The organism is Microcoleus sp. Z1_B2, from assembly GCF_036700325.1.
Classification (GTDB): domain Bacteria; phylum Cyanobacteriota; class Cyanobacteriia; order Cyanobacteriales; family Microcoleaceae; genus Microcoleus.
In genome coordinates this window covers 798-58,468 of the sequence record NZ_JAUBOQ010000009.1, presented here as the reverse complement: position 1 = coordinate 58,468, position 57,671 = coordinate 798, and the positions used below count along the sequence as shown (strand labels likewise).

Below are 57,671 nucleotides of genomic sequence, written 5' to 3'. Positions count from 1 at the left end.
CAAAGTCAGCATTCAAATAGGCTGCTTCAGCAGCAGCAACATAGAGTTTCAGGGTTAATTCATACTGGCTTTGCCAACAGTCGGCTGTTAGTAGATCAATCCCTGTTTGCAGATAAACTCTAGCTGTTGTGTAGGCGGTAGAATTTCTGGCTTTACAACCGGCTTCTAAGTTCAGTTTAGCTAATGCTTCTCGTTCGCTCGGTTGGGGAATTAACTCAATTCCTCGATTCAAATGTCCGACAATATCAAACAGTTTTTCTTCTTGCTCTATTTTTGAACAATTTTGCTGAAGTAATTGTCCGATTTTGAGATGAGTTTCTTTTTTATCTGAATCGGGAATCAGGGAATATGCGGCTTGCTGGACGCGATCGTGTAAAAATCGATAAGTGGGATTAGCTGAAGCCTGGAAAATTTCATCACTATCCGATTCGGTAAAGAACTTATAGATTTTGGTTGTGGGAATAACTAAACCTTCCTGCAATGCTTTCCATAAAGCCGTAGCCGTCATTGCAGCAGATTGCTCACTGACAATTACTAAGGTATTCAAATCAAACTGCGATCCAATACAAGCAGCCAATTTGAGAACCTCCTGAGTTGCTGGCGGCAACTTCTGCAATTGCAAAGCCATGAATTCAACGACATCATCAGTGATTGCTAAGGCTTTGACTTGGGCAATATCACACTGCCAATGCCGAATATCCCAGTTAAAGCTAATGAGCTGCTCGTCATGTAATGCCTTGAGAAACTGAGTGGCGAAAAAAGGATTTCCCTGAGTTTTTTGATATACTAATTTGGTCAAAGGTTGGGCAAGAGATGATTCGCTATTGAGCGTATCCGCCACCAACAAATTCATATCAGTTTGGCTTAACGGTTGCAAAGTAATCGTATTCACAGTTGCCCCAGTTTTTACTATCTCATCCACTGTCAAAATAAATGGATGCACTGGCGAAACTTCATGGTCTCGATAGGCTCCTAATACTAATAAATACCCTGTATCCATCATCAATAATTGTAGCAAATTCAGGGAAGCTGAATCCGCCCATTGCAAGTCATCCAAAAACATCACTAAAGGATGTTCTTTGCTAGTGAAAACTTGCACGAATTTCTGCATGAGCAGATTAAAGCGATTTTGGGAGGCACTTCCTGACAATTCTGTTGCAGCAAGTTGAGCGCCAATTATGCGTTCTAACTCAGGAATCACGTCAATCAAAACTTGTCCGTTATCTCCCACTGCTGCTAAAATCTGGGTTTTCCATGTTTGCAGTTGGGTATCTGATTCGGATAGCAATTGACTCATTAAGTTGCGGAAGGCTTGCACAAAGGCACTGAAGGGAATGTTGCGTTGAAATTGATCGTACTTGCCTTTGATAAAATAACCACGCTGACGGACTATGGGTTTATGAACTTCATTAACAACGGCGGTTTTCCCAATTCCCGAAAAACCAGCTACTAGCATCATTTCCGTTGCTCCCAGGCTGACTCGCTCAAATGCAGCTAATAGTTTATCGACTTCTTTTTCTCTACCGTAGAGCTTTTCAGGGATAGTAAAGCGATCGCTAATATCTCGCTTTCCTAGTTCAAAATATTCAATATAGGCTGTTTGTTGTAACTGAAATAAGCAATTATCTAAATCGTGCTTGATGCCCAATGCACTTTGATAGCGGTCTTCGGCATTTTTCGCCATCAGCTTACTGACAATTTTAGATAAAATTAGGGGAACTTCTGGATTTATTTGATGGCTCGGTATCGAGTGTTTAGCGAGGTGACAATGCACCAATTTCATCGGATCATCTGAGACAAATGGCAACTGTCCTGTTAACAATTCATAAAAGGTCACACCCAGGGAATAAAAATCACTACGATAGTCAATGCCTCGATTCATCCGTCCTGTTTGTTCGGGGGAGAGATAGGCTAATGTTCCTTCTAAAATATTGGGATTCTGAATTTCTGGGGTTTCTCGTGGTAGGAGGGATGCAATACTAAAGTCAATTAGTTGAATTTCTTTGGTGTCTGGCTTAATGAGAATATTAGCGGGTTTAATATCTTTGTGAATGACTCGGTTTTGGTATAGATAGTGAATAATGTCTGTTAGTGGTATGGCGATTTGGAGAAATTCGGTTAAACGTAAAGCTGGAGATGGTTGGGTGTTATTTGTTGCTGTTTTTAGATAAGTAGATAGGGAGACTCCGCCAAAGTCCTCCATTACGAGGGCATAGCTATTTTGGTATACTTCCAGCGTCAAGGGTTTGACGATGTGAGGGAAGTCGAGATTTTTGGCAATGGTATATTGGTTGCGAAACTGGACGATTTCGTTGAAGGTGGGGTATTCATTTCGCAGCAGTTTGATGACGACTGGGTATTGATCGCGGGTACGGATGCCTCGATAAACTAGGGTACGTGTACCTGCATAAAGTTGCTCTGTAATCTGATAACCTGACAAATTTGCGATCGCATCCATAACTCGTTTATACAACAGTTAAATTAAAACCTTCTATTCCATTGTATTTTATTATTTGACAAAGATAGCGATCGCCAACTCTGCAGCCTCGGTAGGGACAGAATTAACTGTAATTTTTTCCCAATGTTTATCAACTATTCTTTTACCCAAAGCAATTTGGTCACAAGCATCCGGATTCATCCGTTTACCTGTAAAAAAAGCTCGCCATCCCGATCGCCACCCCCGGACTCATCCGTGCGAGCAATCTCAAATCTTAAATCTCAAATTTCCAATTTCAAATCGCATGACGTGCGATCGCTAATCCTAAATTAGTTCCTTTGCCTACTCCGCACTATTTGCGCTATGTTATGTATAGTATGGTTGTGTAAGGAATGAGAATTAAATAACTTCCACTCTTGAAAGTGGGATGGGCTCTTATAGCCCGTCCTTTTTGGACGGGCTATAAGAGCCCATCCCACAATAACAATTAAAATTGTAAGTTATTTAATTCGCGCTCCTAAGTTCTGATGGTATCAGAAAACAATAATTTGTATTTTTTAACCACAAATATACGCAGATAAACCCGGATATAAACTTGATACTATCTGCGTATATTTGCCTACATTTGCGGTTGTATTATGCTTTATTCCCCGTAGTGACCGCCGACAACCTTACCCCGAAAAACAACATAATTGTAGATGTTGTAAAAAATCATAATCGGGATCAGAAAGCCGATGAACACAATCATAAATACCAGGGCGCTGGGCGAAGCAGCGGCTTGGTAAATCGTGATTTTCGAGGGAATAATGTAGGGAAAAACAATCAATCCTAAGCCGATGAAAGTGAGCAAAAAAATTAGAATGGTCCAGATAAACGGCGTGCGTTCTTCTTTGCTGGCGAGACTTTTCAGCAACAGTCCTACCAACAGCACTCCCAGCAAAGGAATTGTGGCAAAAACATAAACTAGCGGTTTCTCAAACAACCTGGATCTAGCACTTTCGTAAAAAATCGGAGTGGCGATCGTAATTAAAATCGCTCCGATTAAAGTTGTCACCGCCGCAATTTTAGCCGTGCGATAGTGATTTGTTTGCAGTTCGCCCTCCGTTTTCATAATTAGATAGGTTGAACCGATCAAAACATAGCCTTGAATCAGCGTCAAAGCAACCAAGATCGATCGCCAATCCAGCCAATCCCAAGTAGAACCCACAAAATGACCGGCTTCATCAACCGCAATGCCTTCGAGCACAGCACCCAAGGCAAATCCTTGAGCTAAAGCTGCTAAAAAACTGCCCGCACCAAAGGCATAATTCCAGAATAATTTGCGATTAGAATGCTCGCGAAATTCAAAGGCCACAGCCCGAAATATCAAACCAAAAAGCATCATGCAAATCGGTATGTACAGCGCTGTTAAAATCGTGCCGTAAGCGAGGGGAAATGCGCCAAACAGAGCGCCTCCCATCAACACCAGCCAAGTTTCGTTCGCATCCCAAACGTTGCCCAAACTCGTCATTAAAATGCCCCGGCGTTCCTCGTCGGAAGCAGTCAGAGACAGGATTCCTACTCCTAAGTCAAAACCGTCTAGCATGACATATAGCAGGAGAAACAAAGCCAAAACTACAAACCAAACTTGCGGGAGAAAATGCTCCAAAGCTTGCATAAAATCTCCTATTGTTGTGCTTCTACGGGACGTTGATCGGGAATGTGTTCTGCGGGTTGAGTTTCGATTGCAGGTTCATTGTCTAATCCCGGTACCGGCAGAGTTAAATTAGGCCCTTGGCGGATAATTCGGCTGCCAAAATACAAGGCACAAACAAACAAAAAGCTGTAAATAACTGCAAAGAAACTGAGAGAAGTTAAAACATTGCTGGCGGGGATGTTTGACACCGCATCAGCAGTGCGAATTTGCCCGTATAAAGCCCAAGGTTGTCGGCCGACACAGCGCACAATCCAACCCGATTCTACAGCAATATATCCCAGGGGAGCAGCTAATACCCAAGCGCGCATCAGCCAAGGTTGACTGGCGATATTTTCAGCAGAAAGTTTGCCTCGCATCCACTGAATTATACTGAACAGCATCAGTCCTAAAAAGAAGAATCCAATCCCGGACATGATGCGGAAACAATAGTAGATTAAACCCACCATCCGGGGTCTATCTTCTGGCTTCCATTCCTTCAATCCGAGTACGGGTTCGGAGAGTTTTTGTTTGAATTCCAGAACGTATCCTAAGCCGTTGGGTACGCTAATTTCCCAGTCATTTTTTTGGGCTTTTTCATTAGGTAAAGCTAGCAAAGTCCAATCGGCTGACTCTCCCGCTGGTGAAGTTTCCCACTTAGCTTCGATTGCTGCTAATTTAGTTGGTTGGTAGTGATAAACTTGTTCGGCGCTCAAATGTCCGATGTATATCTGCAAAGGTGCAACGGCGATGGCGGTGGCTATGGCAATTTTTAAAGATTTGGAAAAAAAGGCTTGGTTGCGCTGATTGAGAATGTACCAAGCGCTAATTCCCCCAATGACAAACAGCGAAGTTTCTAACGTCGCAAAAAACATATGGAGAATGCTGTTTAATGCGAACGGGTTCAGAATTGCTTGAAAATAATCGCTGACAATAAACTTGCCATTGACCATTTCTCCGCCTGCTGGAGTTTGCAGCCAAGAGTTAGCGACTAAAATCCATACTGTGGATAGGTTAGCGCCGAAGGCTACCATGATTGTAGCGAAATAATGGACGATCGGGTGAACGCGCTCCCAACCAAACAGCATAATGCCTAAAAAGCCGGCTTCTAACATAAATGCCATTGAAGCTTCAAAGCCTAAAATGCTGCCAAAAAAGTCACCAACTGCTTCGGAAAATGGTGCCCAATTCGTGCCAAACTGAAATTCCATCGGAATGCCTGAAGCTACTCCAATACCGAAGTTGAGGACGTAGAGTTTAGACCAAAAACGAGCGTGATGGTAGTAGTCAGGATTGCGAGTTTTCAGCCACATTCCTTCAACAATTACCAGATAAATTCCCATTCCCGTAGTCAGAACTGGCCACAGCATATGGAATATGGCGGTTAGCGCAAATTGCATCCGTGATAGCGCCACGGTGTTAGATAAGATATCCATCGTTATATCCTTTGCTCAGTTCAAAAGAGGTTAGCTTGCACAAATTACATAATGGACACTGGTTATAATGTAGTGTAAAAATTTATGACATTTTGTAGAGTTGGCAACTTTTAAGGTTTTATACAGATTTCGGTTGTATTTTTTTTGTATGTTAAGATAGGTAGATTCTGCTTTGTCGTTGGGTGGGGGCGGGTTTATGAGATTGTGGGTTTTAGGCATTTATTTTCGGTGAACCCGCCCCTACAAGATTTATGTTCGGTGATGGAAATATTATCTTAGTTGGGTGGGGGCGGGTTTATGAGATTGTGGGTTTTAGGCATTTATTTTCGGTGAACCCGCCCCTACAAAATTTATGTTCGGTGAGGGAAAGATTATCTTAGTTGGGTGGGGGCGGGTTTATGAGATTGTGGGTTTTAGGCATTTATTGGCAGGTTTACCCGCCCCTACAAGATTGATGTTCGGTGAGGGAAAGATTATCTTAGCGAACCGTGACCGTATAACTCAGTTTAAAGGGTTTAAAATTAGCTTTGTTTTTGGCTGTTCCGCTCAATTCAAGTTCGTAAATCCCCGCCTTGGGAAACACGATATCTGCTCCCGGTATTCCTTGATATTTTTCCGCAGAGATGGCTTTTAAAGGCGGCTGCATCAGGGGTTTATCTCCTTCTTTGCGCTCTTTCGGATAAACTGCTAATTTGCAATTACACTGCTCTAGTGGGATAATTTGACCGCCCCTGCGAGTTAGGGCAAACCACACTTTCGCAGGCTGTCCGGCGCGGGGATTGTGGTTGGGTTCTAGGTGAAAGGTAGCTGCTACATCTCCCGATACTTCGACTTCGTGCGCTAAAACTGAAATTGAGTTTAACTGCTGAGCACTGGGAATTTCTGCTTCAATTAGCAATCCCAAAAATACTAACAATCCTAAAGTTTTACTTTTGTTTGACAGGTGAAACATAGAAATTTTCTAGTGATAAAACTGACCAAAACAAGCGCGATCGCACAAACGTAACTAACACCGCAACCACCGCTAACACGGCTGTCAGCAGTTGATTGTGCAACTTCCATTCAAAACCGCCGAGATAGTGGGAACCGATGAGTGCCGCGTGTACAGCGCACAACAAGAAAGCTGGAACGCTTAACAGGTGAAGGATTCGCCACAGTTGGCCTAAATAGTTTTGAATACGATCGACACTTGTAACCGCGGCCGGCAACATCAACAGTAGCGCCGTCATCCCCGCCGCCATTCCCAACTGATGCTGCGGCAACATGAAGGACACAGCATCAAAATTCCATTTCAGCGTATGATCCAGCATATGAAACGTGTGGGCGACTGCGAGGACAAACGCGCCCACACCCAAGGCGCGGCGGTAGCGCAACAGTTGCGGCAAAAACTTGCTAACCGGACGCGCCAACAGTGCTAGCATCAAGCACAGCAGCGCTGCGTGGCCCGTAAAATCAACCATTTCATCGGTTCGCAGCAAGGTAAGAATCCCGATCGCCACCGTCACCCACCCACCCGCACGAAACAGTTGACTGCGCTTGTCCGCGCTCAATCTGCCAGCAAAAAAACTCACTCCCAGCATAGTTGGCAAGGTGCCGAGTCCAAAAGCCAGCATCGTCGCCGCACCCAAAACCGAATTTCCCGTTTCCGCCGCCTTAATCTGCGCCGCGTATAGGAAACCGCAGGGAATCAAACCCCAAAGCAAACCCAAAGCAATTGGCACCCACCATTTTTTTTGTGCCGAAAGCTTGCTCATTGCTTGTCCGACTCGATCGTGCGACATTGGGTGCAGCAGCGGCAATCTCGGCAGCAAGTTCGGTTTAATTTGCACTACTCCGAACCAAATCAGCATCGTGCCCGTGAGAAGTGCGATCGCCCGCCGAAATTCGCTGCCCGTACCTGCCAAAAGTCCGCCAGCAATTAACACCGAACCCACTCCGCCAATTGCTGCACCCACCAAAGCGTAAGCAGCAATTCTCCCCAAATTTAGCAGCAAATGAAAGCGGAAAGCAGCTAATTTATCGTTGCGGGAATTAGAAAGAGAAAACGCCATTGTCAGCGGGCCGCACATCCCCGCGCAGTGACCGAAACTGCCGAGAAATCCCAAAATTGCAATTAGCAGCAGGTCTAGCATTTTGAGTTAGTAGTCAATCGATTTTAGATTTTAGATTTTAGATTAAAGAATTGACTTGCGCGAGATAAATGCTCTTTCTTGAGGATTTTCGATTTTCGATTTTGGATTGATTCCACGGATAAATGCGGGGGTTTGTACAACCTTTGAAATTCGTGGTCAAATTTATCTCCATCAGAGGGGCGGGTTTATTTATCCCCTGAGTAAGTTAGAAATATTTCTCGTGAAACCCGCCCCAACAGACTAATGACTAATGACTAATGACTGTTGACTAATGACTGTTGACTAATGACTAATGACTGTTGACTAATAACTACTTTTTTTCTGGATGCGCCGCAGCCGGCGAAGCTGCACCCATTTGATTGATGGTAGCAATTAGCTGATAAAGCCGCCCTAAATCCCGCTGGTTGAAATGCAAAACTAGGCGCGGCAGATCGAAAGTTGCATCTCCTATTTCCGGTTCCAAAGCTTGAGTTTTTTCAATTTTTCCGGTGACGACAATATCGCTAAAATCAGTATTTAGCCGATCGACATTCTCCTCAGAAAGCTCTGTTTTCAAACGAATTACCAGTTTTTCGCGCACGTAGCGGCAGGAGTGATAAACCAGATAAAAACTACCGATCGCCTCGCAAGCGACATTTACATCGTCAGTAATCGTATACAGGCTGCGATCGTTGACTGAAATCAAGCCCCGGCCCCGCAATTGTTTTTGCACAAAATAATTCCAATCGTGCCAATAATCTCCTCCGGGTCGATCGATCAATACCAAAGGAGCCGGCCCGAACTTGCCAGTTTGAGTCAAAGTCAGACACTCAAAAGCCTCGTCCAGAGTGCCAAAACCGCCCGGAAACAGAGCCAAAGCATCGCTCTCCCGGAGAAAAAATAACTTACGAGTGAAAAAATATTTAAAATTGAGCAATTTGGGATCGCCGGCAATGAAAGGATTAGAACTCTGCTCAAAAGGTAACTGAATGTTCAGCCCAAAAGAACCTTCAGCAGTCGCCCCCTCGTTCCCCGCCTGCATAATTCCCCCGCCGCCGCCAGTAATCACCATAAAACCCTGCTGGGCCATCGCCCGCGCAAAGTCTCTGGCCATCAAATATTCCACAGATTGCGGTGACACCCTCGCCGAACCAAAAATCACAATTTTGCGAACGTGGCGGTAAGGATAAAACATCTCAAAAGCGTTCTCCATATCTCGGAGCGACGCCGCAATAATTTTCCAGTCTAGCCGATCGAGATCCTCTCCGGCCATTTGCACTATAGTAGAGAGCGATCGTTCGATCCACTCAGAGTGCTTCAACTTTGGCAAGCGATCGAGCAACTCCATCACTTCAGCTTGGAGAGACTCAAAACCTTGACCATACCCAGAAGGAATCATGAATTTTTCCGAAACGGTAACAAATTGTCGCGACTAAAAATTAAGGGGCAAGCCAAAGTTAGAAGCCAATAGCCACCAGCAAATTGCTCTGCTGGGTACTAATAACTTTTCCCGTAGCTTAGCCCCGGTTCTGAAGCGAGTTAGCTTTCGCGGCCCACAAAGAACAGCGCGAAACCCCTCGCAGTTCAGTTAAATGTACTTTTCCAGAGTGTTGGCCAGAGTAGTTTTCGGAACTGCCCCAACTACCATATCCACACGTTGACCGCCCTTAAATATCATCAGCGTCGGAATGCTGCGGATACCGTATTGGCTGGCGACGTTAGGATTCTCGTCGGTATTAACTTTTACTACCTTGACCTGCCCTTCATATTGCTGGGCAATTTCGTCTACGACGGGCGCCACCATCCGACAGGGCCCGCACCAGGGAGCCCAAAAATCCACTAGAACTGGAACTTCGCTATCGAGCACTTCCTGCTTAAAGGTAGAGTCGGTTACTTGCGCGGCTGCTGACATCCCTAGCCATCCTTGTAAATACTATTTCTCGGATAACAAGTCTAGCAAAAAGTGTAACCACTTGCGTCAATCGATTTTAGATTTTAGATTTTAGATTTTAGATTTTAGATTTTAGATTTTAGAATTGACCCCACGGATAAATACGTTCGGCAAGTTTCCTCGGATACAGGTTTTTTATTTCACCAGTCCTGAGTCTGCTTTCGGTCAACGATTTCAAGAGAAGGCTTCTGAACGAAGAAGGAAGAGGGAAGACGGTAGAAGGAAGAAGGCACAAGGTTTCTGAGGATCGCGAATTAAATAACTTACAATTTTAATTGTTATTGTGGGATGGGCTCTTATAGCCCGTCTTTTTTGGACGGGCTATAAGAGCCCATCCCACTTTCAAGACTGGAAGTTATTTAATTCTCATTCCTTAAGGAACAAGGCACTGATGTTTCCCAAGGCAGAATGCACTTATGTAGAAAAAAAATTCTCCCACCCCCAGACTCTCCCCCTCTCCCCCTCTCCGGAGGTAAAAGCCTCAGTTGTGTATCTAGTAAGCAAGAGCCAAGATTTCCGGCAAAAAAGGAACCGCCCGAACAGTAGTCCGGGCGGAGTGTGGTGTGAGGAGTGAACGGAAACATGCGTCTCCGCTTCTTCTATTGTGACATCTCCTTCTCGATAATTCCACAATATTCTGTAAATTTCGAGACTGTGGAACAAATTTTGTCAAGGTATGCTGGTATTCGATCGGTAAATCTACTTACCCATGCCCAACTGCTGAGCTTTTTGATAGACTTTACCCTCAGTCAGCAGAGAAGGAGCAATTACCACTTCCACCTGCTGCATCTCCTTAAGATCCTTAGCGCCCAAGGTGCCCATGCTAGTTTTCAGAGCTCCGAGCAAGTTGTGCGTACCGTCATCTAGTACCGCAGGCCCGCGCAAAATTTGCTCCACAGTACCCGTAGTCCCCACGCGAATGCGAGTGCCCCGCGGCAAAACCGGGCTGGGAGTCGCCATCCCCCAGTGAAAGCCGCGGCCAGGAGCTTCGGCGGCCCTGGCAAAGGGCGAACCAATCATCACTGCATCGGCACCGCAGGCAATGCACTTGCAGATATCGCCGCCGGTAATTAAACCGCCGTCAGCAATCACCGACACGTATTTGCCAGTTTCGCGATAGTAGTCGTCCCGCGCGGCGGCGCAGTCTGCTACCGCTGTGGCTTGGGGAACGCCGACACCCAATACGCCCCTAGATGTGCAAGCAGCCCCCGGCCCAATGCCCACGAGAATGCCCGCAGCGCCAGTTTTCATTAAATTCAGGGCGACTTCGTAGGTGACGCAGTTGCCCAAAATTACTGGGATCGGCATCTCTTGACAGAATTTAGTTAAGTCTAGAGGTGCGATCGCTTCAGGGGAAAGGAAAGCTGTCGAGACTACTGTTGCTTGCACAAAAAATATATCGGCTCCCGATTCAGCAACCGCCCGGCCGTATTTGCTCGCAGCAGCCGGTGTACCGCTGACGGCGGCAATCCCTCCTCCAGCTTTAATTTCTTTAATTCTCAGGTCAATTAATTCTGGCTTGATGGGTTCGGCATAGAGTTGCTGCATCAGGGAAACAAATTCGTGGTTCCCCACACTGGCGATGCGCTCTAATATTGGCTGGGGGTCGGCATAGCGGGTTTGAATTCCTTCTAGGTTGAGCACGCCCATTGCTCCCAATTCCGACAGCAAAATCGCCATGCGGACATCGACTACTCCATCCATGGCGCTGGCGATGATCGGGATTTCTCGATCGATCCCGCCAATCTGCCACTTGGTATCTGCCAAACTCGGATCGAGGGTGCGCTGTCCGGGTACAAGCGCAATTTCATCTATGCCGTAAGCTCGGCGAGCGCTTTTGCCCCGCCCAATTTCAATATTCACGCTGTTTCACTTCCACAATGTATTTAAATTAGACTAACAAAAAGTTAGCCCGCCCGAGTTTAGCTATCGCACGGCTGTCTTTAAAAAAGCTCGGCACTGATTCTGATTGTATTCTGATTATATGAAATCGAAGGGGATACTTTTCCTCAGCAACGGGCACGGGGAAGACGCGATTAACTGTCAAATTCTCAAAGCTTTGAGAGCATCTGGCGCGGATGTTGATGTTTCGGCGATGCCGGTTGTCGGTGACCACGAATTTCTTCATGTGGTACCCGCCACGTGATTTATCCGTGGAATCAATCCAAAATCGAAAATCCTCAAGCCCCCGCATTTATCTCGCGCAAGTCAATCTAAAATCTAAAATCTAAAATCTAAAATCGATTGACGGGGCTGCTTACAGCCGATCGACCGTGCCAATTATTGGGCCCACCAGTCAAATGCCGTCTGGGGGAGTTTTTTACATGAATCCCCTGTTTTTCCTCAAAGATATTGGGGCGGGGCTGATTGCTTTGACTTGGCAGCAATTGCAAGCTGTTTGGACGCATTCGCGCCGCTGCGATTTGGTGGTGGCCACGTGGCCACTGGGGATATTGTCGCCGGGGCGATCGCCCATGCCAGCAACTGCCCCTATATAATTTTTCTGTCGGCTCATTCTAGTTATTACGAGGGGCGAGTCGATTTGGGTTTAATCTTGTGGCAGTTGCTTTGCTCAGAGAAATGTCTGGCCGTTTTTACTAGAGATGCTTTGACTGCTGCTGACTTAAACCGACAGGGTTTAAAGAAAGCTCAGTTTGTCGGCAATCCTGTCATGGACAACCTCAATTCTACGGGCAAAGATTTGCAGTTAATTCCCGCAGTTCGGACGATCGCCCTTCTCCCCGGTTCTCGCCTCCTGGAAGCCACTAACAACCTCGTTTTGCTCCTGGAACTGGTTAAAGAAATTGCTAGTAACTCTACTGTACCGATGCAGTTTCGGGCAGCTTTAGTTCCGACTTTGATGCCTGAATTAGATGATATTGCGGCGCGATCCGCATGGCAAATGCGATTTGTGAGAGTAAGAATGGTTTGCCAACTCATCTCCCCTCGCGACAATCATTTTCACGATTTCTGGATGTTTCTCAATATTGCGGCCGATTTCAAAAAAAGTTGCTTTAACTTGATAGCGGTCTAAGATATCTAAAAGCTGATTTGTATAGGGAGGATATGGCCCGTCCTCGTAGGTGAGGGCAACAACTTTCACTTCGGGATCGGCGCGGTTGATGCCGAAATAATTGTGAAATTTAGTAACTTTGATTAACAGCGATACTGCGAAAAATAACGCCATAGTGAAAAGCCGAAACTTTGGTAAATTTTTACCGATTCGCATAGCTGCACGCACTCGATCGAGAAGGAAAGTGAATGGTTGTCAGATTACCACAATTGGGGAGCTGAATCCTTAAGCTATTTTATCATTAATTATTATCCGTTCCGAAATTTTTCAGTTGGGGCGATCGCACAGTACCTAGACGCTTCAAGTGCCAGTACACTTGTACGCTACATATAATATAGCAATCCTAAATGATTCAGATAAATTTGTAGGGGTAGTGCTACCCCTACCCCCCGTGCCTACCCCCTATCTATCGGGCAACCACGGGGAGTAGGGGTCGGATTGCCCCTACAATAATTATGCAAATGATTTAGGATTGCTATATAGCGTAAGTAAGTCCAGAGCAAAAAAGCAATAATAAAAGATCGGAAGTTATAAGGGGTGTAAGGCAAGGATTTATATTCGCAGCGAGTTTACTGCTGCTCTCACCCGCTCCTAGCCATGTTATATTTATTGGTATACTTATTTTTTTTAGGCAGCAATAATTCCCAACATGATTTCACTGCCAGATATCACAATAGTCAGCCAAATCTACGAAAGTGCGAATTCCCTCGTATACCGAGGCATCCTCAAATCAAATCAGCAACCTTTGATTTTGAAACTCCTCAAAGAGGATTATCCCACACCAGCCGAACTCTACCGCTATCAGCAGGAATACGAAATCACTCGCCTTCTCAACCTAGAGGAAACGATTAAAGCCTACGAACTGCGAAAATACGATAACACACAACTCATGTTGTTGGAAGATTTTGGAGGAGAGTCCTTAAAAATCCTGCTGGATAGCCGTCCCTTGGGATTACCAGAGTTTCTCCACCTAGCCATCCAAATCACAGATGCGTTAGGCAAAGTTCATCAAAAAAAGGTCATTCACAAAGATATCAATCCATCTAACATTGTCTTGAATCCTCAAACAGGACAAATAAAAATCATTGACTTTGGCTTATCTACCATCCTATGCCAAGAGAATCCCAGCCTCACAAGTCCTAATCTTCTAGAAGGGACATTGGCTTATATATCTCCTGAACAAACAGGCAGGATGAACCGCTCACTAGACTACCGCACCGACTTTTATTCTCTCGGCGTTACTTTCTATGAACTGCTAACCAACCAGTTGCCTTTTGAATCCGTCGATGCACTTGAATTAGTCCATTGCCATATTGCCCAACAACCGAATTCACCTCATAAAATAAATCCAAGCATCCCCTTGAGTTTATCAGAAATTGTCATGAAATTAATGGCAAAAAACGCAGAATATAGATATCAGAGTGCTTGGGGAATTAAGGCCGATTTAAAAACTTGTCTGGCTCAATTGATAAATGGTAAATTTCAATCTTTTTTATTGGGATACCAAGATATTTCTCCTAAATTGCAACTCCCTCAAAAACTGTACGGAAGAGAATCACAGATTGAGTCATTATTGAGTGCATTTGATCGTGTAGCGTCGGGACAAGAAAAACAAGTAGGGGCTGGTTTAGCAAATAATCTGAGTAACCCAACGACAACTCAGTCACAAAATCTCTCCGTACAAGGACAAACTGAACTCATGCTAATTTCTGGATACTCTGGTATTGGGAAATCAGCTTTAGTTCAGCAATTGTATAAGCTCATCACTCAAAAAAGCGGCTACTTTATTGCAGGTAAATTTGACCAGTTGCAGCGCGATATTCCCTATCAAGCTTTAGTTGCTGCCTTCCAAGAATTGGTGCGACAACTACTCACAGAAACTCAAGGGCAATTACAACAGTGGCGAGAAAAGATTCGACGGGCATTAGGAAGCAATGGACAAATTATTATTGATGTCATTCCCGAAGTTGAACTGATTATTGGCAAACAGAATCCCGTCCCCGAATTACCCGCAACAGAAGCACGAAATCGGTTTAATTTAGCTTTTCAAAAATTTATTCAAGTTTTTTGCCAAAAAGAACATCCTCTCGTCCTATTTCTAGACGATCTTCAGTGGACAGACAGCGCTACGTTGCAATTGATCCAGTTGATAATGACAGATTTTACTACTCAATATCTGTTTGTAATCGGAGCTTATCGAGATAACGAAGTCACTGCAACTCATCCTGCAATGCTGACTTTATCTGAAATGAAAAAGCAGGGAGTAGTAATTAATCATCTCTCCCTTTCACCCTTAAATTTAAACCAGGTTAATGAATTCATTGCGGATACGCTGAAAACCGAGTGGGTTCCTACGCAAAGATTAGCCGAGTTGGTTTGGCAAAAAACACAAGGTAATCCTTTTTTTATTAAAGAGTTTTTCAAGTCACTTTATACAGAGCAATTGCTGACTTTTGATTTGAATGCTGGGGCTTGGCATTGGGATTTAGAGCAAATTATAACTAGGAATATTACTGATAACGTTGTTGAGTTCATGGCAGAGCAAATTCAAACCTTATCAGAATCTGCACAAAAAATTTTACGATTAGCCGCTTGCATTGGCAACCAATTTGATTTACTAACTCTTTCAATAATTAATGAAACTTCTCCAAAACAAACGGCTGATGAATTATGGAATGCCATTCAAGCAGGATTGATTTTACCCGTTGGGGATGATTACAAATTTCTGAAAACAAACAGAGAGGCGAATGACTTAAAAATTATTTATAAATTTGCTCACGATCGCATTCAGCAAGCCACCTATTCCCTAATTCCCCCTGACGACAAGCAAGCGGTTCACTGGAAAGTCGGGCAACTGTTGTTAGAAAATACCCCACCACAGGTACTCCAACAAAAGATTTTTGATATTGTCAATCAACTCAACTTCGGTATTGAAGCAATTGACATCGAGTTAGAAAAAGATAAACTTGCTCAATTAAATCTGATTGCTGGCAAAAAAGCGAAGGCATCAGCAGCTTGGAAACCCGCCTGGAATTACTTAATAATTGGTATAAATTGCTTGAGTGCAGATAGTTGGCTTTGTCAGTATGACCTAACTCTGGCACTGTATGTGGAAACAGTAGAAGCTGCTATCTTGAGTGGCCACGTTCAGGACATGGAAAAATTGGCTGACCTAGTGCTTCAACAAGCTACTTCATTGCTGGACAAAGTGAAAGTCTATGAAGTCAAGATTCAAGCCTATACAGCACAAAACAAACCGTTAGAAGCGATAGATACGGCACTTTCAGTATTAAAGTTGTTGGGTATCCGTTTTCCCAAAAAACCAACAAAATTAAATATTTTATTTGAACTGATGAAGACAAAGTTAAGTTTAGTAGGGAAGCCAGTTGAAAAATTAATCGACCTACCAGTGATGACTAATCCTGATAAACTGGCAGCAATGCGTATCCTATCAAGTATACTTTCGGCGGCCCATTTAGCCCGACCTGAATTGCTACCGTTAATTGCGTTTAAACAGGTCAATTTATCAATCAAATACGGAAATACTTCTGTGTCTTCTTGTGCCTATGCTACTTACGGACTAATTCTGTCTGGGGAAACCGTAGGAGACATTGAGACTGGTTATCAATTTGGGAAACTTGCTATCTTGCTCCTCGATAAGTTTAATACTAAAGAACTTACAGCCCGCACCATATTTATTGTTAATTACTTTGTCAAACATTGGAAAGAGCATCTTAGGGAAACTTTAAACCCTTTGCAGAATGCTTACTCGATCGCCCTAGAGACTGGAGACTTAGAATATGCAGCTTATTCAGTTTGTGTATACTGCTATCATTCCTATGTATTGGGGAAGGAATTGGCAACAGTCGAGGCAGAGATGGCAATGTACAGTAATACCCTCAGCCAACTGAAGCAAGAAACATCATATTACTATAACCAACTAAATCGACAGGTTTTATTGAATTTGATGGGACAGGCTGAAGATAAATGCCGTTTAATCGGTGAAAGCTATGACGAAACAAAAATGTTACCCCTGCATCGAGAGGCGAATGCTCAAAATCTTTGTCGCTCGGTCTATTTTTACAAGCTATTTCTCTGCTATCTTTTTCAAGACTATCAGCAAGCTATAGAAAATGCTAAATCAGCAGAAAAATATAGCGATAGCGCTGTAGGTACTATTCCTCTCTACCATTTCTACAATTCTTTAGTTTATCTGGCTATCTATTCTGACGCACCAAAATCCGAGCAAAAACTCATCCTCCAGAAGGTGGAAGTCAATCAGAAAAACATCAAGAAATGGGCGGACTTTGCTCCGATGACTCACCTCCATAAATTCTATCTAGTGGAGGCAGAGCGATATCGAGTTTTGGGGGAAAATGCTAGGGCGATCGACTACTACGATCGCGCCATTGCCTTAGCGAAAGAACATGAGTACCTCAACGAAGAGGCTTTGGCTAATGAACTGGCTGCCAAATTCTACCTCGCTTGGGGAAAAGAGCAAGTTGCCCGAGCCTATATGACAAATGCTTACTACTGTTATTTACGTTGGGGTGCAACAGCTAAAATGACTGATTTGAAACAACAGTATCCAGAACTTTTAAAGCGTTTTACGAAAGCCAATTTTTCGGATAAATCTCGCAACATCCTGTCTGATACATCTAACAGCATTTCAGGTGAAACGCTGGATTTGGCAGCATTGATGAAAGCATCTGGGGCAATTGCCAGTGAAATTGAGCTAGATAAACTCCTCACCACTTTGATGAAAATCCTGCTGGAAAGCTGCGGTGCACAAACTGGCTATCTAATTTTAGAGTCTCAAGGACAACTGCGAGTCGAAGCTTCAGGTGAGGCTAACTCAGATCGGGTGATGGTTTTGCAATCGACTCCTATAGAAACCTGTTTGCCTTTGTCGATTATTCACTATGTTGAAAGGACTCAGGAAGGATTGATTGAAACCAATGTTTCCCGTGAAGGCAGATTTACCCAAGATGCTTATATCAAAACACAGCAGCCCAAGTCTATCCTGTGCGCCCCTCTGATCAATCAAGGGCAATTAATTGGAATTGTTTACTTGGAAAATAATTTAGCAGATGGGGTTTTTACACCCGATCGCCTAGAACTAATTAAACTGCTGTCAAGTCAAGCGGCGATCGCCCTTACCAACGCTAGACTCTATACTCAGGTACAATCTACCCAAAATCGCCTGAATAAATTCCTCAATGCTATACCTCTAGGCATCTCCGTTCACGACGCCAAAGGACAACTGGTTTACGCCAATCCAGTTTCACAGCAGTTACTGAATATTCAAGATTTACCAAAAGCCGAAATCGAGCAACTCTCAAAAACCTATCACATTTATCGGGCAGGGACAGGGGAGATATATCCAGTCGAACAGTTGCCCCTGGTGCGATCGCTTGGCGGTGAAAAAGCTCAGGCGGATGACTTGGAACTCCACCACAGCGACGGGAGCATTTTTGTAGAAGCAACGAGTACGCCAATTTTCAATGATACGGGTAATGTAGAGTACGCGATCGCAGCTTTTCAAGATATTAGCGATCGCAAGCAGGCACAAAAAACGCTGATCGAAAATGTCCGCTTAGAACAGGAAATTAGTGAGCGCAAAAAAGTTGAAGCAGAACTCGAACGAGCCAAAGAAGCAGCCGTTGCCGCCAACCTCGCCAAAAGCATTTTCCTTGCCAACATGAGCCACGAATTGCGAACTCCCATGAATGCCATTCTGGGTTTTTCGCAACTGATGAATCAGGATACCAATCTGTTAACTGAACAAAAAGAGAACCTTAACATCATTCAGCGCAGTGGAGAGCATTTATTATCTCTAATTAATCAGGTGCTTGACCTTTCTAAAGTTGAAGCTGGACGCATGACGGTATCTAAAAATAATTTGAACCTTCATCATTTTTTAGCTGAAATTGAGGATATGTTTGCCTTAAAAGCCATCGCTCAAAGCTTAGACTTACGATTTGAATGTGCTGCCGATGTTCCTAAATATATCTACGCTGATGAAATTAAGTTGCGGCAAGTGCTGATTAATTTAATCAGTAATGCCGTTAAGTTTACCGCTTTTGGAAGTGTGTATTTAAAAGTAAAAAACAAACAGGTAAAAACCCCAATAGAAGCCGAAACTAAAACAACCAACAACCCACAATCAACAACCATTACCTTTGAAGTAAAAGATACGGGAATTGGCATTGCAGTAGAGGAAATGGAGAATCTATTCAAACCCTTCGTGCAAACAGCATCCGGTCAAAAAGTGCAGCAAGGAACCGGATTAGGACTGACGATTAGCCGTCAATTTGTCCGCTTGATGGGAGGTGAAATAACAGTCATTAGTCACGGTAAAGCTTTCACCCCTGGAATGCCTCTCAAGGAATTTTTAGAAGACACAACGGGTACAACATTTAAATTTGACATTCCTGTGGGCATCGCTGATGCCAGCACAATTCAAAATCAACCCCAAAGTCGTCGCGTCGTTGCGCTAGCGCCTAACCAACCCCAATATCGCATCCTCGTGGTGGACGATCGAGATTACAATCGGCAACTGTTAGTTAAACTCCTCAAACCTGTTGGTTTTGAAGTGCAAGAAGCGAGTAACGGTATTGAAGCGCTTGCAATTTGGGATTCCTACTCACCTCATCTGATCTGGATGGACATGAGAATGCCCGTTATGGATGGTTATGAAGCCACGAAACGCATTAAAGGCACTATCAAAGGTCAAGCTACTGCTGTTATTGCTATTACTGCTAGCGTGTGGGAAGAAGAAAAGGCAGTTATTTTATCGGCTGGTTGTGATGATTTTGTGCGAAAACCGTTCCACACAGAGGCCATCTTTGACATCATGACTAAACATTTGGGCGTCCTTTATATTTATCAGGAGCAAGAGCTACCATCTCCCCCTTCTAATGTGACTGGAGAATCGTTAAATTTCACGGATTTATTAGCAGCGATGTCAAAAGAATGGATAGTAAAATTATATGAAGCAGCTATGGACGCTGATGCGGAATTAGTTTGTCAACTCCTTGAGGAGATTCCTGAATCTCACGCTTTCGAGCTTCAAACTCTCAGAAATTGGGTGACGAGGTTTCAGTTTGAGAAGATTCTCGATTTAACTGAATCCTTGGTTGGTGAATGATGATATTTTTAGGAATTACACACGGGTGGTCAGAAACCGGGTTTTTTTACGATAATACTTGGTTAAAGTCCCTAGATTCGCTAAAAAACCCGGTTTCTAGGCGTCGGAGTGCGTAAATCCTGACGAAAAGACGCGTTGCAGCCCGTTGATTCGCTAAAAAACCCGGTTTCTGGGTAAGATTGCGTAAGCCCCGTTTATGCTATTTGATAGCACGGGGTTGGTTCTGTTCCATCATTGACTTTAATGCCGACAGTTTTAAGTCTGTAAGGTCGCGGATGGTAATTGAGCAACCGTCTCCCAATTTAACAGCAGTGAAATAATAGCATTTGCCCAGGTAATCACTTTCTAGATGAACCTCTCCTTCAAGCGATTCTCCAGTCTCAACAACTTCTACTAATAAATCAAAGACTCCGGGACTTAATTGATTAAACAGTTTTTTGAGCACGGGTTCCCCCGCGAGTTCTGTTCGTTTTTTCCCTAAGAGTCTGGCAAAGACAGGGTTAACTACCAAGCAGCGAAAATCTTCAATTTCTCCAGCGATATCTCCCCTCACCGCCTGCACTGCGGCTATTCCATCCAGAGATGAATTTAGCAAATTTGCCAGCAGGCTGCGAGATTGGTAGGCAATTTCTGCGGTTTGCTGGTGTCGCTCGATTGCTTCTTTAAGCTGGCGTTTTTGCTGCTGGATAGTGACCTGAGTATCGAGGCGAACTAGCACTTCTTCCGGCTCAAAAGGTTTAGAGATATAGTCAACTCCTCCTACCTTAAAAGCTTTGACTTTATCAAATACTTGGTCAAGTGCGCTTAAGAAAATAATCGGAATTTCTGAGGTTTTTTCATCGGATTTGAGGGCTTCGCAGACTTGATAGCCGTCTATATCTGGCATTTTAATATCCAGCAATATAGCATCGGGGGGATGATTGCGAACTGTTCTCAAGGCCATCGCACCATTGGTTACGCAGCGAACTTTATACCCATTTTTAGTGAGAATTTCTGTTAGAAAACGCAGATTTTCTGGGAGGTCATCAACAATTAAGATGTTACCTTTGGGAGTTTCTAATTGATTGATGTCACTTGTTTCAGCCGCAGCCATCGCCATAAGTTTGCCTTCGCCTTTGGCATCGGCGAACTCACTTGTGGTGTTTTGCTTCTCTAGCAGAGAGCGAAAGTTATTCTTCGTAACTTTTTCTCCCATTACGTCTGAAAGCCGGTGCCACAGGATGGCTGCTAAATCTTTGATATGTCCTATGCTGAGGTACAAGCTGTCAGCAACAGCACTATAAGTTGCGTTTTTCCAAGCAGCTTTTAAGATTTCCTGCTCAAGAAAATTTAACGGTTTACTGGTTTTGGACTCTAAGGCTGATTCTAGAAATTCTAGGGCTTCTTCAAAAGTCATATACAAATCAATCTCATCGGGTAAGGTTTTTCAGTTTTGCACCCTAGCTTTGAGTTATACACCGTAGTAAGTCGGTGGAGAAATTCCTAATAGTGATTATGACAGACTTATTGACACTTACGCTCCTGGACGATCGCCCCCGATCCTCATTTTACCTTGTCGAAGCAAAAGTAGCGATCGCGCCCCCCTAATTCTTTGTGATGGCGATCGGCTTAAACCCTTGTCACTACAAGGCTTTTAAGTTGCTTGCCACCCCCTCGACGCCTACGACATCGACTCTTTGAAATATATAAAGCTGTTAACAAATCTGAAAAACGGGTTCATTTTTCATAAATCTGAGTTCGCTACCTAGCGGAGAACCGTATAACTCACTACCAAGGCTTGTATTTATCCAAAAGACAAGCCTTGATTAGTTTTTATATGGTCAGATAAAAACATCCGCCGATTAGCGCCGACAATTCCATTAATTTTCAGTATTATCACTGATGTATTTTAGCGCGTGATAGTGTAAACCTCACTCAGAAATATGCCCATTAGGCAAAGATCCGACTTTTCCGACTTTATGATCCGACTTTTCCGACTTGCTTTATGCCTATATTCCCAACATACTATTAATAGCATCTACCAAAAGACAGATAACAGTGCCAGTCATGCTGTCGATCTGCTCCATCTAAAGATAGATAGTAAAACCAGGGCGTCCGACTTTTCCGACTTTACGATCCGACTTTTCCGACTGACAGGGGCAGGGGAGGGGAGCGATGATAGAGATATGGAAAGGATACAGCCTCAAGAAAAAGCATTGCATCATTTTGGGATGAATTTTGTAGGGTCGATCGAAGATCCCGCCGGAAAAATAAGGGTTTTCAGCTTTGATAAAATTCAAAACCATCCCGCAAATATGCAACGCTCTTTTTGAAAAATGCTGAAAGATATGGAAGAAAGTGGGTGCACTTAGCTGTTTTCCAAGTCAAAGCGATCGCTCGGTTAACACAACAGCAATAGCATAATTCACCTATTGCTTAACAAAACCATCCAACAATAGCAACGTGCCGAAATAGGCTGCGGTTGGAGCAGAAATAAGAATTGATCGGAACCCCTGTTAATTGAACACACAAATTATCTAATTACCAGGATTATGACCATCCTTAACTACAACGAAACTACCTACCTGCAAGAAAATCCCGACGTGGCACAAGCCGTAGCTTCAGGCATTATTCCCAACGGCTTCGAGCATTGGGTAAAGTTTGGTTTTATTGAAAAAAGAAACCCACAAATTTCCTTCAACGAGCAATTTTATCTAGATGCTAACCCCCAGGTAGCAGCAGCAGTGGCCAACGGTAGTTTCTCAAGCGGATTTGAACATTATGCGCGGTTTGGAGCGGCTGAAGGTCGATCGCCCGTTGCCAGTACCACACCCACAGGATCTCAACTTCAAGAAATCTTAAAGCGCGGGTTTGTGCGGGTTGCAGTTAACGAGGATGCGATCGGATTTAGCAACCGGGAAGCCGACGGTTCTTTTAGTGGGATTGGCATTGATTTTAGTCGCGCCATTGCCACTGCTTTGTTTGGGAACCCGAATGCAGTAGAATTCGCAGTCGTCAAAGCCGGTGAAGACTTTAATAGTGTTGCCAGTGGCGCAGTGGATATCGCCGCCACTTTGCCCACTCAATCTGTGCTCCGCGATGCCAGTTTAGGAGTAGATTATTCGCCTACCGTTTTCTTCGACACTCAAGCGGTATTGGTGCGTGGTAATAGTGGAATTAGTTCTGTTAACCAGTTATCAGGAACAACCATCGGCGTATTAGCAGGAACGCGCTCTGGGCAAAATTTAATAGATGCCGCTCAACGTGCCGGAATCGCCCTCAACATCCAAACTTTCCCCTCACAAGATGCTCTGTTTGGCGCTTACGATGCGGGACAAATCGGTGCAGTTTCGATTAATCGCGGGGTGCTGAGCAATCGCATTCCCACCTTATCCAATCCGGGAAATCAAGTCATCCTGGATGAAGCCATTTCCAAAGAGCCTTTAGCACTCATCGTGCCGGAAAATCAGTCTGAATGGGCTGATGTGGTGCGGTGGGCGGTCAACGCTCCCATCCAAGCCGAATTCTTTGGCATTAACTCCCAGAATGTGAATGAATTTCTTGATGGAAATTCCGCCAGTAAGCGCTTTTTAGGCGTGGAAGGGAATTTAGGAGAATCTTTGGGACTCAAAAATGATTTTGCCTTGAAAGTTATCCAACAAATTGGTAATTACGAAGAGATTTACAATCGCAATTTCAATCCCGAAGTGCTGCCGCGCCAGCTCAATGAACTAATGTTTGTCGAGCCTGGGGGACTGCTCTATTATCCACCCTTTTCGGGGACTGACGAATTAAGTGTACCCTTAGTAAATAACGACAACCGCAACGTTTTAGAGGAAGTTTTAGACCGGGGTTTCGTGCGCGTTGGGGTGAGAAATGATGCACCTGGACTGGGTTTTGCTGACCCCAACGGCAATTTAACCGGATTTGATGTGGATTTGGGTCGGGGACTAGCAGCTTCCCTATTTGGCGACCCCAACGCAGTGGAATTCGTAATTCAGAAAACGGGGGCTCAGCGCTTCAGCGATGTCGCCAATGGCATCGTTGATGTAACTAGCCGCAATGCCACCCACAACCTCAAGCGGGATGCTTTGCTGGGGGTAGATTTTGCCCCCATTAATACTTACGATGCTCAATTTGTAGTAACACCAACCGCCAGCGGAATTACCTCTTTTGAACAGCTTGCAGGTCGCCGAATTGGCGTGAGTGCAAATACCACTTCTGAGGCAACTCTGCGAGAAAAACTGAGTGCTTCGGGTATTAATGCGGAAATCGTAGCCTTAGATAGCTTCCAGACCCTATTTGATAGTTATATCAAGGGCGAATTGGATGCGCTCACCGGCGATGGAGGTCTGATTATCTCTCGTCTTCTCACCTTACCCCCAGAGCAGCGAGACCAGCATCAGCCCTTTCCAGAAGTCTTGGGAGAGGAGCCTTTAGCAATGGTGGTGGACGAGAATCAATCCCAGTGGAAGGATGTGGTTTCTGGCGTTACTTATTCTCTTTATGAAGCGTTAGAACTGGGTTTAACTTCAGAAAATGTGCGCCAGGAAATCAATAGCTCAGATCCAGTTGTTCGCCGCTTTTTGGGAGTGGAAGGAAATGTGGGTGAAAGTCTGGGTTTGTCGAATAATTTTGCTTTGAATGCGATTTCCGCAGTGGGGAACTATAGCGAAATGACCGCTCGCAACTTCCCGGGTATTCCTGTTAGCCCTTTGCAAGCGCCTTATACCGAGGGCGGTGTCTTGTTCTCGGTTCCTTTTGCTTGATTGGCTTGAATCGGGGTGATTCATGAATCACCCTGACAACAATAAACCTTGAATATTGGCTAAGGACACTGAATCCAATCTTTAGCCGGATAAATACTCAGACTAGACTCAGCTAGATGTTTGCGGGATTGGGGTGCAACGAAAAAAGTAACAGAAAAATGTTCCTTCACATCTATCTTTCACCACCTTTAAAATCATGTCAAATTCTCAATCACTTATTGCAACAGACATTCGGTATTGTCCTGAAGATATAGAGAAAGCATTTTGGCAGCTATGGCAGCAGAATCGAGATTATCTTTACCGTTGCTGTGTCAAGTGGATGGGAGGGAATCCTACTGATGCCGAAGAGGTGCTCAGTCGCGCCATGCTCAAAGCTTGGGATAAGTTACCAGACTATGCCGAAAAAATCACCAACCTCCGAGCTTGGCTACTTTGCTTAACCCATAATCTCTGTATAGATATACACCGAGAACGTCGCCGGAAAGCAATGCAAATGGAGGATATTGAAGAAGTAGCTGCTACAGGAAATTCAGCATTTATTTCTGGTTTGAACTCTCCTGAAGAAGCACTTCTACATCATGAGTTGGGACAGTACATTCGCCGCGCTATTGATACTCTTCCTTCTCGATTACGCAATCCGTTTATTCTGCGTTACTGCCACCAGATTGCCTATCAAGATATTGCCCAAAAACTTGCTCTCTCGCTCAATAACGTTTACAAGCGCATTCAACAGGCACGAGAAATTCTGCAAAAGCGTTTGAGCAGGTATTTGTCAGGGTTGGATGATGGTTTGTTAGATTCCTCCGAGTCGTCTCAAAAGGGGGACGTTGCCTCGATCGGGGATGATTTTGCTGTAGGGGTAGTGCCCCCGTGCCTACCGCGTCAAGATGGTGGGGCGATTCCCTACGGGATAGCTTCGCTTGACGCAGGGGAATTGCCCCTACAATCCGATGAAACGATCGCATCCGACTCGATCGCCCCCATCCCTCAGAAAATGGGCGAGACAATTAATTATCAGGTAACAGCAATATGTCTAGAAACACTACATTCCGGGTGGTATCCCTCACTCAGTCCTCTGGGGTGGAGTTGAATGCTTACCTGGTTGGAGACTCCAAGCCAACCCGACAAGAGCAGAAGCTGAAAACATTAAGTGAGTACGTGCAGCAGTATCCTTCTGGGTGGAAGAAACGGTTGGAATTGGCGAATCTGCTGTATGAAATGGGTCATATCGAGCAGGCGGTTGAGGAATATCGCCAAGTGATCGATCGGCAGCAACCACCATCGATCGGCGTGCGGTTGCAATTGGGGAAACTCTTGCAGCTTATGGGACGAGAGGTTGAGGCAGTAGCGGTTTATGAAAGTGCCTCGGCCAATGCACGCAATCAGGCGACTCGGCAGCATATCAGCGGATCGATCGCACTCTGTAGAGGTGACACTCAGGCAGCGATACTGGCTTTTGAGTCGGCGGCTTCCCTAGAACCAGATAATGCGGCTCACTGGCTGGCGTTGGGGCAGGTGCAGATAGGGAGAGGGGATGCGGTTGCAGCTTTGCGAGCGTTCGATCGGGTTTTGTCACTGAACCCGGATGATGTTGTAGCGCTGATTGACAGCTACGACGCGAGTCAGGCGGTGGGGAATGTGCGCCAAGCGCAGCGGCGGTTGAGCAAAGCGCTAGAGGTGGCTCCGGGTGATTTCCGAGCGCTCAAACGACTGGCGGATACTCGTTGCCGGATGAGATTGGTATCGGGTGAGGAGGGGAAGCAGACTAAAAAAATAATTAGTTCTGTACTGCAACTGGCTCCTGATGCGGCGGATGCCCGCGAGTTGCTGGCATATTATCACGTTTTCCGGGGGGAGTCGGCTAACGGAGTTGGGGTGTTGGAACGGTTTACTGAGGAACACCCGAATCATCCGAGGGGTTGGTATTCCTATGGGCGGTGCTTGTTCCATACCGGGGAATATCAGAGGGCGGCTGAGGCGATGCTGAAAGCTTATCGTCTGTATCCCCAGGATTGTGAAATTTATCGGGCGTTGTGCGAGATTTTGCCTTTAACCTCTCCCCCAGCTCCTCTCGATCCCCCTAAATCCCCCTTAAAAAGGGGGGAGCCAGAGGAGGCAAAGTCTTCTCCTTCACGGGGGGAGCTAGAGGAGGCAAAGCCTTCTAACTGCACGGGGGGAACTCCTCTGGAAGTCCCCCTTTTTAAGGGGGATTTAGGGGGATCGAACCCTGAAGTAACCCTTGCATCAATAGTAGAGGAGATGCTCGATCGTTTTCCCGATCGCTGGAGTGTTTGGACGACGGCGGGGCGGGTGTTGGTGGAAAGTTTTCAGGAGATTGAGCGAGGGTGTGGTGTCTCTGTGCGGGGGACGCAACTTGAGCCGCAGTTACCTGATGCTTGGTTTGGTCACGGGCGGGTGTTGGCGCTGGCGGGGAAACACCGGGAGGCGGTGGAGGCTTTGGCGCAAGGATGGCAGTTGCTACCGGAAGAGGGGCGTTATCTGCAATCTGTGTCTGCTGCGGTGTGGCTGGGGGAGAGTTATCGAGTGTTGGGGGATGAGGTGGCGAGTCGGAAATGGTTGGAAAAGACTGGTCAGTCTCAGGAATTGATGGAGTTTGACCCGGCTATGGCTGGTTACTGGCAAGGAAGAGCGTTGTTGGGGTTGGGGGATGTGACGGAGGCTGTGGAGGCTTATCGAAGTGCGCTGAGTCGGCGGTTGCTCTACCCTTTTCGCGGGGAGGTTGAGGAGGCTGTGAAACGGTTGAAAGGTAAGAGGCGAAAGGGATGTCGTGCTAAAGCGTAGAGCCTTGACTTCTTCGGGAAGTCTGGGATCTGAACCTCTCAGAGTGCATTGAGTTGGGAAAAAACAGCCTCTAACTCGAAAAATTCAGAAATTGACCTCTGGATTCGTCTTATAGGTGTAGAGACAAAAATCAAATTTCGTCTCGACTAATCTCGAACAAAATTGAGGATAAAACCTCAATCAGAAACAACAACTAAAACTAGCAAAAAGGAGAAAAATAATGCGACGCTTGAGATTCTAACATCAAAAATCAATTCTGATAGTGGAATATTTATCAGTAATTGAACATCTGTGATTAAAAATTGATGTAGTAGGGTAGGCACTGCCGTCAGCGCCTACCCTAGATATTTTGTTGCTGACCTTAAGTTAAGGACAAAACCTGGTGCAATGGGTGGAAATTAAAATTCTTGTGCTGAGGGTACGTTGATCTAGGAAAAAACAGCCCCTAACTCGAAAAATTCAGAAAGTGACCTCTGGATTCGTCTTATAGATGTAGAGACAAAAATACAACTTCGTCTCGCCTCAAATCAGAAAATCGACAAGTAACACCATCATGAATTCAATGAAAAAAACTATGCGATTGGCCAAGATTTTGGCATTTGCTCTGTCAGTTTTGATCTTCTGTTTTCCTACAGCAGCAATGGCAGATACTTGCTCTTCTCCTGAAAATCCTGTAATTCCGCAGCCATTGAGACAGATTAAAATTGATAACGGAAGTTTCAATGTTGATACAAATATAAGATGCCTGAAAGAATCAAAAAGAATTGACACTGCTGTAGTTTCCTTAAAGCCTTCTACTGCAACTGGAATAATTGACAAGATTGAAATTACTGGTCCTGGGGGAAAACGTGAGTTTGGTTGTATGCCTAGCAAAGTGCAGCAAGGTACTAACCTAATTGAATTATGCGGTGGACCAGCGATTTTAGAAGCTGGAGATGTCAGATATCAGGCACAAGGAAGTGGTTTTGGAACAGAACCCGCGATCTTAAGCATTAACTTCAAATCTAACTAATGGTAATCAAAAAGATAAACTCATTAGTTGGGATAAAAGAGTTAATATAGCTGTCTTTTCAAACACACATAGCTAAATGTTCTTCAATATATCACTATTTGTGTTTGAATTTTATGCGATTTTTGCTCATACCAATTTTTTATGAGGCTGCATAGAATCCGATCCCCCCTAACCCCCCTTAATAAGGGGGGGACAAGAGGGTGGTCAAAGTCAACCCCTACTCTCCTTATTAAGAGGGATGCGAGGGGGATCGAAATATATGCAACAACCTATTAAATTGGTATCAGCTAATAAACTTAACCATAAAAGTCGCAATATAACTACTGAAAATAACTCATTTAATCCATGATAAACATTCAAGAAAGCCCTAGGGGCAAAATATTCAATTCAGACTTAGCTTTGATCGCATTCTGTTTCTTCATAGCTTTATTTGGATTGGGTTACACTCTCACAATATTGCCAGAAATCGCACAATCTCAGTTAAGCAATCCAAATAGGATTTGTATTACTGGCGGTTGGAAATTTGGCTTAATTGTCACGCACATTCTCACTTTTGCGCTGATTCCGCTAGCAATGAGAATTTTTTACGACGGTTTAAAAAATTTGGGATTGGGGTTCAAAGTGATTTTTGCTTCCCAACTAGGTCTAGCTTTTATTATGGTAGCGATCGCCGCTGAAATTGGCTGGCACGTTACCCAATGCTGGTATTATCAAAACGATTTCACCATGCTGAATTTTATGTTCTACTTTTTCTTGATTTCAGCATTTGTATTGTGGTCAGATGGCCTGGTTATCAAGACAACTGCCCTCACGAGATTAGTTAACATTTTGTTCGCCATCAGTTTGTTGGTTATATCAATTTTATACCCTTTAGGTTATAAAGCTGACAACCCTACCTTTAAAGTGCCAATTTATATTGCACTTACTATAGTTTTTGGAGTCTTGACCTACCGAGGTTATCAGCTTCTCAAAGATTGGAAGATTATTCTAGTCCCAATTTTTTCAGTAGGAGTAAACTTAACTTTTGTATTTCTTCTCGACAAATATGGAGGCGATCCCTATACCAACCCCCAAGTCGCTTTAAATGCTTTATTTCATATTCTTCATGACTTAGGTGGAACAGAAGCAGGAGTTGCTATCTTCACTTGGTTAGTTTACAGCAAAGGCATTGCTGAATTCAGTCACGGTAATCAAGAAAAATTAGCAATAGAAAATTAGCAAATATGGTTATATCAATAGCTGATTCCTTGCCGATTAACAACATTTTGTTCATGATTTATCCCCTTGGACATCTCGGTATAGCTCTGATTGAATGGGTATTACTAGGTTGGGGGATTCTGCTGTGGCGGCTATCACCCAGCTTAGCGATGATTGTTTTACCTTTATTGCTAGCCAGCCTTAGCTATGACAATTTCATTCTGTCCGTAGGAAATTTAATTGGTGAAGGAGAGCTTTTAGAAATTCTCAGTAGGGTTCGCTTTCTCTTGCACGACTTAATTGTGCCGCTGTTCATTGTAATTGGTGTTGAACTTGCTCACCGTGCTGGAGCAGCTTGGGCGACTACAATAGTGCGAGTTTTATCTTGGGTAGTTGCATTCGGACTCGCGGGGATAGATATTACCACCAACTACATAGGATTGGAGTTGGAGCCAAGGTTTTTTGCGGAAATTTTGCGTTATAGCCCTGCTAACTTAACTGGCCCACCAATTATTACCATTGTAGTTAATTTGTTCATGCTACTGATTGGTATCGGTATCTGGGTCAGGCTGAAATGGTCGTGGTTATTTGTAGGAACATTTATTGCCCTACTTGGTAATGCTATGCCTTCATCTACAGTAGGTACACTCCCTGGTAGCGCATCTGAATTAGTAATGGCTCTAAGTTTGCTGTTAACAGAGGATAAAGTACAGATAATCGGCAAAAAACTAGCTAGAAACCAACAACAAGAGAATATATTTATGGTCAATAAAAATCCCGAAGCCGCGTTTGAGTGGGAGCATATTATCCCCAAAGATGGCTACAAAATATATCAGTCAGGGAGTCACATTAAAGGAAATTTTATCCAAGTTTTCGCTCCTGATGCTCCTTGCCGGGATGGGGAAGGAAAACTGAGGTTAATTACTTACTTGCACGGCTTTGCTTTGTGTCTGCCAAAATTCTATGAATCTCATTTAGAAGAATTGGCTAAGCAAGGCTATTATGTAGTTTTTCCTGATTTTCAAAACAGCCGCTATCCCGACGATATAACAACAAACAAAGCCAGTGAAGAAAAAGAACCCTTATCTTTTTGGTTGAACATTTTGAGTAAAGTAGTTTCAAAATGGGATAAATTCAAGATAGAGGATACTTTACTGCAATATCGGCGAAAGAAGATTGGCCCGGTTGTCCGCAAGCTCCTCAAACCTACCCTGTTCAAGTACCTTCGCCTTTCCTTAGCCTTGGTCGTACTATTTTTAGTAATCAAATTGTTCAAAAACCGCTATGGAAAGAATCTGAAGCAGCTTATTTACACTGTTGACCTCAGTCTTTTACACAGTCCCGTGGAATGGATTCAACAAGCTATCGGCCTAACTGATGCAGCTTGGAAAAAATTAGGTCAAGATAATCCCAGTCTTGCTCAATCGGAGTTTGATTTTTATGTGTTCGGTCATTCTTTGGGAGGATTATTAGCCATGAGTTGGCCTCTCTATATCGAGGAAAATCAACAAAAGTTTTTACCCAAACAGATTCTTACTGCCGCTCCAGCCCCAAGTACGGACATGGGCATTCCTCAGATAGCCATCTGGATTTTAAAAATCTTCAATTCTCCGTTTACTGCCAAACCAATAAACATCCGTCAAATCGGCAGTAGGTTAATTCTACCCATTGGAATTTTGCATGGAGCAGATGACAAAATTGTGAAGCCTGGTTTTTGGATTGACCGCGCATTTGGGCAAAAAACATCTAATTTTGATTGCATCGCTAGTCACACGAAGAAAATTTACTTTTCGCTGTCTAATAAGGAGTCGAATCCTCCCTTAATTGCCTTTCACAACCAGGCCGTAACCGACACCACGTATTTTGATGATGCGTTATTTGCCAAGTTAGGTGGAGTCAAGAAACAGCCAAATATTTATAATAGCCAATATATTTGGCGAGGGTTCGATCTGGTCGTGACAAACCAAGCCGATGTTAACGAGTTACTCGATAAATTCAACCAGCCAGGAAGTTTGATCGAAGTAACAGATACTTTGCCCGAAAAATCTATTGATTTTACCAAGATAGCGATCGCTCTGTTAGTTGGGCTGACTTTTTTGGGGTTAGGATATTGGTTCTGGCAATATTACACACCTGTGTAATCTCAACCCATTCTCGGATCTCTAAAAATTCAGATATTCACCAGGGCGATCGTCTAAAAATGTAACAATGAAAAATGACAGCTAAGATTTCGTTCTCAATTCCAATCCTAACTAAAGGTTAGGCACTGTTCACTTAAAAATTAACCGATCGGGGAGGATACCATGACATTCAAAATTCTCAGCTTAGATGGCGGCGGCATCCGGGGAGTATTATCTGCTACAATTCTCAAGCAGGTAGAGACAACCATACAAGAAAAGACTGGTCAGAAATTGCATGAATATTTTGACTTGATTTCTGGCACATCCACTGGCTCAATTCTGGCGGCGGCGATTACCTGTCAGATGAATGTTCAGCAAATGATTGATTTCTACTTAGAAGAGGGAAAAAATATATTCCTACCGTCGGTTCGTGAGGCTCGAAAATGGAGAAAAGTAAGTCAAGCTCTCGGCAGTAATTTGTTATACCCCCACGAACAGGGAGAGCAGGGTTTAGCTAAAATATTGCAGAAAAAATTGATTCACCCGGAGTTGGGTTCTCCGAAAATGAGCGAGATCGATCGACCCTATATTCTGATACCTGCTTATGACGTTTATTCCCGAAACACAACGTGGTTTACGAATAACCCGGCCGATGCAAAAACGTGGTACGACAACATTGAACTCTGGAAAATCTGCACTGCCTCAGCATCAGCACCCACGTTTTTCCCCCCTTACAACCTCCCCTATAACGAGGAGCAAAGTCTTCCCCATATCGATGGCGGTGTCTCAGCCAATAACCCGGCGTTAGTGGCGATCGCCCACGCTTTGTTGATTGAAAAACAAAACAAATTACAATTGAGCGATATTGCTGTCCTCTCCATTGGCACTGGCAATACAACTTGTCCCTACAGCTATGAAGAGATCAATGAGTGGGGACAGTTGGGCTGGGCTCGGCGCCTACCGGATATGTTCATGAATCCTGCTGCTCAAAATTCTGAAGCTATCTGTTACCAAATCATGGAAAGTACAGGGGGGGATTATCTGCGTTTGGATTTCGATCTAAACCAGCGCTTCCAAGGAGAACAACAGCCCGGTCGTCTGCGACGCACGCTGACCAAGCGAGAAAAGCCCTACAACGAATACATTAAAACACAGAAGAATCAGTCTAAAGAAATCAGCGAAGAGATCGACAATCCTGACAATTGTGAAGAACTGAAAGATGCCGCTGAATGCTATCTCGATTGTGGAGAAGTTTACTATAAGAACCAAAAGGTTCCAGTTGTAGAGGCAATTCAACAGTTTATCAAGTTGGATTAGCATTGCTGCTTTAACCACCGGCAGCATCTCACTTTGGCAGCCCAGCTAGAAATCTAAGTTGTGAGGCAGGAGGCAGGAGGCAAGAGGCAGAAGGAAGGAGCCAGAAGAAGTGTTTTTACAAATATGAGATGCTCCCTTAACCACCTTCCCCTACTTGCCGAACCTCTGCTCTTTAAAACAGCCCCTGCTTAATAAGAATGCTATCCAAATTAAAACTGCCAAAGTAAAAGTATAAATCGTGCCTGTAGACAAACTCCCCTAACTCATGGAACTTATTTGGTTCTTTAAAACCCTCAACAAATACATTGCCTCCTACAAATGGCAATTCATTTTACTCTTTATCTGCCTGATATTCGACGCAGCATTCGATTCAGTCTTCCGAGCCAGCTTAAAATTTATCATCGATGCCGCCATCGTTCCCCAAAACTATAGTCTTCTGGTTCTAATCCTGTCATTGCTAGTCGTCGGAGCAATTCTATATGCCTGCATCGGTTTGCTAGGAATTTTCCTCGGAGCGCGTTTGGGCATTTTAATCACCAACAATATCCGACACTCTCTATTCGAGCATCTCCAAAGCCTTTCAATGGAGTTTTTTGGGCGACGTTCAGCCGGGGATATTGTCAATTGTCTGATTGCCGATGTCCAAAAGGTGGAAAACGGTGTAATTACAATGGGGCTGACAGTTGTTGTGTTAGAACTGTCTAACTTCCTATTTTCTCTGGTTTTCCTCTTCTTCCTCAACTGGCAATTAGCCCTGCTCAGTTTAATCGGTTTAACCCTCTGCACCATTGCCCCAGCAAAAATAGCCAGCCTTGCCACCGAAGTCGGCTATAAGTTGCTGCAAAAAGAAGGACAGATTGCCAGCGTCGTCGAAGAGAATATCCTCTCGCAAACCGTTGTCAAGATATTCGGGCTGGAGAACCAAATGACTGAGGATTTTTCCAGGGATTTGAATGACTTAAAACAGGTTTATGTCCGCGCAACCTTTCTCTCCTACTTAGTGCAGAAAGCTCCCATGATTGGTTTTGTCATGACGCAGCTTATCGTTTTAAGTATTGGTGCAGTGATGACCTACAGGAACACAATTTCTGTAGGAACTCTTACCTCCTTTCAAGTTTTAATGCTAGGATTGAATCTCAATATTCTCGGTTTAACTTCGTCACTGCCTGCATTTATCGATGGAGTAGCAGGGCTGCAACGCATCAGCGATATTTTATCAGAAACTCCGGCGATTCAGGATGCACCGGGTGCGATTGATTTACCTCACTTTTTCAGTGATATTAACTTTGACAATGTTACCTTTAGCTACTCCCAAGATAGAGGAGGAGTTAAAAATCTATCCCTGAAAATTCGCCAAGGAGACTTCGCGGTATTTGTCGGTGAAAGTGGAGCCGGCAAAAGTACAATTGTCAACTTGCTGACGCGATTTTATGACCCTGATAAAGGACGCATTCTGTTTGATGGAATTGATTTGCGTCATGCAACAATACGCTCCCTTCGTTCTCAAATTGGACTGGTTTCTCAGGATGTAATTCTCTTTAATTGCTCGGTGCGGGAAAACATCCGCATGGGCTATCTACAAGCCTCTGACGAACAAGTCGAAGCCGCAGCCAAAGCCGCCGAGATTCACCAATTTATTTTGTCCTTACCCCAAGGCTACGACACACCAGTTGGTGACAGGGGCGGACAGTTATCAGGGGGACAACGGCAAAGAATTGCCTTAGCTAGAGCCTTGGTAAGAAATCCAGCAATTCTGATTCTGGATGAAGCCACATCCGCCCTTGACCCCGCCACAGAAGCCGAAATCCTCGCCACTATCGAGCGCATCACCAAAGAACGCACAGTGATTTTCATCACCCACCGCATGGCCCATGCCTTGCGTGCGGATGTCATGTACGTGCTGGAAAACGGCAGCTTGGTTGTTAGCGGTTGACACCAATTTTTTATGAGGCTGCATAGAATCCGATCCCCCCTAGCCCCCCTTAATAAGGGGGGGACAAGATTCCGCTCACTCAAAGTCAACCCCTACTCCCCTTCTTAAGGGGGATTTAGGGGGATCGAGATATATGCAACTTCACATTAAATTGGTATGACACACAGATTTGACCTGTACTGAACATTTTGGAGTTAAAAATTATGACCGGCACAAATGATTACAAATGGCTAATTCCCTCTTCTGCTAACCTAGGCTCGAAATCTCTTGAAGAAGAGAAAGCTTTATGGGATAAAAGTCACGAAGATTATACCAACACCTCTTTCAGCATCACCCAAGACCCCAAAATCTGCAAAAACTTAATCCGTCCAGAGCGTTCTCCCGGCTATGATATTTCCAACTCGCCTGACATCAAAGTCCTAATTCCCGGTTGCGGCTCGGAAATTTATCTTCAGAAAACTTTACTAGAATTTTGCCCCCAAATTGGACAAATCTACTGTACCGATTTTTCCAAAACAGCGATTGAAAAAGCACAAGGACACTGGAAAACAGCAGATGGAGATTCCCGACTCAACGATCGGCAAATCGTGTTTGAGGAAGTTGACTCCACGCGAATCACCGAACAAAAACCGGAGTGGAACGAGAAATTTGATTACGTCCTACTCGCAAATTCCGTGGTTTCCAGTGAGGATAAAACCAACCGCGAGATGATTCGGGAATTTGGGAAAGTTCTCAAGCCCGGTGGCAAGATATACGGATATTTTCCAACCACCTTATGCTTCTTAGAAATTGCCTATTTTAGTCGCAAACACGCTCACTGTGTTACAGAGGGATTTATCGATGTCTACGGCAATAAAGTTTGGGATGCTGAGTGGCAAGAGGCTCAGATTTATTACACTCCCTTGCGGTTAAATCGCATCTTTAAAGAAGCGGGATTAAAACAACTCAGTTTGGAGATGCAGTTTTTGGACTATGAGCCTTTTGTTTCCATGTTTAAAGAGATGATAGATCATGACGACCCGGATATCTTTCTCTGGCATCTTCTAGTTCGTTATGAAAAATAGGACTTAGGCATTTGGGCGAAGCATCTGGCTTGATGCTTCGTTTCACTCAGCATGACACATAGGCTTTGCGTAATTAGGGACACCGCCCCGTGCCCTTCTTGGTGTCAACTTAACGTCAAACGTAGTACGGGTAAACTGTCTGACGATTAGGGCTCGATCCCCCCTAGCCCCCCTTCTTAAGGGGGGGACAAGAATCTTCTCAAAGTCAACCCCTACTCCCCAACAATCAGGCAGGGTGGATTAATTGTCAAAAGAGTAAACCAGTGGGGTTAGGCTATTTGCTGACGAGCACGCGCCAGATTTAATTGGTTTGTCTTGATGAGATAAACCGAAAAGTAATTCGCTAACATATTCAAGTTGATTGGCCATAAATCTCAAAGCTTCAGGAAGTGTATTTGTACCGAGCATCCGAGCTAGAGATACTAAAAATTGTCTGACCATTGCCCAATTCGCAGGCGCATTACCGCCTCGATGAATGCAGTTATCCTCATTTAACGTCACATCTTTAACCCAATGCAGCCGATTCTCTATTAACCAATGTCCTCGAATTGCCGACGCAAATTGGCTGGCCGACCAATCCTTGCTACTTAAATAATAATGTGTTTCGTGGAAATAAACTAACCGACGACGACTTTTTTTGCCTTCCCACCTACGGCCGGTTCTTGTTATGGCAATTATGCGTTTGACACCCGCCCACGCTGGTAATAACTGAGCTGATACGGGATAAATTGTAGTAGAACGAGTTGTGGTGCGCCCGTGCAAGCGTTCTGAGGTTTGAGTTGAATCGAGCGCACCCACAGATTTGACTAATTTTTGAGCCAGTTTAAACAGACTGGATTGATTCTTTTTGATAGTAATTATGTAGTCATTGCCTCCATCAATAATTAACTGAACAGTTTTTTTTTGCATGTGCAGTGCATCGGCAGTAATTACTACTTGAGAACCCGCAAGTTGTTGCACGAGTTCTTCAACAACTTCGATTTCACTTCGCTGCTGATTCTCCATAACTTTATGTCGGACTACCCAGCCGCGATCGTGACTGTATGCAGAAACTAGACTCACAAAATTTTGGTAAGAACTATTACCGCCAACACTTGTGCTTTTGATACTTTTACCATCAATTGCCATCAATTCTCCTGGTGCTATCGATAATGTTTCCCCTGCCCATATATTAAAAAGGACGGCAATTACCTCAAAATCTAATGAGAGAATGATGTTTCTAAAAGTTGAGTCGCATGGAAAACGAATATCTGGTGGGAGGTGAAAGAGTTTTATCAGAGTAGAGCGATGATTTTTCGTAAATTCAGCTAAGGGCTTATATCCCCAATATCCCGTACAACTGCCCAATAAAATTATCATGAGTATCAGCCATAAGGGATGCCTAATCCCCCTCGGATGTCGGCGATCAGGTACTGATTTAATTGCTTCAATTAAATTCATTGTTGATGCACGGCTTAGGATAGTCGAGCGCGATCGGACTCGAGCCGCTCGCGCTCGACTATTATAATTTACTTGGGGACAATTAATCCACCCCCCTTATTAAGGGGGGCTAGGGGGGATCAGAATCTCCGCCTAAAAACGAGTAACTCCTATTCAATTAAATCGAAACTTTGTCAGCCAAAGTGACAATCTACCATGCAACTAAAATCAGCCGTACAGTGGATACCTCATCCCGACGGTTATTGGATACTTCGCAATCCCGAAGACATTACCTGTATTCAAGTTGACGACTTTGACAAACAGGTAATTTTGCAACTAAGTCAACAACCACTAACTAATATTCTCGCTGAATACGACCTGGATTTAGAAGACGTGCAAAATCTCTTAAGAGACTTAGCACAAGCAGGAATGCTAGAAGGAACCAAGCCACCGAAAGCCAAATTTAACCTGCTATCCTTCACAATTCCCCTAGTCAATCCCGATGTTTGGCTATCGCGGCACATCGACAAATTCCGCTGGATTTGGACATGGGAATTTGGCTTTTTTCTGTGCGCTTTCATCGCTTCCTCTGTAGCTGTGTGGTTGGCTTCCTCTGCCGAAGTCGCAGCCTCACATCAGCAGTTGTGGATAGCGGGAAAAAATGAGAATATTTTCAAATTTGTATTGCTGACAATGCTGGTAATAGCTTTGCACGAACTCGGTCACGCTTTCACGCTAAAACACTACGGCGGTATTGTTAAAGAAATTGGATTATTGTTTATGTGTTTCATCCCTGGATGTTACACAGATACAACCGACCAATACAGTTTAGTCCGGCGGAAACAGCGGGTTTTAGTAGTAGCCGCCGGAGTATTAATCCAAGTAACAATTTGGGCATGGGCTGTTTGGATGTGGCTGTTATCTCAGTCCAATCCGGTTTGGCATCAAATTAGTTATTTGTTGATGGTAGCCGCCTTGCTGACAGTTGCAATTAATTTAAATCCGTTGAATAGATTCGACGGTTATTATTGGTTAGTAGCAGCAACTGGCATTAACAATCTGCGACAAAGGTCGTTTGATTTTTATGTAGACTTGTTGCGGAGGGAGGAGATTGAGGAAACAGCAGAAACGCAATGGGTTTTGGCGGCTTACGCGCCTTTGAGTATACTTTATACTGTTTGGGTTTTGAGTTATCTAGCGTCATTGCTGGGTAATTTGGTTTTGCGGGTTTGGAGTTTTTAACCGCAGATTTATCACAGGCGGGACGCCCGTGCCACGAAATGCAAATTGATTATTTTAGGGGTTTACTGCAATGAATGTTTATCAAAAGTTGGGAATTGTTGGCGGAAGTTTAAGTTTGGCAGTTGTTAGTCAATGTTTTTCTGTACAAGCTGCTACTCTTACTCAAACTTATACTGTGGATCTGGGTTCCCAGCCATTAAATAGTAGCACTAATGTGGTTTTGCCTAAATTTAATTCGCTGTTAGGAACGCTATTAAGGGCTTATGTTACAGTTAAATCTACTGTTAATAACACTGTTAGCATTACTCCTTTGACTGGAGATTTTATGGGGACGGCGGCGAGTAATGCAAATATTGCTGTGAATATTCCGCTGTTAAAAGTTGACCCTAATTTGACTTTGAGTGTGTTAGCAAGTCCACCGGAAACGAGGATTGCTAATGGCGCTACAGGAAGTGTTAGCGGTTCGGCTTCGGGTACGGTGTCAAAGAGTTATGATTCCCAGCAGTCTCTGAGTGCGTTAAGTGGATGCGATGGAGATACTTTTATCGCAGGTTTGGTGACAACGGGTTTTACTCAAATTCAGGGGAATCCTGTTAGGGGAAGTTTCGATGGTAAGGTTGCGACTAACACTACAGTTAGTGCAATTTATGAGTATGAACCTGTGCCGGAACCGATGACTGCTGTTGGTACGTTGCTGGCTGCTGGAATGGGTTTGTGGTGGAAGAAAAAGGCGGCAAAAAAGGTGTAATATTAATTTGGAGATCCCCCTAGCCCCCTTAATTAACCAGGGTGGATAGGGGGAATCTCAAAGTTCTCCCTATTACTCGCAGCCCACAAAAAAAATAAATTCCCCAAAACACTTGACAGATTCGCGGAGGTATGGCAGAGTAGTAATTCGTGACCGATGCGGAACTGGCGGAATTGGTAGACGCGCATGATTCAGGTTCATGTGGTGCAAGCCTTCCGGGTTCAAGTCCCGGGTTCCGCATTCCCAAGGCAGAAGGAAGTTTGGGGTTAACCCGATACAGGCAATAACCCCATTCGCTCTGCTGAATTAAACAATGCTGACAAGTATTCAAAACCCCCTAGTTAAAGAAATTCGCAAGCTGCACAGCTCGAAGGGACGCAGGGAACAACAATTATTTTTACTCGAAGGGACGCACTTGCTCGAAGAAGCTTGCGCGGCAAAATACCCGCTAGCAACGGTTTGCTGCACTCCCGAATGGCTGGATCAGCACGGGCAACTTTGGCAGCAAGTTGGTAATTTAGCCGATCGCACCGAATTAGTAAGTGCCAAAGTGTTAGAGTCGATCGCCACTACAGTCCAACCCGACGGCATTGTCGCCACCGCACCCCGCACCGCAACAGAACCCGCAAAATTGTCAACTTTAGGAATAGCCCTAGAAACAATCCAAGATCCTGGCAACTTGGGGGCGATCGTCCGCACGGCTGCGGCTGCTAATGCCGACGGTTTGCTGCTGAGCGCAGACAGCGCCGATTTAGACCATCCCAAAGTGCTCCGCGCCTCAGCAGGAGCTTGGTTTAAGCTGCCAATGGCAGTCTGTCCAGATTTAACCGCCGAAGTCTCGGCCTATAAAAATCGAGGAATGCAAATTTTAGCAACTGTCGCCGGAGCCAGTTTAAGTTATTGGGAAGTAGATTTGCGAGTGCCGACGCTGATAGTTTTGGGCAACGAAGGCTCTGGTTTGTCGGAAGAATTGAGGAGTTTAGCCGATCGACAAATCCAAATCCCCCTGAGTCGTGGCGTAGAATCTTTAAATGTGTCGATCGCCGCAGCCCTCATCTTGTACGAAGCTCAACGGCAAAGAAGTCAGTCGATTTTAGATTTTAGATTTTAGATTTTAGATTGAAGCATTGAGCCCACGGATAAATTCGGGGGCCAGTTTATCCGATACAGGTTTTTTATTTCTGGACGGATGAATCCGGGGGCTTGTCTCCTGGATGTTTTCGGTCATTAGTTATTAGTCATGACTCATTAGTCATTATCTGTTGGGGCGGGTTCATCAATACCTGTAACTTCATATTCAGGGCCGCCACGGGGGGCTGCCCCTACAAGATAATGAAACAGCCCTGCCCCTCTACCAATCTCCCCCTCTGAGATGTGGCGGCTTTTGTTTATATTGATGCACACTGTAAAGCCAGGAAAGCGGGTACTCTCGTATCAACAGTTCAGGCTGGCATGAAATAAATATGAAGAAGTGTAGCCAAGTGCTCTCACAAATGTTAAGATTCTTAACATAACGTAGTATTGTGCTCGCCCCAACCAAAACCTAACCTGAGACGGTGCTGACTGGGAGTAGTAGCTAGCTACCATAAAATTAAGCCTCTTTAAATGGAAGGAAAGCGCAAGTCCCCGCCCGCTTTCCTTCCCAGCTAAAGCTAGGGGTTTGCGACTACCGCAAACCTTTAGAGGCACAGATCCTCAGCGGGAAAAGCTCATGAAAACTCTTAAGTCCTCAGATACAGATTCTGTTCGCGCTTACTTGCGGGAAATCGGCCGCGTTCCCTTGTTGACCCACGAGCAAGAAATACTCTACGGGAAACAGGTACAGCGCTCAACCGCACTGCATCAGGAGAAAAATATTTTAGCCGAAGAGTTAGGCCGCGACCCGACGGCGGCTGAATGGGCACAGGCAGTTGGGCTGTCTGAGGCACAGTTGCAGCGGACGATCGAACACGGGGAAAGGGCAAAGCGCCAAATGGTGGAAGCCAATCTCCGCCTGGTAGTGTCTGTTGCCAAGAAATATATCAAGCGCAACGTAGATTTACTGGATCTTATTCAGGAAGGCACGATCGGGATGCAGCGGGGAGTAGAAAAATTTGACCCGACTAAGGGCTACAGATTTTCTACTTATGCTTATTGGTGGATTCGTCAGGCAATTACTCGGGCGATCGCCGAAAAAGGCCGCACCATCCGCTTACCGATCCACATCACCGAAAAGCTCAACAAAATTAAAAAAGCTCAGCGCCAACTTGCTCAACAGCTTGGTCGCGCGGCCACGGCTGCTGAATTGGCATCCGAGTTAGAATTGACTCCCAAACAGATTCGCGAATATCTCGATCGGGCGCGCCTGCCACTTTCCCTGGACTTGCGCGTGGGAGACAATCAAGATACAGAGTTGGGCGATTTATTGGAAGATACGGGTACTACCCCGGAAGATTTTGCCCTGCAATCTTCCCTGCGGACTGACTTAGACCAGCTAATGGCGGAACTGACTCAGCAACAGCGAGAAGTGCTCGCCTTGCGGTTCGGTTTAGAAGACGGGCAAACCCTAACTTTGGCAAAAATAGGCGATCGTCTCAACATCAGTCGGGAACGAGTGCGGCAAATAGAACGGGAAGCTTTGACCAAACTCCGCAAGCGCAAGCAAGATATCAACGATTATCTAGCCAGCTAGGTAGATTGGGGATTGGCGATCGGGTCCCCCCCACTCGCAATCCCCAATCTAAAATCGTAAAAACCGCCGCTTTTAATTCGGTTGTGCCCACTTGGTTGCTATGATTGTCCTGCTACATTAGTAATTACTTAGTAATAAAGATCAGCAGCGATCAGATAAGGGTTATTTAATTTAACCGCCCGCGTCTAACATAACAAGCTGTGTCTGAAACGGAGGTACTCGTGAGCAACTCATCTAATAAATCCCCAGAATTCTTTGAAGAAGACGGAGAAAATGCCAACTTATTATGGCAATACGTGCAGTCAATGGCTCCCGACACAGTTTCTCAGTTGTCTAAGCCGACTTCTCACGAAGTGTTTCAAGTAATGGAGCGAAATATTGTTGGACTATTGGGGAATTTGCCTTCGGAACACTTCGGGGTGACAGTGACTACCAGTCGCGAACATTTGGGTAGATTGCTCGCCTCGGCTATGATTAGCGGTTATTTTCTCAAAAATGCCGAACAGCGAATGACTTTTGAAAAGTCCATACAAGCCAGTGAGAGACATGGCTCGGACGATTAGTAGATTCTTAACATTTAAGTGATCCAAGTGTCAAGCCCCCCCTCGCAAGATGGGGGCTTAATATTTTAGATTTTAGATTTTAGATTTTAGATTTTAGAGGGTTGATTTTAGATTAAATAATTGAATAATTATTGATATTATTCTTACATTCCCAATTCCCCATTCCCCATTCCCCATTCCTAATTAATATGTCTCTTCCTCCTGTTGCCCACAAAGTTATCGGCGTTGCTGCAATCTGGAACGATCGCCAACAAATTTTGATTGACAAGCGCCGACAACATGGACTACACGGGGGTTTCTGGGAGTTTCCGGGCGGAAAAATAGAGCCTGGGGAAACCATCGAAGCTTGCATAAAACGGGAAATTATGGAGGAGTTGGGGATTGTCGTAGAAGTTGGCGATCGCCTGATTACGATTGACCACGACTACACTAAATTTACAGTTAGACTATACGTCCACCACTGCCGCTACGTCAGCGGGGAACCGCAAACGATCGAATGCGATGAAATTCGCTGGGTGACACTCGACGAAATTGACCAATTTACTTTTCCCAAGGCAAACGCACAGATTATTGCTGCACTGCGGAAAATTTGAGCTGTAATATAAAATTCGGTTGCTACTGAACAACTGACAAATGACAGCTAACTTTTATTTTTGGACGGGCAGAGTAAAGTGAAAACAACTGCCTCTATCGGGTACGGAGTCTACCCAAATTTGACCGTAGTGCGCGCGGATGATGCCTTGACACAGAGACAGCCCAATGCCGTAACCGTCTTTTGATTTATCTCGCTGCAACCGAAAGCTGTCTTCAAAAATGCTCGCGCAATCTTCTTCAGGAATTCCCGGCCCGCTGTTGCAAATGCTGACTTGAACTTTGTAAGCGGTGCGGTGGAGAATGGACAGATTAACCGTTCCTTGGTCTGGGGTGTACTTGCTGGCGTTGTCAAGCAGGTTGACTATGACTTGTTTGATGCGATCGGGATCGGCATAAACCAAGGGTAAATCTGCGGGAATGTCTGTTTCTATGTTCAGACTTTTCGCCTGAAATTTGTCTTGAAACTGCAAGATTACATCTTGACAAATCGCCCCCAGTTCGATTCTTTTTGGTTCAATGTGGAGTTGAGCGTTTGTACCCCGGGCTGCTTGCAGGATATCTGTAATCATACGATCGACAATTCGGATTTGGCGGCGGGCTTGTTTCATCAAATGAGCCGCCAGACTCGGTGTCAAACGCGACTTTTCCCCCTCTTTCACCTTCTGACTTGACTCCAAAGTCTCCAAAGCCAAAGATGCGGCAGTCAAGGGATTACGCAAGTCGTGGGCTAGCATCGCAATAATCCGGTCTTTCAACTGCAACTGCTCTTGCAAGTGTTCTTTTTCCTGTTTGAGGCGAAAAACTTCATCAGAAAGCTGCACGAGTTCGGCCGCGCAAGCAACGGAATAGATGGGTTTTGCGTCAGTCAGGGTTTCCGCAATAGCTGCGGCCGACTGCTGCCCAGGTGTGTATTCGTCTACAGAACGCTTCCAGCGGGGCCACCAGTGTTCGAGTTGGGCGATTAAATTGCTGCCGGCGAGAGTTTGTCGCGGATCGGGATGAATTTTGAGCAGCGAGGGAGTGGCTACAAGTTTAAAGTGTTCGGCTAAATCGGGCTGTTCTCCTACGTCGATGATTTGAAGCTCAAAGTCGCACTCTGCCTTCAAATCCTTTAGGGACTTGCGGATGTGTCTGGTCTGTTCCCTGGAAGAGGGACGCTTGTCTACGAACAGCAAAAGCTGTAAAAGCGGTGCGGGATTTACCGGCTGTTCGGGAGAACAGTCAGTGCCGCTGGTGCCGAGTGTTGGATGGACGCTGTTGAGCTTTTCGATCGGGTGAAAATAATTGAGCATTGCCGAGCCGAGTTATTTCACTTCTACTTTAATTTAATACTTACTTTAGATTTATGCTATTGTCCGATAATTTCATTACAGGCGGGCAGATGATATTTTTGAGATGGAAGAAAAATGAGTCGCTGCGGGTGGTGGTTCAAGTGGCGGTCGCCTTTTTTGTGCTGTGCCTGTTGCTGACGCTGCACCGCTACTACAGCTTTTACGCTACTTACGACCAAGGAATTTTCAATCAACTTTTTTGGAACGGCACTCGGGGTCACTTGTTTGAGAGTTCCCTCTCTTCGGCTTTGTCCACTAATGTGGTTCACCAAAACCAGCTTCCGGAGGTATCTTACTACCGGTTGGGTCAGCATTTCACCCCGGCGCTAATGCTGTGGCTGCCAATTTACTCTCTGTTTCCCTCTCCCGTCACTTTGACGGTGTTGCAGGTGACTTTAATTACGGCGGCTGGAGGAGTGCTCTATGCTCTCGCCAGACACTATCTGGAACCCCGGCTGTCGGCGACAATTGTTGTGAGCTATTACTGCGCTAACGCGGTCATCGGCCCGACTATGGGCAATTTTCACGATGTTTGTCAAATTCCGCTGTATGTCTTTGGCTTGCTGCTGGCGATGGAGAAGCGCTGGTGGCCATTGTTTGGGATTCTGGCAACTTTAATTTTGGCCGTGCGAGAAGATGGGGGAGTTGTGTTATTTGGCGTCGGAGTTTACCTGATTTTGAGCCGGCGCTACCCTCGGACTGGTTTGGCTGTCTGCATACTCAGTTTTGGTTATATGATCGTCCTGACCAATCTGATTATGCCTTTGTTTTCTGCTGATATATCCCAGCGGTTTATGATGGAGCGCTTCGGTCAATATGCCGAGGGAGATGAAGCTTCTACTCTAGAAATTATTTGGGGAATGGTGAGTAATCCCGGACGGTTGGTAGCTCAGTTATTTACGCCGTTTTTTGGTAAGATTAGGTACCTGCTTGGCCAGTGGTTGCCATTAGCTTTAGTGCCAGCTTTCGCACCTGCGTCTTGGATGATAGCTGGATTTCCGCTGCTGAAGCTATTTTTAGCAAAAGGAGAGTCGGTGCTGGCGATTAATATTCGCTATGCGATGACTGTGGTTCCAGGGCTTTTTTATGGGGCGATTCTGTGGTGGGCCCAGCGTCAAAAGGAAGAAGATAGAATGGTGAGAGAGGAAAGAATGTTTTTGCGTTTTCCTTCTGCTTTATTTCCTCTCCCTTCTTCTTCAAAGTTTCGCCGCTTTTGGGCGTTTTGCATCTGTTTGTCGCTATTTTTTACCTTCACTTCTAACCCAAATCGGACTTTTTCTTGGATTTTGCCCGATGCGATCGATCCTTGGGTGCAGGTTCCTCTCGTCAGACAATGGCAGCACGTTTTGCAAGTGCGGCCGCTATTGGCTCAAATTCCTGCGGATGCTAGCGTGGCAGCGACGAATACTATTGTGCCGATTTTGTCAAGCAGGCGGGAAATTCTCAGGTTTCCGATGTTGGAACTCCGCAATGATGCGGGGAAGGCAGTGAAGATGCAATATGTAATTGCCGATTTGTGGCAGTTGCAGCAGTATCAGGCTGCGTTTCGCGCGGAACGGGGACAGTTGCGGGAGATCGTACCGGCGATCGATCGAATGTCCAAATCTGGAGAGTACGGCATTGTTGGCTTTGAAGACGGCGCGATTTTGATGCGTCAGGGTGCTGTTTCTAATTCTGCATCAGTTGCTGCTTGGACTCGTTTTCGGCGCGAATTGGAGCCGATTTTGAAGAAACAGTAAGCGGGTAGGCGCGATCGCCATTGCTGCCCTCAGTGGCTCAAATCTTGAGGAAACCTGTTTTTTTCAGGTAATGGCGATCGAGCAATTTCCTGCAAAAACCAGGTTTAGCCATGATTTTCTGTCTTTGTTGCTGCCAAAAGTCAGGCATTCGGCATCAACTTGCGCTCAACTTAAATTTAAGGGTGATAATTATACAATAAATCTGTTAATCCTAAACATTAAGTTATATAAAAAATTTGGAGGAAGAAAGATGAAAATTTTGGTATTGGCATGGGAGTTTCCTCCCAGAATCGTAGGCGGTATAGCCCGCCACGTATCAGAACTATATCCAGAATTGGTGAAGCTGGGACACGAAATTCACTTAATTACAGTAGAGTTCGGCCACGCGCCGATGTACGAAGTGGTGGAAGGAATACGTGTGCATCGGGTGGTGGTGGGGCACGCTAGGGACTTTTTTCACTGGGTGGCGAACCTTAACCAAAGCATGGGCTACCAAGGCGGGAAACTGATGCTTGAGGAAGGCCCCTTTGATATCATCCACGCTCACGATTGGCTAGTGGGAGATGCGGCGATCGCCCTCAAGCATACCTTTAAAGTACCGCTAATTACCACCATCCACGCCACCGAATACGGGCGCTTCAACGGCATCCACAATGAAGGGCAGCGCTACATTAACGCCAAGGAAAACGACCTCGCTTACAATTCTTGGCGGGTAATTGTTTGCAGTGATTATATGCGGCGGGAAGCCGAACGGGTACTAGCGACTCCGTGGAACAAAATAGAGGTAATTTACAACGGAATTAGACCAGATAAAAAGCCCCGATGGCACGAATTTGACGCGATGAACTTCCGTCGTCAGTTTGCTGCAGACGACGAAAAAATAGTTTATTATGTAGGAAGAATTAGCTACGAAAAAGGTATTTCTGTATTTCTAAATGCAGCACCTAAAGTAATTTGGGAAATGGGGGGGAAAGCGAAAATAGTAATTGTTGGCGGCGGCAATACAGACCATCTAAAACAGTTAGCTTGGCATTTAGGAATTTGGAATAAGTGTTATTTTACTGGGTTCATGTTTGAGGAACATCTCGACAAATTTCAGACGGTGGCTGACTGCGCGGTTTTTCCCAGTCTTTACGAACCTTTTGGGATTGTAGCGTTAGAAAGCTTTGCTGCAAGAGTGCCTGTGGTGGTTTCGGATGCGGGCGGACTTCCAGAGGTGGTGCTGCACACTAAAACTGGCGTTGTTACTGAGGCAAACAATCGGGATTCTTTGGCCTGGGGAATTTTGGAGGTTTTGAAAAATCCGGGTTACGCGCAGTGGTTGGTTGACAATGCTTATCAAGATTTGGAACGCCGGTTTAGTTGGCCGAAGTTGGCGATAGAAACCCAGTGGGTTTATGAACGGGTGGTGGAGGAAAGGGCTGAGGTTGATTGGTAAGAATGCTCTTTTTTGACAGTTGACAGTTGACAGTTGACAGTTGACAGTTGACAGTGAGTCGAATATCAACTTTTTTGGGGCAAATCTTAAGAATTTGTAACACAATGATAGAGACACTCGAACTTACTTTGAGTGCACTCATAAGATTTAAAGGGAATTCGCATCTTGAATATTTTTAGGGAAATCGATCCCCAACCCAGACGCAGCTTACTGATTTTATTCACCGCAGGGCTGCTATTCTGGTCGAGTTTGGCTTCGCTACTGCCAACTTTGCCGCTGTACGTTCAATTTGTGGGCGGCACAAAACAGCAAATTGGCTTTGTGATGGGTGCATTTGCGATCGGACTTTTGCTATCGAGGCCACAATTGGGCAAAATAGCCGACAGCAGGGGGCGAAAACAAGTTTTGCTTCTAGGTGCGTCAGTTGCTGCGATCGCCCCTTTGGGCTACCTGTTAGCTCAATCTATCCCCTTACTGTTACTTCTTCGCGCTTTTCACGGTATTAGCATCGCCGCTTTTACCACAGCTTACAGCGCTTTGGTAACAGATTTGTCGCCACCAGGAAAGCGGGGCGAATTAATCGGTAACATGAGTTTGGTAAGTCCTATTGGTCTAGCATTTGGCCCGGCTATTGGCGGATTTGTGCAAGCTGGGGTTGGTTATACTCCTTTGTTTGCGATGTCGGCAGTTTTCGCTGCAATAAGTGTATTTTTTACCTGCCAAATTGCGGAACCTAATTTTGCCGATTTAACAAAATCGGACTCGCTATCGGAGGACAAAAATAGCCAAAAATACTGGAAAATGCTCTGGAATCCGAGAGTGCGGATTCCGGCTTTAGTGTTATTGGTGGTTGGTTTGGTATTCGGAACTTTGAGCACTTTTATGCCTTTGTTTATCCAAGAAACCAAGGCTAATTTCAATCCGGGATTATTTTATTCTACGGCAGCTATCGCCAGTTTCGGTATGCGGTTAGTCACGGGACGGGCTTCGGACAAATACGGCCGCGGCTTGTTTATTTCTGGCGGCTTAATCTGTTATGCCCTATCTATGTTATTGTTGTATTTTGCTAACAACACCAGTGCTTTTTTAATAGCAGCTTTGGTTGAAGGTTGCGCGGGCGGTACGGTTTTGCCGATGATGGTAGCGCTGATGTCGGACAGGTGCGAACCTCATGAAAGGGGCCGGTTGTTTTCGCTTTGTATTGGCGGATTTGATTTAGGCATTGCGATTGCTGGGCCGACTTTAGGCTTTGTGGCTGAACAAGTTGGCTACAGAAATATGTTTGGTTTTGCTGCTGGCCTCGCTGGCTTGGCTTTGCTGATTTTTATTACTCAGTCTAGCAAGGGCTTGTCTAATTCGATGAAGTTTGCGATCGGTCGAGGCAAAGATGTTTATGCTTTGAACCGATGATATTACAGAAGCAAGAAGGAAGAGGCAATCATGGGACTTACCAAAAAACCCGGTTTCTCCCAAAAATCGTGAATCTATGCGACAGATATTGAGGCAGAAACCGGGTTTTTGTTCCCGCGCAGCATTCTGAAAAACAGGCAAGATGCCTGTTCCACAAAGATTAAAAAAGTTCTGAGTTTTAAATCGTGAGTTGAATTAATTTCTTAATTCAAAACTCAAAACTCAGAACTCAGAACTCACAGCTTATAACGTTTTTAAATGGGCTTGGAGGGATTCGAACCCCCGACCTCATGGTTCGTAGCCATGCACTCTATCCAACTAAGCTACAAGCCCCTGTTGAGTTAAGATTTAATCTAAAATTGATTAAGTTCTTTTCTCACAGAATCTAACAGTAACACCATTACCAAAAAAATGCAAGACCTTTCGCAAACTTTTTCTAAATTGCCCGATCGCACACAGCTAACTCACCTCAACAACAGCGGGGAAGCCCAAATGGTGGACGTTTCGGCGAAGGTGCCGACTGTTCGGCAAGCTGTGGCTGCTGCCAGGGTGCGGATGCTGCCGGAGACGTTTGCGGCGATTGAAGCGGGGAATGCGCCGAAAGGTGATGTGTTGGGCACTGCAAGGCTGGCTGGAATTATGGCGGCGAAGCAGACGGCGCATTTGATTCCTCTGTGTCACCCTCTGCCGCTGAGTAGCGTGGAGGTGCAGGTGATGCCGGATGCTGGGTTGCCGGGGTATCAAATTCGGGCGACGGTGAAAATCAAGGCGGAAACTGGGGTGGAAATGGAGGCGCTGACGGCGGTTTCGGTGGCGGCGCTGACTTTGTATGATATGGCGAAAGGATTGGAAAAGTCGATCGCCATTGAGTCAATTCGCCTGGTGAGTAAAAGTGGCGGCAAGTCTGGAGACTATGAAAATGTAGAGGCATAAGTTTCCTGCCGAAAGAGGGATGCAGCATTCAAAAAGCTGCACTTATGATTAAAATAGGCACTGAACTACTAATTTCAAGTGAAAAACTATGCCTCCTCGTTGGCCCCGCAAACCCGATCGCAATGATCCAGAGTACCGCCGCTTAGATGACCGGATGAATTTTGCTATCCACGTCGGTCTTTTTTCTGCTACCAATTCAGGTTTGTGGTTTGTTCACAATTTGCAAAAGGCTGATTGGCCTTGGGCAATTTCGGTAACGGGTGGATGGGCTCTAGTAGTTTTGGCCCACGCGATTTACCATTTTGCGATCGCCGATTATTCGCCCCTCACCAAAGATTCTGGCTGAAGGCAGTTGGCGGCGATTTGTTAAGTCTTTTGATTGATAACAAATAACTTTGTGCTTTTTTGATATGGCTAATACTACACAGGCGATCGAATCTTTAGCAGCCGAAATCGGCGAAAATGTCTACATTGACATTGCCAAATGGCATTTGTATCTCAATGATGCCCACCTGCATACAGTTGTTGCCCAACAACTTTATTCGATGCTGGAAGATGGCGATTTAGATGCTGACAAAGTTGGACAAGTTTTGCAAGGAATTCCAGTCAAGTTGGGCGGCGGCAAGCGGGAAGTGCCGCTTGCCGATTTGATTCCGATGCAGTGTCAAGTTCAGTTGATGGATGTGCTTGAGGAATTTCAGCGGAAGATGTGATACAGCAGATTTCACATTTATGAAGTACACCCCCAGATAAATCCCGGTAGGGACACTCCAAGAGCCCAAGGAGTGTCAACTTAAGCTGTGAGTCCGCCAGTCCTCTCGCCAGTCCGCCAGTCCGCCAGGGAATGAATTCCCTGTCTAATAGCTAAAGTCCTCTGAAAGAGGACTGATGAGTTTAAAAATTCTTCTTCTGAGTCCTCTTGAGAGGACTTTCGCTTTGAGGCAGGGGTTTCAACCCTTGCCGGACTATGGGTTGTACTTAAGTTGACACCTATGGGCATTGCCGTATCCTACACTTCCTAAACCTGGAATACGCTGTATCAATTGTTGATTTGGGTTTAAGTGCGATCGCCTTTTTTGGTCTTTTTGGATCGAATGGGCGATCGCACTTTTCTCTTTTTCCCTAAACCAGCATGAAATTAGCAGATGTTATCGCATTGGCACTCACTCCAACCATCACACCTAACTGCTCCCCTGTCAAGAGATTCTTAATAAGAGTTCCCTGAGTATTTTGAGTTATTTCTAACTGACCAAAACTCAAGCCACCGCTTAATCCAATCAAATCTTGACCCAGAGTAAAATCAGCGATAATATCAAATCCTTGACCAGCTTTTAAGGCAAAGATATCGTTGCCGCTACCGCCAATCAAACTATCATTGCCCATGCCTCCGTCAAGGAGATCGTTGCCTTTCCCACCACTGAGAGTATCGTTATCGGCGTTTCCGAAAAGAGTATCATTTCCGGCACACCCTCCCAGGATATCTGCTCCTTCATCACCGTTGATTAAGTCATTACCTTCACCGCCGCAGATTGTATCATTTCCCTGTTGTCCAAACAGATTGTCATCACCTTGACTGCCAAGCAGGATGTCGTTACCTTTGCCTCCATATAAGGTGTCATTATCCTTACCACCATCGATGAAGTCATCATCTTTGTTGCCATAAATGATGTCAATACCTTCGCGGCCATGTAAGAAGTCATTGCCTTTGCCTCCGAAGATTAAGTCGTTACCCGACTCGCCAAGGATGATGTCGCTTCCTTCATCTCCGTAGAGAGTATCTTCATCTTTGCCTCCGGCGATGAAGTCATTGCCTTGGTTGCCATTAATAATGTCATTATCGGCACCACCGTATAAGTTGTCATCCCCGGATTTGCCCTCGAATATATTGGCAGCATTGCTACCTAGTAATTCATCGTTTTGGGCAGTGCCTATCTGAATGCCGGATGCGCCGAGTATGGTGTTTTCAACCGAGTTGGGTCGGTTTAAGTTGGGATAGGTAATTTGGTCGCAGATGCAGTCATCGTCTGAGAGGTTATTAGTTATTGGCGTGGGAGTTGGTGTTTCCGATGGTGTCGGTGTTTCCGAGGCTGTTAATGATGGGGTCGGATCGATCGATGTTGGTGTGTCGGTACCGGTTTCGGTGCCGATTTCGCCAGAGGTAGGTTCCTCTGGAACGATCGGGCTATTACCATCAATAGTCTCGACAACAGGGCGAACAGTAGGGTCATTAACCTTCACCTTCGCCATCCGATCGAGAATCGCCTCTTTGGTGTTGTTGGCGAGGAACTGTTCGACTGACACAGTACCCGCTGCCAGTTCCGGAAGTCCCACCGCAATTTGACCGACTGACACCGCCTGCAATTTAGTAATGTCTAGGGCAATATCTGTGATTGGACGACCACTCGCCACCAATTCCTTGACCATTTCATTGCCCAGAGCCACGATCTGAGCCGCGGCCGCGGCAGCAGCAGCCAATTGTGTCGGATTGATTTTGGAGTCTGACTTTGCTGCCTGGGTAATTGCGTCTTGGAGAATCCCTTGAATCGTCTCTACCTTACCCAAATCGACAGGAGTGCCACCTTTGAATTGATTAGCGATCGCACCAATCCCACTATAGGCAAGTTGTGCCAATGGTGTTTCCGAAACCCCATCGATGAATTTCGCCATCTGGACGATCGTGTTTTGCACCATAATCATCGAGCCAAACACCGAGACACCCTGAGTATCCCCATCGGAAATCGCCTCTAAAGCGTCATAGCTCCCTAACTCAACTTCTGCCGACACTCCCAGAGACGATTTTACTTGAGTTTCCGCAGTTGCTGGGTCAGTACCTTGTTTTACCAACTCGGCAATAATCGTCGTTAACGGGGTGACAACTGTTGATCTCAGCGTAGAATTCAGGGGGGTTGCCATCGGCAAGCCGGTTGCCATATCCACCCCTTCCATCAGAACCAACTGGCCTTCAGTGTGATCCAGTTCAGTATCCTGATTGGTATCAAACTGTTCGATATCTATATCCAAATCAAAGCTGCCATCGGCTTGAGTCGTGGTAAATGGTTCGTTATTATCCAATACACCATTGAAGTTCGCATCGAAGAATATCTTACCATCGGCAATGTAACCGTCGATGACGCGACTTTTGGGGAATAGTTTGCCCCAGAATTTAGAAATTACAGGCGCTACATCTACTATGATTTTTTTCGCCTCAGTGACAGTATCAAGAACTACAGGAACTACACGAACTAGAGAAGCTACAGGAACTACAGGAACTACAGGAACTATCAGACTATTTGTAATAGTCGTATCTCCCAAGGTTTCCACCTCAGTAACTATCAGACTATTTGTATTAGGCGTATATCCGATCTTTTCCACCTCAGTGACTGTTTTGACGATACTGCGATTAGCTTTAAGAGTAATAGTTCTTGGGAAGGTATCAGGCTTACTAATTTCATAGTCTGCTTTTTGCCCAACCAATAATAAGGTGTCTTCACCAGCACCTCCGCTAATCGTATCGTTGCTGTTGTTTAGGCTGATTAAGAGATCGTTGCCATTCCCGCCACTGAGAACATTGTTGCCATTCCCACCCCTGAGAGTATCGTTGCCGTCATCACCACGGAGAGTGTCATTCTCCGAGTCGCCGTCAAGAATATCATTGCCCAACCCGCCATCAAGAAAATCGTTGTTCCACCCGCCATAGAGAAAATCGTTGTCTACGCCACCAAAGAGATAGTCGTTACCACCATCACCGTATAGGGTGTCAGCGCTGTCATTAGAACCATCATAGGTTTGTCCCTGTTTTCCATCGTCTTCGCCATAGATAGTGTCATTGCCATCTTCACCTCTGAGCAAATCGGGCCCTTGCTGACCGAAGAGAAAATCGTTGCCATTGCCAGCGTAGAGGGTGTCTTTACCATGAGAGCCATGTAGTTGGTCATCGTTGCTGTCACCAGACAGAAGATCGTCGCCACTCTGACCCAAGAGTTTGTCATTACCTCCTCCACCGTATAGGCTGTCATTGCTATCCCCCCCATCAAGGTTGTCCTCACCTCCTTCACCGTTGAGAAAATCGTTACCTCCGTCGCCATAGAGATGGTCATTACTCGTAGCAGTCCCCTTTTGGATACGTGGTTTTCCCTGCGATATTTCGAACCAATCGCTTTCATGTTCCCAATCGGCGACAGATCCGCCCGAGAGCGTGTCGTTGCCCGATCCTCCATGAAGACGGTCATCGCCTTGTTCCCCCTCAAGCCTATCGTTGTCTGCCTCACCATGGAGCTGATCGTTACCCCATCCACCAAATAACTCGTCGTACAGTGCTCCCCCGTAAAGAAGGTCATTGCCGTCTTCTCCCGCAAGCCTATCGAATTCATTGCCACCATTGAGGAGATCCCGACCCGATCCACCATAGAGATAGTCATTGCCCCCTTCACCATAGAGAAGGTCGTTGTCTGATTGACCATAAAGACGGTCATCTTCAGATCCACCATAAATTAGATCCTCACCAGTATCGCCATAGATATAGTCATCACCTCCGTGCCCGAAAACATTGTCATTGCCTCTTTGAGCAAATATGTTGTTACGTTTCCCTGTTCCATTAATTTTGTTGTTGTTATCATTACCACTTATATCGTCTCCTGTAAGTTTAGCGACAAAGTTTGCAGTGTCCATGTAGCCATTTGCAATAGAGCTACTTAGGTTTGTGAAAAATCCCTCAACCCCATTCCACCCAGCTATTACACCTTGTGATACAGTATTCCATCCCTCTTCGACGGATTTAATAGCCTTATTAACCCCTTCTAATATCGGGCCAAGAACCAAGTCCTCAAGCCAATCACTGATACTAGAGAACTGATTAACTGTTTTATTAAGGTCAATAGACAACGGTTGAGTAGCAATTCCAGGTACGTTTGCTGTTAGTTCAATGTTATTTGAACTTCCTAAACGGATGTCAAGATCGACACCAATGTTTTGGCCCAAGATGTTATAGCCTAGTTTCGTCTTTAAACTCAGACCATCCTTAGAGAGTCGCCCGTCTACATTGAGGAGTTCTTCTCCAAACAGCTTCAGTTTACCCTGAATCTTTATATCGGTAGGACTTTTAATCTCAACGATCGCACGATCGATTGATAAAATCCCTAAATCAATATTTCCTTCAACTTTCAGCCCATTACTATCAGCATTAATCTTAGCTCCGGCAATTTCTTTCCCGAATATCTTCACAGAACCAGATCCACTGGCCGTCTTCTTGGCAATATCAACTGAAAAATCTTTAATGTCTAGGGCGACAAGTCCATAATAGGTCAAATAAAAATCTTTGATTTTGGCACTTGTGCTTGTAAATTCCACGTTCGCTTTAGCAACGGTATGGCCAAAAATCTCAAGTTTCCCATCTCCTTTAAGGTATTGTTCAGTAGGACTGACCTTGACGGCAAAATCCAAAGTCTTATCATTAGGACCATCCGCACCCGTCAGCTTCAAAAATCCCAAGTCAATTTCATCAATCTTTAAAAATCCCTCTAAACTTGGATTGCTTTGAGCGTAGGGATTGGCATTGAGACTGAGTGAAGCTTCTTTACCCCAAGCAGTTAACTTCCCATTAATACCAAGACCTTGGGTTAATTTGGTTTCAGCAATTTCTGTCTCTAACGGCACTAACTTGAGTAGTGGATCAAACTTTGTATCTGCATCAGGCCCATCAACAGAGACAATATTGACATTCAAGGTTTGCCTCAAAAACGATTCTGCCTTCTTAACAAAATTGACTTCCTTCCCCACTTGTTTGATGAGATAAGAGTAAACGGGACCAGCCCAGAGATCAACAAGGTTGACAGGAGCATTTGCCGTTAATTCCACTGCAAATTTCGTGGGATCGTTAGAACTGACCAAGAAAGCCGACTTGATATCGAAGTTACCAAACTTTAAATCTCCCACAAATCCAACAGTATCAACCCAAGGTGGTGCGTAGGTTCCGCCAACTTGTAATGCTAAATTCCGAATTTCTGAATCAGGTAAGCCAAAGGGATTTTTCCAAGGAGTTGCTGCTGTGAGTTGAAGCGCACCCGTAATTGATTTGGGATCGAAAGTTAAGCCTCCAGAAAGTGTTAACGCAGGTTCGTTTGCTTGGAAGGGATCGTAACCTTTAATTAAATAACTGCCTACTATACCGAAATTCGGGGGAGAAATTGTATCTGCTGAGACGGTTAATTTAGAACCAGCAATCTCAATCGAGAATGGGTCAACTTTCAAAAGTGTTAGGTTTTGAGTGCTTAACTCAGCACTGAGGCTCACTTTTGGTAGAACACCTGTTCTAACTTCTGCTTTTAGCTCTACCTCCTTAATTTTTAGCTGCTCATTAATCAAGTCTAAAAAATTTCTTTGACCATCATTCTTAGCATCTGCAAAGTTTATTTTTCCACTGAGTCCGTAGGTGGGAGCGGAGGTGTTTAGGTTGGATAAGGTGAGGCTGGGTTTGCTTAGGGGTATAGTGACACCTGTTGCAACCTTAGCGACAAGAGGAAGAACTCCGAAGTTAGCGAAAGGTATGCTCCCGTCATGGGTGAGTTTCAGTTCGTTGTTTTTAAATTCAGCCGTTAATGGCTTGACCATCGGTACAAGCGCTTCGAGGACTTTTTTTTCTACATTAGGTACACTAATCTTGTTGTTTTTCAGATAGGCGTCTAGCTCGCTCCAGTTTTCAATCCGAGAATCGAAAGTGCGCGTTAAAGGTGCAGCAGCGATATTGTTGTTACCCGCTGCATCAGTGGCGCTGCTGGCGGGAACGTTGACGGTTACGATGCCGCTACCCGTTGGTGTGACAGTGAAATTGTAGTTACTACCGGTGCCGGTAAACCCACTGACAGTGGCGTTGGTGAGGCTGATATCGCTGGCAATAAACCCGGTAACATTTTCGTTGAAAGTTGCGGTGACATTGAAGGGATTCTTGACTGTTGCCCCAGCGTTTGAAGCGAGGGTTACGGTGGGGGCTGTGGTATCAACGGCAGCAGCAGTGCTGAAATTCCAAGTAGTTGCGCCTGTAGTACCGACATAATTATTACCTGCAATATCTTTAATTGCACCAGCAGCAATTTCAACGTAATAATCAGTACCGGGCGCTAAATCTGCTGTGGGATTAACGGTGACGGTACTACCAGTAACCGTGACATTGGCTGAGGTGACATCAATGGTTTCCACCACTGTGCCGTCGGTTTTCTTGATGACAATGTTGCCAGTGCCTTTTTGTACGGCTTCACTCAATGTGACAACTAAATTAGCAGCAACTGCAACACTGGTGGCGTTGTCGGCGGGGGTGAAAGTGGCTGTCGGCGCTGTGGTATCAACGGCAGCCGCAGTGCTGAAATTCCAAGCAGTTGCCCCTGTAATACCGGCATAATTGTTGCCCGCTAAGTCTTTAATCGCACCAGCGGCAATTTCAACGTAGTAATCTGTACCTTGCGCTAAATCTGCTGTGGGATTAACTGTGACTGTACTACCAGTAACCGTGACATTGGCTGAGGTGACATCAATGGTTTCCACCACTGTGCCGTCGGTTTTCTTGATGAC

The 57,671-nt window shown here is 45.1% G+C and carries 37 protein-coding genes and 2 tRNA genes (1 of these 39 only partly in view); 25 read left to right on the top strand and 14 right to left on the bottom strand.

The window, feature by feature from the left end; all coding sequences use genetic code 11:
• The 8 genes from QT984_RS07175 to QT984_RS07140 form a co-directional block, all read right to left on the bottom strand.
• A protein-coding gene (locus QT984_RS07175) for an AAA family ATPase (protein WP_333208007.1) crosses the window boundary here: on the bottom strand, positions 1-2,458 show its start. It extends 2,924 nt beyond the left edge of the window; 2,458 of the gene's 5,382 nt are visible here — the first part of the coding sequence; the start codon lies at positions 2,456-2,458; its stop codon lies off the left edge, out of view.
• Between the two features lie 622 nt (positions 2,459-3,080).
• Positions 3,081-4,094, bottom strand: a complete 1,014-nt coding sequence (gene cydB / locus QT984_RS07170) for a cytochrome d ubiquinol oxidase subunit II (protein ID WP_333056367.1) — start codon at positions 4,092-4,094, stop codon at positions 3,081-3,083.
• Positions 4,095-4,102: 8 nt separating this feature from the next.
• Positions 4,103-5,545: a cytochrome ubiquinol oxidase subunit I gene (locus QT984_RS07165; protein ID WP_333373659.1), complete on the bottom strand. Its 1,443-nt coding sequence runs from the start codon at positions 5,543-5,545 to the stop codon at positions 4,103-4,105.
• 478 nt (positions 5,546-6,023) lie between these two features.
• Positions 6,024-6,497 (bottom strand): hypothetical protein, encoded by a 474-nt coding sequence (locus QT984_RS07160; protein ID WP_333207839.1) that lies wholly within the window; start codon positions 6,495-6,497, stop codon positions 6,024-6,026.
• The gene (locus tag QT984_RS07155) at positions 6,472-7,677 is read right to left on the bottom strand and encodes an urease accessory protein UreH domain-containing protein (protein ID WP_333057333.1); all 1,206 of its coding nucleotides are present in this window, start codon (positions 7,675-7,677) and stop codon (positions 6,472-6,474) included. The genes QT984_RS07160 and QT984_RS07155 overlap by 26 nt, the downstream gene beginning before the upstream one ends.
• A gap of 310 nt (positions 7,678-7,987) precedes the next feature.
• Entirely contained in the window at positions 7,988-9,055 is a 1,068-nt protein-coding gene (locus tag QT984_RS07150) for an LOG family protein (RefSeq protein ID WP_333057334.1), read from the bottom strand.
• Positions 9,056-9,244: 189 nt separating this feature from the next.
• The gene (trxA, locus tag QT984_RS07145; RefSeq protein WP_006631199.1) at positions 9,245-9,568 is read right to left on the bottom strand and encodes a thioredoxin; all 324 of its coding nucleotides are present in this window, start codon (positions 9,566-9,568) and stop codon (positions 9,245-9,247) included.
• Positions 9,569-10,306: 738 nt separating this feature from the next.
• Positions 10,307-11,470 carry a GuaB3 family IMP dehydrogenase-related protein gene (locus QT984_RS07140; protein WP_333057335.1) on the bottom strand — a complete coding sequence of 388 codons (1,164 nt, stop codon included), beginning with the start codon at positions 11,468-11,470 and terminating at the stop codon, positions 10,307-10,309.
• 121 nt (positions 11,471-11,591) lie between these two features.
• Here QT984_RS07140 and QT984_RS07135 point away from each other — a divergent pair, with 121 nt between their 5' ends.
• Entirely contained in the window at positions 11,592-11,753 is a 162-nt protein-coding gene (locus tag QT984_RS07135; protein ID WP_333057336.1) for a hypothetical protein, read from the top strand.
• 127 nt (positions 11,754-11,880) lie between these two features.
• Positions 11,881-12,105 (top strand): hypothetical protein, encoded by a 225-nt coding sequence (locus QT984_RS07130; RefSeq protein WP_333057337.1) that lies wholly within the window; start codon positions 11,881-11,883, stop codon positions 12,103-12,105.
• Between the two features lie 371 nt (positions 12,106-12,476).
• Here the strand turns inward: QT984_RS07130 and QT984_RS07125 are convergent, their stop codons facing one another.
• On the bottom strand, positions 12,477-12,794 hold the full coding sequence (locus QT984_RS07125; RefSeq protein WP_333233738.1) for a polysaccharide deacetylase family protein: 318 nt from the start codon (positions 12,792-12,794) through the stop codon (positions 12,477-12,479).
• A gap of 535 nt (positions 12,795-13,329) precedes the next feature.
• Between QT984_RS07125 and QT984_RS07120 the strand changes: the two genes are divergently transcribed.
• Positions 13,330-19,830: an AAA family ATPase gene (locus QT984_RS07120; RefSeq protein ID WP_333233737.1), complete on the top strand. Its 6,501-nt coding sequence runs from the start codon at positions 13,330-13,332 to the stop codon at positions 19,828-19,830.
• 199 nt (positions 19,831-20,029) lie between these two features.
• On the opposite strand, the gene QT984_RS07115 is transcribed toward QT984_RS07120, so the two are convergent.
• Positions 20,030-21,226 (bottom strand): response regulator, encoded by a 1,197-nt coding sequence (locus QT984_RS07115; protein WP_333057340.1) that lies wholly within the window; start codon positions 21,224-21,226, stop codon positions 20,030-20,032.
• Positions 21,227-22,361: 1,135 nt separating this feature from the next.
• Between QT984_RS07115 and QT984_RS07110 the strand changes: the two genes are divergently transcribed.
• From QT984_RS07110 to QT984_RS07070, 9 genes are all read left to right on the top strand, one after another.
• Positions 22,362-24,578 (top strand): transporter substrate-binding domain-containing protein, encoded by a 2,217-nt coding sequence (locus tag QT984_RS07110; protein WP_333207842.1) that lies wholly within the window; start codon positions 22,362-22,364, stop codon positions 24,576-24,578.
• Between the two features lie 196 nt (positions 24,579-24,774).
• A complete protein-coding gene (locus QT984_RS07105; RefSeq protein WP_333373655.1) occupies positions 24,775-25,668 on the top strand; it encodes an RNA polymerase sigma factor in 894 nt (297 codons plus the stop codon).
• Positions 25,608-27,380 carry a tetratricopeptide repeat protein gene (locus tag QT984_RS07100; RefSeq protein WP_333373652.1) on the top strand — a complete coding sequence of 591 codons (1,773 nt, stop codon included), beginning with the start codon at positions 25,608-25,610 and terminating at the stop codon, positions 27,378-27,380. The genes QT984_RS07105 and QT984_RS07100 overlap by 61 nt, the downstream gene beginning before the upstream one ends.
• A gap of 562 nt (positions 27,381-27,942) precedes the next feature.
• The gene (locus QT984_RS07095) at positions 27,943-28,392 is read left to right on the top strand and encodes a hypothetical protein (protein ID WP_333373649.1); all 450 of its coding nucleotides are present in this window, start codon (positions 27,943-27,945) and stop codon (positions 28,390-28,392) included.
• A 345-nt stretch (positions 28,393-28,737) separates the two neighbouring features.
• On the top strand, positions 28,738-29,610 hold the full coding sequence (locus QT984_RS07090; protein WP_333314953.1) for a hypothetical protein: 873 nt from the start codon (positions 28,738-28,740) through the stop codon (positions 29,608-29,610).
• Positions 29,611-29,615: 5 nt separating this feature from the next.
• Positions 29,616-31,730 carry a hypothetical protein gene (locus QT984_RS07085; protein ID WP_333314951.1) on the top strand — a complete coding sequence of 705 codons (2,115 nt, stop codon included), beginning with the start codon at positions 29,616-29,618 and terminating at the stop codon, positions 31,728-31,730.
• A gap of 162 nt (positions 31,731-31,892) precedes the next feature.
• Complete coding sequence (locus QT984_RS07080; protein ID WP_333057349.1) at positions 31,893-33,026, top strand: patatin-like phospholipase family protein; 1,134 nt, start codon at positions 31,893-31,895, stop codon at positions 33,024-33,026.
• A 265-nt stretch (positions 33,027-33,291) separates the two neighbouring features.
• Positions 33,292-34,959, top strand: coding sequence for an ABC transporter ATP-binding protein (locus tag QT984_RS07075; RefSeq protein ID WP_333057350.1), 1,668 nt, complete (start codon positions 33,292-33,294; stop codon positions 34,957-34,959).
• A 203-nt stretch (positions 34,960-35,162) separates the two neighbouring features.
• Positions 35,163-36,023 (top strand): class I SAM-dependent methyltransferase, encoded by an 861-nt coding sequence (locus tag QT984_RS07070; protein ID WP_333057351.1) that lies wholly within the window; start codon positions 35,163-35,165, stop codon positions 36,021-36,023.
• A gap of 240 nt (positions 36,024-36,263) precedes the next feature.
• Here the strand turns inward: QT984_RS07070 and QT984_RS07065 are convergent, their stop codons facing one another.
• Positions 36,264-37,463: an ISAs1 family transposase gene (locus QT984_RS07065; RefSeq protein WP_333373645.1), complete on the bottom strand. Its 1,200-nt coding sequence runs from the start codon at positions 37,461-37,463 to the stop codon at positions 36,264-36,266.
• A 195-nt stretch (positions 37,464-37,658) separates the two neighbouring features.
• Here QT984_RS07065 and QT984_RS07060 point away from each other — a divergent pair, with 195 nt between their 5' ends.
• From QT984_RS07060 to mutT, 7 genes are all read left to right on the top strand, one after another.
• Positions 37,659-38,684, top strand: coding sequence for a site-2 protease family protein (locus QT984_RS07060; protein WP_333057353.1), 1,026 nt, complete (start codon positions 37,659-37,661; stop codon positions 38,682-38,684).
• A gap of 70 nt (positions 38,685-38,754) precedes the next feature.
• Positions 38,755-39,432 (top strand): PEP-CTERM sorting domain-containing protein, encoded by a 678-nt coding sequence (locus tag QT984_RS07055; RefSeq protein WP_333057354.1) that lies wholly within the window; start codon positions 38,755-38,757, stop codon positions 39,430-39,432.
• 158 nt (positions 39,433-39,590) lie between these two features.
• Positions 39,591-39,672 (top strand) — tRNA-Leu (locus QT984_RS07050).
• A 73-nt stretch (positions 39,673-39,745) separates the two neighbouring features.
• Entirely contained in the window at positions 39,746-40,543 is a 798-nt protein-coding gene (locus QT984_RS07045; protein ID WP_333057355.1) for an RNA methyltransferase, read from the top strand.
• A gap of 600 nt (positions 40,544-41,143) precedes the next feature.
• Positions 41,144-42,103 (top strand): RNA polymerase sigma factor, RpoD/SigA family, encoded by a 960-nt coding sequence (locus QT984_RS07040; protein WP_333057356.1) that lies wholly within the window; start codon positions 41,144-41,146, stop codon positions 42,101-42,103.
• 221 nt (positions 42,104-42,324) lie between these two features.
• On the top strand, positions 42,325-42,666 hold the full coding sequence (locus tag QT984_RS07035; protein WP_172187001.1) for a DUF760 domain-containing protein: 342 nt from the start codon (positions 42,325-42,327) through the stop codon (positions 42,664-42,666).
• Between the two features lie 188 nt (positions 42,667-42,854).
• Positions 42,855-43,259 (top strand): 8-oxo-dGTP diphosphatase MutT, encoded by a 405-nt coding sequence (gene mutT / locus QT984_RS07030; RefSeq protein WP_333057357.1) that lies wholly within the window; start codon positions 42,855-42,857, stop codon positions 43,257-43,259.
• 54 nt (positions 43,260-43,313) lie between these two features.
• Here mutT and QT984_RS07025 read toward each other — a convergent pair whose 3' ends face one another.
• Positions 43,314-44,552 (bottom strand): histidine kinase, encoded by a 1,239-nt coding sequence (locus QT984_RS07025; protein WP_333057358.1) that lies wholly within the window; start codon positions 44,550-44,552, stop codon positions 43,314-43,316.
• A 53-nt stretch (positions 44,553-44,605) separates the two neighbouring features.
• Between QT984_RS07025 and QT984_RS07020 the strand changes: the two genes are divergently transcribed.
• From QT984_RS07020 to QT984_RS07010, 3 genes are all read left to right on the top strand, one after another.
• On the top strand, positions 44,606-46,330 hold the full coding sequence (locus QT984_RS07020; protein WP_333212246.1) for a DUF2079 domain-containing protein: 1,725 nt from the start codon (positions 44,606-44,608) through the stop codon (positions 46,328-46,330).
• Positions 46,331-46,580: 250 nt separating this feature from the next.
• Positions 46,581-47,768: a glycosyltransferase family 4 protein gene (locus tag QT984_RS07015; RefSeq protein ID WP_333057362.1), complete on the top strand. Its 1,188-nt coding sequence runs from the start codon at positions 46,581-46,583 to the stop codon at positions 47,766-47,768.
• A 165-nt stretch (positions 47,769-47,933) separates the two neighbouring features.
• Positions 47,934-49,178 carry an MFS transporter gene (locus tag QT984_RS07010; RefSeq protein ID WP_333057363.1) on the top strand — a complete coding sequence of 415 codons (1,245 nt, stop codon included), beginning with the start codon at positions 47,934-47,936 and terminating at the stop codon, positions 49,176-49,178.
• Between the two features lie 259 nt (positions 49,179-49,437).
• Here the strand turns inward: QT984_RS07010 and QT984_RS07005 are convergent.
• Positions 49,438-49,511, bottom strand: a tRNA-Arg gene (locus tag QT984_RS07005).
• A gap of 78 nt (positions 49,512-49,589) precedes the next feature.
• Between QT984_RS07005 and moaC the strand changes: the two genes are divergently transcribed.
• The 3 genes from moaC (at position 49,590) to QT984_RS06990 (ending at position 50,824) form a co-directional block, all read left to right on the top strand.
• Positions 49,590-50,111: a cyclic pyranopterin monophosphate synthase MoaC gene (gene moaC / locus QT984_RS07000; protein WP_333240223.1), complete on the top strand. Its 522-nt coding sequence runs from the start codon at positions 49,590-49,592 to the stop codon at positions 50,109-50,111.
• Positions 50,112-50,199: 88 nt separating this feature from the next.
• Positions 50,200-50,457, top strand: a complete 258-nt coding sequence (locus QT984_RS06995; RefSeq protein ID WP_006633890.1) for a 2TM domain-containing protein — start codon at positions 50,200-50,202, stop codon at positions 50,455-50,457.
• A gap of 64 nt (positions 50,458-50,521) precedes the next feature.
• On the top strand, positions 50,522-50,824 hold the full coding sequence (locus QT984_RS06990) for a DUF3181 family protein (RefSeq protein ID WP_333057367.1): 303 nt from the start codon (positions 50,522-50,524) through the stop codon (positions 50,822-50,824).
• Between the two features lie 409 nt (positions 50,825-51,233).
• On the opposite strand, the gene QT984_RS06985 is transcribed toward QT984_RS06990, so the two are convergent.
• Positions 51,234-57,647, bottom strand: coding sequence for an Ig-like domain-containing protein (locus QT984_RS06985; protein WP_333373640.1), 6,414 nt, complete (start codon positions 57,645-57,647; stop codon positions 51,234-51,236).
• Positions 57,648-57,671 lie beyond the last annotated feature (24 nt).

Bases quoted from the DNA above. Each gene is read 5' to 3' on its own strand.
- QT984_RS06990 (WP_333057367.1), top strand. From the start codon at position 50,522: ATGGCTAATACTACACAGGCGATCGAATCTTTAGCAGCCGAAATCGGC.
- QT984_RS07065 (WP_333373645.1), bottom strand. From the start codon at position 37,463: ATGAATTTAATTGAAGCAATTAAATCAGTACCTGATCGCCGACATCCG.
- QT984_RS07085 (WP_333314951.1), top strand. From the start codon at position 29,616: ATGGTTATATCAATAGCTGATTCCTTGCCGATTAACAACATTTTGTTC.
- QT984_RS07100 (WP_333373652.1), top strand. From the start codon at position 25,608: ATGTCTAGAAACACTACATTCCGGGTGGTATCCCTCACTCAGTCCTCT.
- moaC (WP_333240223.1), top strand. From the start codon at position 49,590: ATGCAAGACCTTTCGCAAACTTTTTCTAAATTGCCCGATCGCACACAG.
- cydB (WP_333056367.1), bottom strand. From the start codon at position 4,094: ATGCAAGCTTTGGAGCATTTTCTCCCGCAAGTTTGGTTTGTAGTTTTG.
- QT984_RS07075 (WP_333057350.1), top strand. From the start codon at position 33,292: ATGGAACTTATTTGGTTCTTTAAAACCCTCAACAAATACATTGCCTCC.
- QT984_RS07110 (WP_333207842.1), top strand. From the start codon at position 22,362: ATGACCATCCTTAACTACAACGAAACTACCTACCTGCAAGAAAATCCC.
- QT984_RS07015 (WP_333057362.1), top strand. From the start codon at position 46,581: ATGAAAATTTTGGTATTGGCATGGGAGTTTCCTCCCAGAATCGTAGGC.
- QT984_RS07150 (WP_333057334.1), bottom strand. From the start codon at position 9,055: ATGATTCCTTCTGGGTATGGTCAAGGTTTTGAGTCTCTCCAAGCTGAA.
- QT984_RS07090 (WP_333314953.1), top strand. From the start codon at position 28,738: ATGATAAACATTCAAGAAAGCCCTAGGGGCAAAATATTCAATTCAGAC.
- QT984_RS07025 (WP_333057358.1), bottom strand. From the start codon at position 44,552: ATGCTCAATTATTTTCACCCGATCGAAAAGCTCAACAGCGTCCATCCA.
- QT984_RS07095 (WP_333373649.1), top strand. From the start codon at position 27,943: ATGAAAAAAACTATGCGATTGGCCAAGATTTTGGCATTTGCTCTGTCA.
- mutT (WP_333057357.1), top strand. From the start codon at position 42,855: ATGTCTCTTCCTCCTGTTGCCCACAAAGTTATCGGCGTTGCTGCAATC.
- QT984_RS07155 (WP_333057333.1), bottom strand. From the start codon at position 7,677: ATGCTAGACCTGCTGCTAATTGCAATTTTGGGATTTCTCGGCAGTTTC.
- QT984_RS07040 (WP_333057356.1), top strand. From the start codon at position 41,144: ATGAAAACTCTTAAGTCCTCAGATACAGATTCTGTTCGCGCTTACTTG.
- QT984_RS07115 (WP_333057340.1), bottom strand. From the start codon at position 21,226: ATGACTTTTGAAGAAGCCCTAGAATTTCTAGAATCAGCCTTAGAGTCC.
- QT984_RS07105 (WP_333373655.1), top strand. From the start codon at position 24,775: ATGTCAAATTCTCAATCACTTATTGCAACAGACATTCGGTATTGTCCT.
- QT984_RS07120 (WP_333233737.1), top strand. From the start codon at position 13,330: ATGATTTCACTGCCAGATATCACAATAGTCAGCCAAATCTACGAAAGT.
- QT984_RS06995 (WP_006633890.1), top strand. From the start codon at position 50,200: ATGCCTCCTCGTTGGCCCCGCAAACCCGATCGCAATGATCCAGAGTAC.
- trxA (WP_006631199.1), bottom strand. From the start codon at position 9,568: ATGTCAGCAGCCGCGCAAGTAACCGACTCTACCTTTAAGCAGGAAGTG.
- QT984_RS07135 (WP_333057336.1), top strand. From the start codon at position 11,592: ATGAAATCGAAGGGGATACTTTTCCTCAGCAACGGGCACGGGGAAGAC.
- QT984_RS07055 (WP_333057354.1), top strand. From the start codon at position 38,755: ATGAATGTTTATCAAAAGTTGGGAATTGTTGGCGGAAGTTTAAGTTTG.
- QT984_RS07080 (WP_333057349.1), top strand. From the start codon at position 31,893: ATGACATTCAAAATTCTCAGCTTAGATGGCGGCGGCATCCGGGGAGTA.
- QT984_RS07060 (WP_333057353.1), top strand. From the start codon at position 37,659: ATGCAACTAAAATCAGCCGTACAGTGGATACCTCATCCCGACGGTTAT.
- QT984_RS07165 (WP_333373659.1), bottom strand. From the start codon at position 5,545: ATGGATATCTTATCTAACACCGTGGCGCTATCACGGATGCAATTTGCG.
- QT984_RS07160 (WP_333207839.1), bottom strand. From the start codon at position 6,497: ATGTTTCACCTGTCAAACAAAAGTAAAACTTTAGGATTGTTAGTATTT.
- QT984_RS07020 (WP_333212246.1), top strand. From the start codon at position 44,606: ATGCTATTGTCCGATAATTTCATTACAGGCGGGCAGATGATATTTTTG.
- QT984_RS07125 (WP_333233738.1), bottom strand. From the start codon at position 12,794: ATGGCGTTATTTTTCGCAGTATCGCTGTTAATCAAAGTTACTAAATTT.
- QT984_RS07045 (WP_333057355.1), top strand. From the start codon at position 39,746: ATGCTGACAAGTATTCAAAACCCCCTAGTTAAAGAAATTCGCAAGCTG.
- QT984_RS07070 (WP_333057351.1), top strand. From the start codon at position 35,163: ATGACCGGCACAAATGATTACAAATGGCTAATTCCCTCTTCTGCTAAC.